Origin of the sequence: Arthrobacter sp. UYP6, assembly GCF_040547315.1 — a bacterium.
In the GTDB taxonomy this organism is placed as follows: Bacteria; Actinomycetota; Actinomycetes; order Actinomycetales; family Micrococcaceae; genus Arthrobacter_B.
Window position 1 is genome coordinate 227,233 of sequence record NZ_JBEPPM010000002.1, and the last position, 57,671, is coordinate 284,903.

The following is a 57,671-nucleotide window of genomic DNA, read 5'->3' on the forward strand; positions in this document are numbered from 1 at the left end:
CAGCAGCCACGTGTTGGCCCAGCTGACCATGTCAGGGGAACTGCGGCTGCTTGTGCTGGCCAGGCCGCGGGCACGGCTCATCCACGAGTTGCTTTCCCTGGCACGCGACGGGCTGCTGGCACGCATTGATTTGACCGCGCTGTCCCCGGAAGCGGTTCAGGACGTCTGCCAGGGTGTCCTTGGCGGGCCGGTGCTGCGGGCATCCAGCGCCTTGTTGGCCAGGGCCTCCGGCGGTAACCCCCTGTACCTGAAGGCACTGCTGGCACGGTCCCGCAGACTCGGATTGCTGACGGAAGGCAACGGTGCATGGTTTCTGCGCCGTGAGCCGGACGGACTGGACGTGGGTGTGGTGGACCAGGTGAAGGGGCACCTCAGTGGACAGAACGCCGAGGAACGCGACACCTTGGAAACCTTGGCGCTGGCTCAGCCGCTGCCCCGCGCGGTCCTGACCGCCGTCTGCGGCCCGGCCCCGGTTCACGCCCTGCTGGCTGACGGGCTCATCTCTGCCACAGCGGGGCCTTCCGAGCCGTTGTCCCTGCCCCAACCCCTGCACGCGGAAGTCATCCGGTCTCTGGTGCCGGCCGTGAGGAGCGCGGCGCTCCGTGCCCGGGTGCTGGCATGCCTCAACGGCACGGCCAGCTCGGATTCCGATGATCCAGGTGAAAAGAAGGCCTGGCTGCGCCTGATGGAATGGGCGCTGGACTGCGGTGACGCGGTCGCGGATGAGGAGCTTCTGCAAGCAGCACGGGCAGCGAACGACGACGGCCGCACACGTCTGGCTATCCGCTTTGGCGAAGCAGTCCGCGACGCCCGGTACGTGCTGCCGGCAAGGGCGGAAATAGCGGCGGCCTTCGTGGAGATCGGCGAGTATGCCCAAGCGCGTGTTGTGCTTGAGGAAATACTGGAGCCGGGACTGCCAGGGGTGGTTCCGGATGACGAAAGCCTGCTGCGGGCCGTGTTGGCCATGGCCAGGCTCTGCATCAGGTCCGGCCGGGACGCGGGGGAGCTGGACAGGCTCGCCGACTTTTGGTGCGCTGCGTCCAGCGAGTTGTCATCCCGCAGCGGGGGGCCGGGGAAACCTGCGGCATTTGTGGCCGACGGAGCCGAACTGCTGCGCATCTTGACGCTCATGACAGCGGGGGACTATCCCTCGGCGCTGGGCCGGCTCACTCGGTTCACCACATGTGTGGAGCCGCAGCGGGCCGGACCGGAGTCCCTGTGGCTTATGGCGGCGCATGGACTGCTGTCCGAAATCATGGTTTCCCGCGGAAACATCAGCAGCGCGCTGGAGCACTCCGGCAGGGGTCTGGAACTGATCGGGCGCCTGGGTGGCACGCTGCATGCTCACTGCGGTTCGGCGGTGGTGCGGCATGCACACGCCCTGCTGCACGGCGGGCGGTTTGTTGAGCTGGAGCGTCTTCTCGCCGCGAAATTGGATAGCCCGGCGGAGCACCTGATCACCTATGGCGGCACCATGGGTGTTTTTGAGGGAGCGGCGGAAATTCACCAGGGCCGCCTGCGGGAAGGGCTGCAGAGCCTGCACCCGGCAGTGGAAGCCCTGCGCGTTTCCGACCCCCAGATGCTACTGCCCTACGCGCTCGGGCTGGCGGGCTACGCCTCCACTGTGGTGGGGGACCGGATCCAGACAGCCCGCTACGCCAAGGAACTCGGCAACCTTGGTTACCCGGGACCGCGTCCGTTGTGGCTGGTGGGCCAGGCATATGCTGCCGCAGCATTGGCCTCACCCGAGCCGGAGGGCAGCGCGCCGGCAAAGTTGGCGGAGATTGCAGCCCTGGCAAGAGAAGAAGGTTTCCTGGCGGCGGAGAAGGACATTTTGGAACTTTGCCTCGCCGTGGGCGATCTTCGGCAGGCACCCCGGCTGCAGGAAATCAGTGCGGCCTTTGAAGGAGGCGAAGCGGCGGCGCTGAACGCCTACGCCGGTGCAGTGGTCTCGGGAAACCCGGACCTGATGGTGGCAGCAGCGGACGAAGCCGTGCGGCACCGCAAATACCTCCTTGCGGTGGAAAGCATCGGCCACGCCATCCGGTTTTACGGAACCCATGGCAACCTTCGCCGGCAGCGCGCCCTGATTCAGCAGCTGCGCCGGCGCCGCGGAGAGCTGGCGGGCGTGACAGTGTCCTATTTGAGCCCGTCTCTGCATCTGGTCCGGCTGACCCGCCGTGAACACGAGATTGTAGACCTGCTCCTTGCCGGTGCCAGCACCAAGGACGTGGCGGCACAATTCACGCTTTCGCAGCGGACGGTTGAGGGCCATGTCTACCGGATCTATGTGAAGCTGGGGATCAGCCGGCGTGCGGATCTGGAGGCGGCCTATCGGGCGCTGGAACCGGGAGCCATCCCGGCCGTCCTGGACTAGCTTGCCGGACCGGAACGGGCGCCGGACACAGACCCACTCTCCGCGGAACTAAGCTGTGCTGCTACTCGCTGCGGATTCATCCGTAAATTATGGTTGTATTTCTTCAAACCGAGTAGATGCAGGTATATCTCTCGCGGGGGGAGAAATTCTCTCGGGGAGTCGAGTAAGCATTACTCGTGTATCCGATTCTTGCTGCTTCTAGTCTTAAGAGTGTTGATTGTTTGGCGGGAATTAAAGCGGACATAAATGGTAGTGATGCGGTGTTTTTCTGGTACTTCCAGAAGTAAATATCTGCCGCACCATCCAGTAGCCGGCCCGCCGCCGATCATCCGGTGTCACTGGCACCGGTCCCCCGAGCGGGGTCGACGGCGTCGAAGCCTTTTGAGACCAGGGCTTCCCCCCAGCCGTCGTCGACCCCTTCGGAAGGCTTCGGGCTTTGAGAGGGCTCTGATGACAGATACCAAATCCGCCGAGGTTCATCTGGATTTTGTGCGTCCTGTGGCGCCAATCTACTTCCCAAATTTTAAGAGCTTTACATCTGTGAGAGGTCGTCCCACCAGCGACCATACGAAGTGGACCAGCCGCTACCGTAAGATTCTGTTGGCCGTTGATGCCAGCATGGTCATCTCGGTGCTGGCGCTGGCTCACATTGTTCGGTTCGGCCTGAATCAATCCTCCGTGGATGCGGGCAGCATTGCTCTGCCTTACACCCTGGTTTCAGCTTTCATCGTTTGTGCCTGGATGGCTGCGTTGTCTGCCTACCGAAGCCGTGACGGCCTGATTGTTGGGCACGGCATGGAGGAATACAGAAGAGTCGTCGGCGCAACCATGACACTCCTCGGATGCTTGGCCATGGTTTGCCTGATCTTCGGAGTGGATATCTCCCGCGGATTTTTCGCGATTGCCATACCCAGCGGAGTTTTCGGACTCGTCGCCAGCAGATGGATACTCCGTCAGTGGCTAGTCGCCAAGCGGGCTAGAGGTCGATATCTGTTCAAAGTGGTGGTGCTGGGCAAGGCCAAGGACGTGAAGTACGTCGCCAACCAGATCCAGCGAAAGGCCGGATCCGGATACCGGGTGGTGGGAGTCGCACTGACGTCCACCGAGGGCAAGCCCCGGTACCTGACTGTCAACGGACAGTCGATCCCGGTCGTGGCAGACATGGATTCCGTGGTTAGCGCTGTGCGTGAAACCCGTGCCGACGCAGTCATCGTTGCCGGGTCAATGAAAGGCGGCGCTTCCTATGTCCAGGAACTCGGGTGGGAACTGGAGGAGTCCGCCACCCAGTTGATCCTGACAACCGGGCTCACCAATGTGGCTGGTCCCCGCATTCATTCCCGCCCGGTTGAGGGGCTTCCTCTGATGCACGTGGAACTGCCCCAGTACACCGGCGCGCGCCACGTCCTCAAAAGGTCCCTGGATATCGCCCTTTCTGGGCTTGCTCTGGTGATGCTTCTGCCCGTTTTCCTTATCCTGGCCCTTCTTATTAAGCGGGACAGCCACGGTCCGGTTATTTTCCGGCAGGAGCGCGTTGGGCGAGGTGGGGAAAAGTTCTTGATGTACAAATTCCGCTCCATGGTTGAAACCGCTGAAGATGACCTCGCCGGCCTCCTGGACCGCAATGAAGGAGACGGCCTGCTGTTCAAAATACAGATGGACCCCAGGGTCACGAACGTGGGCCGGTGGATGCGCAAGTACTCCCTCGATGAGCTTCCTCAATTCTGGAATGTCTTTTTAGGCCATATGTCCCTCGTGGGCCCTCGGCCGCCACTGCAGGGGGAAGTTGACCGCTACAAGAACCGGGTTCACCGGAGGTTGTACATCAAGCCCGGGATTACCGGCATGTGGCAGACAAATGGTCGCTCGGAGCTGAACTGGAAGGACGGTGTGCGGCTGGATCTCTACTACGTAGAGAACTGGTCCCTGGCCGGAGACCTGATAATCCTATGGCGCACGGTGGTGCAGATGTTCCGCCCGGTGGGTGCGTATTGAATGTCTCCAATGCGAGTAACCTCGACTTCAAATACAAGTAATTTAAGATCGCACTAAAGAGTCTGTTATCGGCTGCAAAGTAGTTGGTACTCGTGTTTTGAATGCGTAAAGCAGATACATTTTCTGCATTAATACGGCTGAAAGATAAGCGGTTCAAAATGAGAAATAAAGCCATCACTGGGGGTCGGGTATCTATTCGTCTCGTCGGTAGAACGCTGGGATGTGGCTTGCTATCCGTCGTCGTTGTGGCTTGCTCGGGACAGGCACCGGCCACCCAAGCCACTGCGGAGCCAACCACGTCCGTTTCGCCGGCTCCGATGGATGTAAAGCCGTCCCCGGAGCCGGAAGAAAGTCAGGGGCCGCCGGGCGGGCCCGCATCTGTCCCGGAACCAGGCAGTAAGGCTGAAGCCCCTGAGGTCCTTCGCGAAGATGCGGCAGCCAACCCCGTGCCCGTGGAGTCCGCGTCATTCACTGCTGAAGCAGTTTATGCGGACGGAGTGGCGGCCACTACGTCCGACTTCAACCGGGGAGTGGTAGAGGGAGAAGGCCTCGGACTTGTGGTGGGAGCGGAGTATGTGGTGTTCACCGTGACTATTCGCAACGGGTCCACGCAGGACCTGGACCTTGGTGCAGTAGTTCCCTCCATGGTTTACGGGGACGAGAGATTCGCGGCGGCTCCACTGTACAGCGAGGTTGAAACTAATGATCTGACGGGCACCCTGAAACCAGGCGACTCAGCAGAAGGCAGCTACGCTTTCCTGCTTCCTGCCGGCGCACCGGAAACCGTTCTTTATCTGGATTTGAACGGCTCCCATCAGCCTCTGGTTTTCCGCGGGGATCTGCCGTGACCCGCTTGACCGCAAGCTACCGCACCGCGGCAGGCGCCGTGGCCGCCCAGTCCAGCCAGGCCTTAGGCGCCTTTTTGATCATGGCTGTTGCCGCCCGTTCCCTGGATTTGGGAAGCCTGGGTCTACTGTCTGTCCTCTACGGATTGCTTGTCCTTTCAGCGGCCACCACAAGCGGTTTCGTGGGAGATTCCCTGACGGTGCTGGACCGCCGGTCAAGGTCGCTTCGGGCCGGTATGCAGCTGTGGCTGATTGTGCTGTGCCTGACCTGTGCCGGGATTGTTCCATCGGTGGTCTGGATTATGGATCTGGCCACCGCTCCCCAGGCACTGCTCCTCGGGCTGGCTGTTGCGGCGTACCTGCTGGAGGACGTTCTGCGTCGTCTTCTGATGGCATGCATGCTTTTTCGCCGCATTGTCGTCATGGACCTTTCGGTCATTGTTGCCTCACTAGTGGTTTTGCTAATCGCTGATCAGAGCGGGGAACTGAGAGTCACGTCCTTTTTGGCGGCCATAGCTACCGGGCAGACAGCAGGGGCAGCGGTTGGAATCGTGATGATTCCGCCAACTGAAAGAACCTTCGTTAGCCTGAGGGGCGCGCAATGGCGGGCTGTTGCTGCCTACGGGACCTGGCGCGCAGCTCAGCAGTCCCTTCGCCCGGCGCTGCTGACTGCGATGCGCAGCGCCGTGGTACTCCTCGTTACCTTTGAAGCGAGTGGTGCACTGGAGCTGGCTCGCGTTTATTCGGCCCCGGCAATGCTCGTGGTTACCGGCATTTCTTCCTATCTATTTGCGTCCTTCGCCCGCTCCAGAACAGTCTCGTTGGCACAACTCCTGCAGCGGGCTGATCGCGGAGTCTTCGCACTGCTCAGCATTACAGCAGCCTGTACCGGCGTCGCTGTCTTGGCACTGCCAGCAGCCGGTCCGCTGGTTCTCGGCAGCCTTCCCGAACTCAGTGCAGTAGCGGGCTGGCTGCTCTATACAGCAGCAGTGTCAGCCGCTACGCCGTACGGCGTCCTGGCAGCAGTCCGCTGCAGCCCGGCCCGAATTTTCCTTATCCGGCTGATGGACACAGCTGTGTCCCTCGGCTCCGTCCTCACCGTTGTTCTACTCACCGGAAATGCCTTGCTGGCTCCGCTGGCAGCAGCCTCGGGAGCGGCACTCGGCGGTCTTGCCATCAGGCAGCTGCTCCTCGTGCCGCTGCGCAGACACACAACCGACATAACTACCGTCAGCACCACGCCCCACGAAAGGGAGCTGGAAAATCATGCTTAGAGTTCAAATGCGTGGAGAACACAGACGGTGGCTGTCCGGCGGAGGCCGCACGGTCAAGGCTCTGGCGGTTCTGGGGACCTTATCCCTGCTCGCAGGCTTTGCTGCCGTCCCGGCACAAGCCACTGTCGGGTTTGATGCCGGGCTCACCCCCGGCGCGGTTGTTAATCGGGCGCTGCTCGCGGATGCGGAGCGGCCGCTTCCCGAGACTCTTAGCGCTGATCTGCTGACCACTCCGCAGATCAACGGTGTTGTCTGGAGTACCGCGGTAAACGGCAACATAGCCTATGCTGTGGGCAGCTTCACCAAGGCGCGACCCTCGGGCGTCCCTGCCGGTGGAGTCGGTGAAATCGTGCGCAATAACGCCATGGCTTTTGAAATTTCCACTGGCAATATCCTGCCGTGGAATCCCAACCTCAACGCCCAAGCGCTGGAGGTGGAACTGAGCCCGGATCGCGCGGAAGTCATTGTTGGGGGTTCCTTCACCACTGTGGGTGGACAGCCGCGCAGCAAGCTCGCGGTCTTTAATACTTCAACGGGAGCACTGAAACCGTTCAACACCAGCATCGGTGGCAGCGTCCAGACTGTGTATGCGACCGCTTCGACACTTTATGTCGGCGGTTCCTTCGGTAAGGCTGGAAATCAGACCCGATATAATGCCGCCGCTTACAACCGTGCATCTGGAGCGCTATTACCCTGGGCGCCAAAGACAGACGACATTGTCCACGGCATCGTAGCCGCCGCTGACAATAGCCGGGTAGTGATTGCAGGACGGTTCCAGTCACTGAACGACGCCAGGAAAATCGGCGTTGGTGCCGTGGACGGTGTCACCGGCGCGAGCCAGCAATGGATCAGTACGCCCATCCCGGAGACGGAGATGCAGGGACCAACAAAGAACACCTCCTGGGTGACGCAGATGATAGAGAAAGACGGTGTCATTTATGCCTCTGCCAACGGCATGGGCGGGCATTGGTATGACGGCAGGTTTGCCGCAGATTTCAAGACCGGCGAGCTCGTCTGGATGGACAACTGCTACGGCGCTACCACCGATGTCGCGGTTATGGGCGAGGTCCTTTACAGCGTCTCCCACGCGCACGACTGCTCTTCGCTGGGCGAATTCCCGGAGACCAGCCCACAGACGTGGCGCCGTTCCCTAGCCGAAACCATCTACGCGACCGGCACCGATCAGGCGCCTCGGGGGAGCAACAGCACATACTCGGGCCAGCCGGTGCCCAGCCTCCTCCACTGGTACCCCTCCATCAATACCGGCTTCTTTACCGGCCAATATCAGGGCGGGTGGGCACTGGACAACAACGAGAACTACTTGGTGGAAGGCGGTGAATTCACCACTGTCAATGGTAAGCAGCAGCAGGGACTCGCGGTCTTCGGCCAGCGCTCTGTCGCACCGAACAAAACAGGCCCGGTTTACAGCGCTGCCGTGAAGCCGTCAGCTCTATCCATAGTTCCTGGCACCGTGCGCGTGGCGTGGCCCAACACTTGGGACTATGACGACGGCGTCCTCACCTATGAAGTACTTCGGGACAACAGCTTGGTGGCCATTGGATCGGTTCAGGCCAAGTCCCTCTGGTGGAAAACCCAAGCCCTCGGGTTCTCTGATACCGGGCGCACACCGGGTGCCTCACACACCTACCGGATTCGGGTCAAGGACCCTGCCGGCAATGAGTTCCTCAGCCCAAAGTCGGATCCGGTCACCGTCACCAAAACGTCCCCCTCGGCATACGCAGAGATGATCCGCGGTGACGGCGCGCAGCTCTACTACCCGCTGGATGAGGCATCGGGCAACGTTGCGTTCAACCATGTGGGGTACGACGACGGCGACCTTGGCACCGGGATTAGCCGCGGCGCTGAAGGTGCGCTGGCGGGAAACCCCGCGTCCAAGTTCGACGGCAGCGCCGCGGCGTCCATCGCCAATCGAGCTCTGACACCGGCGACGGATACCTTCACCACGGAAGCCTGGTTCCAGACGACGTCAACTTCCGGCGGCAAGATCCTAAGCTTCGGCAACCAACGGACGGGCAATTCGTCCAACCATGACCGCAGCATCTACATGGATAACAGCGGTCGGATTTGGTTTGGGGTGTATCCGGGACGGACAGCCACACTGAACACAGCCAAGTCCTACAACGACGGCAAATGGCACCATGTGGCCGCCACAATGGGTTCGGCTGGCATGGCCCTGTATATCGATGGCGTGCGGACTGCGGTCAGGACGGACGTCACCACAGGCCAGGAGTATGAAGGCTACTGGCGGGTGGGTGGTGACAACCTCGGCGGATGGCCCAGCCAGCCCTCGAACAGCAATTTCACCGGCAACATTGATGAAGTCGCTGTCTACCCGAGTGCCTTGTCCGCGCAGCGGGTTGCAGACCACTATGCGGCCAGCGGCCGCAGTCCATCCATTCCTGCCGCACCGACCGACACTTACGGGAAAATCGTCTACAACGACTCACCGGTAATCTTCTGGCGGCTCAATGACGGGGGCAGTACATCGGCCCTCGACACCGGTCCGTTCATGAACGACGCGCTGGTTACCGGAGGAGTGGTCCGCAACAGTGCCGGCGGGGTTACCGGAAGCGGGACGTTCAGCTTCAACGGATCAGATGGAATGGCGGCTGCCGGAGCACCCATGGACGGCCCTGCTGTTTACACCCAGGAGGCTTGGTTCAAGACCTCAACCACCCGGGGCGGAAAAATCATCGGCTTTGGCAATTCGAACAACGGGCTGTCCGGAAGCTATGACCGCCATGTCTATATGCGCGATGACGGAAAGCTCACGTTCGGTACCTATACCGGAACGGAGAACACCATCATCACTGAGGGTGCCTACAACAACAACCAATGGCACCATGTTGCTGCCACCCAGTCAGCGGACGGCATGAAGCTGTACGTGGATGGTGTGCTTTCAGGAACTAACCCGCAGACCGCAGCCCAGGAATACACGGGCTACTGGCGCATTGGCGGAGACCGGACCTGGGGCGGCGCATCGAGTCCCTACTTCGAGGGACAAATCGATGAAGCAGCCGTGTACGCCCAGGCCCTCAGCCCCGAGCGCATCAACGCCCACTACGCGGCTGCCGGCGGCGTAGTCAACCAAGCTCCGATTGCCAAGGTCGAGGCCACTGTGGACGGCCAGAATGTGGTCCTTTCCGGTCAGGGAAGCTCCGACCCCGACGGCCTGATTGTCTCCTACAAGTGGGACTTGGGTGACGGCATCACAGGTGAAGGCGACCGGATCCAGCATATGTACACGGAGCCGGGCGACCACACCGTGACCCTGACCGTGACGGACAACAATGGGGCACAGACATCAGCTACGGCCACTGTCTCCACCCAGACCTCCAATATCCTGCCTGAGGCAGTATTCACCGCTGAGAATGCGGGCTTGGCGGTCAGCTTTGACGCGGCCGGCACCAAGGACGAAGACGGCCGGATTACGGACTACGAGTGGGACTTCGGCGACAGCAGCAGTGGAACCGGTGTTTCGCCGTCGCACTCTTACGCCAGAGGCGGCAGCTACACCGTTCGCCTTGTAGCCACGGATGACAGAGGCGGCCAGAGCATTGTTACGCAGGTCGTGACAGTGAGCAATCTGCCCCCCACCGCAGGATTCCAGTCATCATCAGCAGGCCTGGACGCGAGTTTCGACGCAGCTGCATCCAACGATGTTGACGGAGATATCAGTTCTTACGCCTGGGATTACGGCGACGGTGCCACCGGTACCGGAGCCACTGCGCGCCACAGCTATGCAAATCCCGGAGCCTACACGGTAAAGCTCACCGTTACGGACAACTCGGGAGCCACCGGAACGGCCACATCAGACATTGTTGTGGACCGCATAAATGTGAGTCCCGTTGCCGCCTTCTCCACGCAGGTAAGGGATCTGACCGTCTCCTTTGACGCCGGTGAGTCTGTGGATCCGGATGGAAGCATCTCGTCCTACTCGTGGAGTTTCGGGGATGGAACCACTGACACAGGTATCCGTCCGACTCACACGTACTCCACCGCCGGCGATTACGAGGTCACCCTGACCGTCGTGGACAACCGCGGAGCAAGCAGCACCGCTACGGTGACAGCGAGTCCGCAGAACCCGGCACCAGCCGGGCCATCAGCAGCCTTCACCTCAACAGTGTCAGCGTTTAGGGTCACTTTTGACGGCACAGCTGCACGACCCGGAAGCGGCAGCATCACCTCGTACGCCTGGGACTTTGGCGATGGAACTACCGGGAGCGGTGTAAACCCCGTTCACACCTATACCCGGGGCGGCCAGTACACCGTGACACTTACTGTTACGGACAGCGGAAACCTCACGGCCTCCGTTTCACAGAGTGTTGCGGTGGAGAACCCGGGCCCGGCTGCCGCGTTCACCTCCGGTGCCACGGGCAGGTCCGCCGTCTTCACGGCTGAGGATGCAGGTGCGGGAGCAATTTATGCCTGGGACTTTGGTGACGGAACAACAGGGACCGGTATCAAGCCCACCCATCTGTACGGCCTGGATGGGGACTACACCGTGCAATTGACGGTTACTTCCTCTGACGGGTCAACAGCATCCGTGAACCAGCAGATCAGGGTCACCAATGCGGCGCCCGCTGCAGTGTTCACGTCATCGGCAACCGGTCTGATAGTCGCCTTCGATGCCTCGGGATCCACCGACGTGGAAGCTGACCCGGCCGGGTACTCCTGGTCGTTCGGGGACGGTACCTCCGGCACCGGCGAAACCATTGGTCACGCCTACCCCCGGGCAGGAACCTACAACGTGAGCCTAACGGTCACGGATACGGATGGAGCGACCGGTATTAGGACCAGCCAGGTCACCGTGAGCCCAGCGGCCCCCGCCGCCTATGCGCAGGACGTCTTCGGACGGTCATCGGCCAGCGGGTGGCAGTCCGCAGATCTGGGCGGGGCTTACTCCTACGCCGGCGCAGCAGCCAACTTCTCTGTGGTGGACGGAATGGGCCGCCAGCGGCTTGCCTCAGCAACCCTGGGTGTCACTGCATACCTTTCGGCCGTCACGGCGGTGGACACGGAAGTGCAGGTGGACATGGGCTTGGACAAGGCCGCAACCGGAGGCGGGACGTACCAGTCCGTCTATGCGAGGGAGCTTCCCGGTAAGGGCAGCTATTCCGCCAAGGTGCGCTACATGGCCAACGGGACCGTGGGCGTCAGCCTGAACCGGGGTGACGCCTACTTGGTCCCGCAGACAACAATCAGCGGACTCGTCTACCGCCCCGGCGACATGCTGACCGTCCGCATCCAGGTTGTGGGCACCTCACCCACAACAATCCGGGCCAAGGTCTGGAAAATGGGGCAGCCTGAGCCGGTGCAGTGGCAGTTGACAGCGGCCGATTCCACAGCGGCCCTCCAAGCGCCGGGCCGTATCGGAATCGGGTCTTATCTGTCCGGATCATCCACGAATGCGCCTGTTGGCGCCTTCTGGGACAACCTCTGGGCCGGTTTGCCGCGGCCATAGACCCAACCTCACTTTTGCAGCGAACTTTGACGGAAGGAACAGGAATGAGCAGTGACACCAGCAGGCTGCGGGTGGCCATGGTGGGAACCAGGGGAGTCCCGGCGCACTACGGGGGTTTCGAAACGGCCATAGAGGAGATCGGTTCCCGTCTGGCGGAACGCGGCGTGGAGGTCACGGTTTACTGCCGCCCTCATGACGAACAGCGTCCGGAAACCCATCGGGGAATGAGATTGGTGCACCTGCCGGCCCTCCGGGTCAAAGTAGGAGAGACGCTTAGCCACACCGCGCTTTCTGCCCTGCACATGCTCCGGGCATCGCGGTATGACGCCGTATTTGTTTTCAATGCCGCCAATGCACCGTTCCTGCCCCTCCTGCGTTGCTCGGGGACTGGAGTGGCGGTGCACGTGGACGGCTTGGAATGGAAGCGTTCCAAGTGGGACGGCAAGGGCAGAGCCTATTACCGCTGGGCCGAGCAAGCATCCGTGCGGGGAGCCGACGCGTTAATTGCCGATGCCCGGGGCATCGCCGATTACTACCGCAGCGAGTTCGACGCCGCAACGAGGCTTCTGACATACGGCGCCCCTGAGACAGAAGACATCGGAAGCGACAAGCTGGGCGAGGTTGGACTGTCACGTGACGGTTTCCATCTGGTGGTCGCCCGGTTTGAACCGGAGAACCATGTTGATCTCATCCTGAAGGCCTATCGGGAAAGCAACTCCCGGCTACCGCTGGCGGTGGTGGGGTCGGCGCCCTACGCCGAGGCATACACAGAGCGGATCCGTGCACTGGCCGAAAGCGACAGCCGTATCAAGCTGATGGGCGGAGTTTGGGATCAGGGCCTGCTCAATCAGATGTACACCCATGCCCGCACCTATCTCCATGGACATTCGGTGGGCGGCACCAATCCATCCCTGTTGCGGGCCATGGGCGCAGGAACCGCCGTACTGGCCTACGACGTCGTCTTCAACCGCGAAGTGCTTGGGGAGGAATCCGGACGCTACTTCAGCAGCGTGGAATCGCTGGCGGAATCGCTGGTTGTCCTGGACTCCGACCCCGTGCTCTCAAGCCGCCTCGGGAGAGCGGCCCAAGAACGGGCTCAGGGCCTTTACCGGTGGGATGAGGTGGCCGAGGGCTACCTGACTCTTGCCAGGGACCTTGCGACCGGAAAGAGTACGCGCAACCCCAAAGCCACCAGGAACCCACATTCCGCCTGGACAGCTGACACAGCCCTGTCCCCGCTTGCCTTGCCGTTCGGAGAAGAGGAAACCAAGCAGGCCATCAGTGGGATCAAAACCAGGACCCGGCGGATTAACATCCGCGGGCTCCAAACCGCCGCATCCACCGGCACCGCCCGGACCCGGCTCACCTCCAGGTTCAGGCCTGAATCCGCCGTCACGGGCAACGCGAACTCAGCGTCGCTCACGGACATCGAAACCAAAAAGATCAAGGAGTAGCCATGACACTGCGAACTGGGGCGCAGCTAACTACACGAGAAGCGATAGTTGAACTCTCGACAGCCCAAAAGAGCGCCAAAGGGGCGCCTGCATATTCCCGCTACATCAACCGCCGGCTCGGCCGGTATCTTGCTGCTGCCGCCTACACCGCCCGGATGACGCCAAACCAGGTCACGGCCGTCAGCGCGGTCTGCACATTCAGCGCCATCGGTTTGCTTGTTGCCCTGCGGCCATCCATCGAGAGCTCGGCAGCGGTCTGCCTGCTGCTGGTGCTCGGTTATGCACTCGACTCCGCCGACGGCCAGCTGGCCAGGCTCACAGGGAAAGGCTCAATGGCAGGGGAATGGCTGGATCACACCGTTGATGCCTTCAAAGTGGGATCCATCCATCTGGCCATTCTTGTGTGCTGGTGGCGATTCTACGACCTGGATGCGGCCTGGCTGCTGGTGCCGCTGCTGTTCCAAGTGATGGCAACCGTTCATTTTTTCTCCACCCTGCTGATGGATCAGCTCAGACGCAGCCGGCGGACGGACCACGGAACCCTGATGGCGGGTGACGGATCTTCGAATTTTCTCTACTCGGTTGCCGTGCTGCCCACCGACTTTGGCGTTATCTGCCTCGTTACGCTGCTGTTGTGCGTTCCCTGGGCTTTCACCGGAGTCTACGGGTTGCTCTTCATTGCGACCGCCGCGTTCCTGGCCCTGGCACTGGGCAAATGGTACCGGGAGGTGAAGTCATGGAGCTAAGGGAATACTTGCTGCTGTTTCGACGGCGGCTCCTTCTCATAGTGTTTGTTACGTTTCTTGCCGTTGACGCAGCCGTGCTGGTCAGCTGGGGCATGCCTAGGGTCTATGAGGCCCGTGCGGACCTGTTCGTCAAGGCCGAGTCTTCCAATAGTTCCGCGTATGAGGACTCGCAGTTCACCATGCAACGGGTGAAGAACTATCCGGACTTGGTGAGGAGTCCTCAGGTACTGGCACCGGTGGCTAAGCAGCTCGGTAACGGAGCAACTGTCTCAGACCTAGCCCGGCGGGTATCGGCGGTCAATCCCAAGGACACGGTCTACGTCCGAATCACTGCTGCTGCGCCCACAGCAAAAGAATCCTCGACAATGGCGAACTTGGTGGCGGAAAGCCTTGCGGAGCAGATTCGTCTGCTTGAGGACGGTGAAGGGTCCCGGACTGCCGCAACAGTTGACCCCCAGATCACCGTTCCCGCGGCTCCACCCGCGAGCCCTGCGTCGCCGAACATTATCACCAACCTTATTGTGGGTGTTCTCTCCGGTATTGCTCTGGGGATGATCACAGCAATCGTTCGTGACCGCAGAGCCACCAAGCTGCACTCCGCCGAGGACGTGGAGGCTGCGTCTGGAATCGAGTTGGTGGGGCGGATGCCTCTCCGAGGCAAAGCGCAACGCATCCCGAACCAGCCGGAAGCGATACCGGAGGCAGAATTCCGCTCCCTCCTCACCCGTGTGCTGTTGCGCACCGGAGGGCAGCTGCCGCGGATTGTGGTGGCAACCAGTGCCTGCCGGCAATCGGAAGCATCCGGTCAGATGATGATCGAAGCTTGGGCACGGTTCCTTGCGGATACCGGCCGCCGGATCTGTGTACTTCAGGCGGACAGCTCGCGCGACACCCCCTTTGGCCGCCCGGCACACGCTCCGGGACTCACGGATCTGGTGACCGGAACTTGTACCCGTGAAGAGGTGATCCAGCGGGTGGCGGATGGATCCCTCTGCGCCGTAACTGCGGGCAGCAACCCGAACCACCCACCCGCTGAGACACTCCAAAAGGCCGGGACCGTGGTGAAAGAACTGGCGGACGATTTTGACCTGCTCATCGCCCAGGCCAGTTATGGATCCAGTCCGCTGAACACGGAAATGATGGCGGCCGTGAGCCAAGGAGCACTCATCCTAGTGTCCTACGGTGCAACCACTGACGCTGAACTGGATCTTGCGGTTATGGAACTGCGAGCCCTCGGAACTGAACCACTGGGTGTTGTCATGGTGGATGTTCCGGAGAGGGTTCTCAAAGACATGATTTACCCACGCAGGAACCGGATTGAGGCCAGTGCCCGGGACCAAGCGTGAGTCCCCGGGTGCAGGCGGTGCTGCCGTACGTCATTTGGTTACTGGTCGTTATCAGCACGGTGGCGTGGCGTATGGGCGTGTACTACGAGGGCGGCGCGGACAGCGTGGTGCTTGCCAAGGGCGTGTGCTTGGCCGTGTCCTGTTTAATGGCGCTCGCCCTCGCATCCTCCGTTCCCTCGAACCGTCGCATAGCCGGACGGCCGTTTCTGCTGCTCGTACTATTTATCTCTATCTCCCTGATTGGGTCCGTGGCTGTGGGGGATGTCCCGTCGTCGCTGGTTTTGGCGGCCAGACTGATACTTGTTGCTGCCACCGTAGGCTTCCTGCTCATGGCATCGCCCGGACTGTCTGGATTAACGCCGTTGCTGGTTGCCATGGCCATTGTTGGGTTGGGCAGTGCGATGACAGGCTTGCCCGGATTCCTGAACGGGCAGCGTCTTACAGGAGTCCTCCCGCCCCTGCGGCCAAACGCGATTGCCATGCTGTGCGGTGTTCCCGCCATCGCCGCGGCTCACACCATCCTGCGCGGACGCGGAACGCTGGCGCTTGCCCTCTCCCTGTTCACATTGATAGGTGTGGTCCTGGCCACGGAGTCCCGAACGGCGCTGATGGGACTGGGACTGGGCGCAGTGTTTCTTCTGGCACCGCTGCGCAGAGTCAGCAGGTCCGTGGCAGTAGGCCTGCTGGCCTTGGTGCTGGCGATTCTTCCCGCCCTTCTTTACACGCCGGCACTCATGAATATGGTCATGCGCCCGGGCAGCGCACCCTTGTTGACCCTGAACTCGCGCACGTTGGCCTGGGAAACGGTCCTAAAGACGCCCGTTCAGACATGGGAACGGTGGGTCGGGGGAGGCCTGCCCATCAAGACGGTTTCAGTGGAGGGACAGTACTGGGAAACCCAGGTGCTGGATTCCAGTTGGATGTCGTCCCTGGCCCAGGCCGGTGTGCTGGGTACGGTTGTCCTCGCAACATGGGCCGTGTTGTTGCTGCTGCGCACGCTGCGGACAGCATCAAACACCGCCTTGCCTGCCATTCTCATCTTTGTCCTGCTCAGAAGCTTTCTGGAGAACGGCCTGACGGAAGCCAGCACAACATTTCTGTTGTTCTTTGCGATTTCGCTGATGGTGTGGGAACCGCAGGCGAGACCGGGGACGGGACGCGATGCCGCGTCCGCTCCCGGTCTCACCCGCTCAAGTCCTGCCGTGCCTCAGTTGGTAAAGGCACCAAGGTGACGCGCGCCGCCCGACTGGCGGGCCAGTTTGGCAATGCTGTCAGGCAGCGGGACGGCGATCGTGCCGGCGCTGTCCCGCACGGCGCTGTTCGCAGCAAAAGTGGAAGTATTGACCGGGCTTGTCCCTGCCAGCTCCAGGTGGGTTTCCTCCTGTCCCGTTGCATCCCGGAATGCCGCGATGGAGGTGTACACGTGAGGGTTGGCATTTCCTCGGGACCAAATGACACCCCAGGTCGGAGCAGCCGTGGTTGTCCTGTGGTAGACGTTTCCCTGGGCGCTGACTTTGAGCTGCTCTGCAGTGAATTCCCTGGAGTAATCCTCCACGCACAGCATGCAGTTTCCGGCTGCGGTGGTACCGGAAATGATGTTGTTCCGGATGGTCACGGGACCGTTGATCCAGGTCATCGATTTATCCGGGAACGCCTGACGCGGATCGTGGCCCGGGGTGGACTGGTTGCTTGCGCGCCGGAGATCCTGGACCACGTTGATCTGTCGCCCGTTGCCGCTGAAGGTGTTGTTCCATATATTCACTTCACTGGTGTTGTTGATTTTCACGCCAAAGTTCTTGTTGTTGGCAATGATGTTGTCCACGAGCTGAACTTTGGCGGATATTTCGGCCGAAACCCCGTGGCTAGCGTTTCCCACCATGTCATTACTGGCCAACGTGGCGTCGTACACGGACTCATCCAGCCACAGTCCCGTAGCCATATTGTCGCGGAAATTGCTCTGCTGAATGGTGACGGTGCGGGTGCGGCCAATCTTCATGCCGCCGGCAACAGGTGCGGTCTTGAAACGCTCCAGGTTGTTGCTGCTGGCGTCCAATTTTGTCACCTTCAGCCGGTCTGCATAAACGGCCGTAACACCCAGCAGTCCGTTGCGGGTGGAAGTGATGTTGGTGAGGGTCACATCGGTATTGCCAACTGCAAGTCCGGTGGTGGAGGTGTCGGTGATGGCAACATTTTCCAGAGACACTCCCTTCTTTTCCACCGTTACGGTGGCCATGTGTGGAACGGACGGCGCATAACGGCGGATGCCGATTCCCTTAACCACCGAGTTCTCGGCACGAATACTCAGTGCCTTTGCCAAAGCGCTGGCCCGAACGGTCTTTCCGGCAGGGTTGGTTCCCAGATAGAGCTTTTTCGCGGCGTAGTCCACATAGAACATTCCTGTCGTGACCTTGGCCAGCGACCCCACCTGTTTCTGTGCGGTGTCATTGATCCAGACCTGGTCCGGGTGCGAGGCCATGGGGTTAGCCGGATCCACAAAGGAGCCTCCGTGTTCCGTCCCGGGCTTGCCCCAGGAATAAGTGGAGCTTGCATCAAACTGAGGCGTCCAATTAGCGGCCACAAAGACCTTTCCGGCAGCTGTGAAATTGTCCACGACACGGCTGCCCTCCAGCCAGACAGCTTCCTTGGGATACGCCTGAATCGTGAGCCGCTTGTTCACCGGAATTGTCACTTGCTCGTGATAGCTGCCGCCGCGGACCACAATTACAGTCCCCGCAGCGGCCTTCGAAGTGGCTGCCGCGATGGTGCGCAGGGGAGCGTTTTGGGTGCCTGCTGCCGAGTCCGAGCCGTTGCCGGCGACAAACAGCGCACCGGCCGGCACTGGATAGGAAGTACTGCCAACAGCCGCGGAACCGGCCTTGCCCCTGCCGCCGGCAGGAACCACTGGAACAGGCGGAGCCTCCGGCGGAACCACGGGCGGAACCGGAGCAGGAACCGGCGGAGCCGGTGGAGTGGGAGCAGGGACTGGGGGCACGGGAGCTGTGCCGGCTTTGAGCTCGTCCGCAGTGAGGTTGTCGTATTCCACAGCGGCGGGCTGGCTCGAACCGGATACGTAGGTCGTAATCCGGACAGTCCCTGCCGCAGTGAGTTTGGCTCCGCTGTTATCTACGGCCTGCTGCTGCCAGCCAGGGACCGGCGTTCCGGCGGGCCATGCTCGTGCCCTGATCGCCACCGGCGAACTGCCGGTGGCCTGGACCTCCAGATTGACCTGCTGCTTTGCCTTGACTGTGAACGGCAGGGCAAAGGAAGCACCAAGTGCCGTCTTTGTTTTACCGGCGTTTGTCCGCGAGATATCCAGTGCGGCCTTACCTCCGGGCAGGAGACGGATAGTGCCTTGGTAGAAGGAGCCAGCCGTGTGTCGGACCTGGAGTCCGGAGTGGATACCGCCCCCGCTTGTGGGGAGGGCGGATACTGCCGCACTGTAGGACGCGGCTGTGTCGGCGACCGGTGTTATTGCCGCTTCAATTGTGCGAGAACTGCCGGCTTTGGGGATAACCACTTTGCCCGTGCCGCCGGAAACGGCGAGAGCGGGAAGCCAGCTGGTGGAGTAGGGAACTCCGTTCTCAGATTTTCCCCATCCCGCTTCACTTGTACGGGACATGGTGTCGCGCAGAAGCGGCGATTCGGAAACATAATCAGTTGGATCGGCCGCCATTACAGGCGCCGGCAGGGCGACAAGGCTGAACAGGACTGCGGCTGCAACCGGAATCTTCCTGTTTCGCCGCAGTCCGGGCATGGCGGTACTGGGAAATGAGGGTGACATAGAGGTCTCTCAGGGAGGTCTGCCACCCAGCCGCAGACAAAAAGGATAAAGGCGATTGAACGAGACGCTCTGCAGTCAACCATAGGACCCGGTTCGTTGCAAACATGTTATGGAAAGGCACGAAATGGAAAAGCGCCGAATCGGCTACGCGGCCGGGGCATACGATTTGTTTCACATTGGGCATTTGAATGTCCTTCGGCACGCCAAGAGTCAGTGTGAATTTTTGATTGCCGGGGTGGTGTCGGACGAGTTGTGCCTAGCCACCAAAGGGGTCCAGCCGGTTGTGCCGTTGACGGAACGGCTGGAGATCGTCGAGAGCATCAGGTGTGTGGACCAGGCCTATGCGGAGGTGCTGCCGGACAAGCTGGAGACATGGCGGGAGCTTCAGTTTGACGTGTTCTTTAAGGGCGACGACTGGCGCGGAACAGCCAAGGGCCGGGACCTGGAGGACCGGTTCGCAGAGGTGGGGGTGGAAGTGGTCTATTTTCCCTACACCATTCATACCTCCAGCACGGCTTTGAGGCGTGCGCTGGCAGCGATCGCCGCCGCGAGTCCCGTGCCGGAGACTGCGGGGGACTCCCGATGAAGCGGCGGCTGCCGGAGCGGCGGGTGCTTGTGGCACATCCGTCGGCGGATCTATACGGCTCGGACCGGGTTTTACTGGAAAGCGTTCAGGGGCTGGTGTCCGCCGGCGCCCGCGTCAGCGTAACGATGCCGGCGCCCGGCCCATTGGTCGCCGAGCTCGAGGCGCGCGGAGCACAGATCATCATGTGCAAGACCGTTGTGTTGCGCAAGTCACTGCTGTCCCCGCGAGCGCTGCTACGACTATTGCCGGCAGCCATAGCGGCGTCGGTCCGTTCCGGCTCCCTGCTCCTGAAGCTTCGGCCGGGGAGCGTATATGTGAACACGCTGACACTTCCCCTTTGGACAGTCCTGCCCAGACTGATGGGATGCAAAGTGGTTGTCCACGTTCATGAGGCAGAGCAATCGGCCAGACCGTTAGTCAAGCGGGCGCTTGCAGCTCCGCTGTTGTTTGCCAGCGCGATTCTCATCAACAGTCGGTTCAGCGAGGCAGTGTTGCTGGCTGCCCAGCCCCGGCTGAATGGGAGGATCACGGTGGTGGACAATGCCGTTCCCGGCCCCGGGGAACCGCCCCCTTCCCGCTCTGATGTGAGCGATTGCGTGAGATTGCTGTATGTGGGACGCCTGGCCCACCGCAAGGGGGTGGATGTTGCCGTCGCCGCGGTGGAGGTCCTATCCGCCCGAGGTGTCCAGGCGCAGTTGGACATTGTCGGAGCGGTGTATCCGGGAAATGAAGCCTATGAAGCCGAACTGCGCGGATCCATTCAAGCGGCGGGGCTTCAAGATCAGGTCCATCTGCACGGCTTTCACCGGGATGTCCGTCCGTTCCTGGCCCGGACGGACATTGCCTTGGTGCCTTCCCGCCTCGACGAACCCTTCGGAAACACGGCCGTCGAGGCGCTGCTGTCCGGCCGGCCGGTGATTGTCAGTGACACATCGGGCCTCCGGGAAGCTGCGGGCGGATACGAGGGCGTCCATTTTGTGCCGCCGTCGGACCCGAAGGCACTTGCGGACGCGGCCGAAAAGATACGTGCCAACTGGTGCCAATGGATCGCGCGCTCTGCCGCTGACGCGGTGGTTGCTGCTGCCAAGCACAGCCCGGAACTCTATCAGAGGCGAATCGCTGCCCACCTGTTGCCTGCAGTGCAGCATCTTGTAGAGGAGAAAAGATGAATGCCCACGCCCAGACCTTCTCCGGCAGGACAGTTGCCTTTGGCAGACCCGGGGGAAAGGCGCCGATAGCGGTGCAGCATACCCCGCAGCGCCGTGACGTCCAAGGACTACGCGCCCTCGCCGTTGTCGCGGTCATCGTGAACCACCTTTATGGTGGACCATCAGGGGGATTTGTTGGTGTTGACGTGTTTTTCGTGATCTCCGGGTTCCTGATTTCGGGGCTGCTCATGCGGGAAGTCCAGGCCAGCGGCCGTATCAACTTTACCCGGTTCTATGCCCGCCGTGCCCGGCGGATCATCCCCGTAGCGGTGCTGGTGGTGGCTGTCACCGTGGCTGCGGCCTATGCCCTGTACAATTCCGGCAGGGGGGACATGGTCCGGGGAGACGGAATCTTTTCTGTCCTGTTCGCCGCAAACTGGCACTTTGCCGCAGTGGGTACTGACTACTGGCAGGCAGATGGCATTGTCTCGCCTCTGCAGCATTACTGGTCACTTGCCGTCGAAGAGCAGTTCTACCTCTTCTGGCCCTGGCTCATCATTGGGTCAGTCTGGGCCGGCAGGAAGTTCCGGGGCAAAAATTCCGTAACCGTTGTTCCCGCAGTGTTGATGGGCTCAGTGGCGGCAGCATCCTTCATCTTTGCGCTGTGGCAGGTGGCCGCTGCACCAACTTGGGCCTATTTTTCAACCTTCACCCGCACCTGGGAACTTGGCGTCGGTGCATTGGTGGCATTGGCTGTCCCCTTCCTCAAAACGGTCGCCCCGGTGGTTCGGGACAGCGCCGCGGTCCTTGGGCTACTAGCGGTTATCCTCAGCCTCATCGTAATTAACTCCGGCAGCGGCATCCCGGCTCCCGGGGCCCTGCTGCCCGTGCTGGGGGCGGCGATGGTAATTGCCGGTGGGGTGGGCAGGAACCCTCGGACCATGTTTCTGCTGACAAATCCGGTGTCGCAGTATGTGGGAAAGGTATCGTACTCGCTATATCTATGGCATTTTCCGGTCATCATCCTGCTCCGGTCCTACTTCCCGAATCTCGGTATCAGTTACTACCTGACAGCGTTGGCGCTGATGTTTGTGCTCTCCATACTCTCCTTCCACTTGGTTGAAGATCCCATCCGCCGGTCCCACCTTCTAGAACGGACGCCGGCGTCCGGACCGTCCGACGGAGTTGTCCCCTCCGGCCGCCTCGACCTGGTCCGCTGGAAGCCAGCGGTCCTTGCAGCGCAGGGAGTGCTAACGGTCATTCTCGCCGCCGTTTTGGTCATGAATCCGGGAGGTTTTGGCGGCCAGGGATCGGCGTCCGAAGTTGGCGCACTAAGCGATACCAGTGCTCCTTCGGGCGGCCCCGCAGAATCGTCCCCAACGAAGTCTGCATCGCCGGAGGAGAATCTCGCAGCTGACATCACAGCTGCACTGTCAGCAGACGACTTTCCGGAGTTGACACCTCCACTGGAGACACTTGGCACCAAGAACTGGATCAACGAGGTGAACAGCGAAGGGTGTGCCGAAATCGCTGCTGGAAATGTTGATAGTTGCGCCATGGGTCCCGAAGAAGCCGCCAAGACGGTTGCTGTGCTGGGCGACTCCTACGCCATTGCATGGCTTCCCGGACTACGTGAAGCGGTGCAGACTTTGGGATACCGCTTGGTGCCGCTCACAAAGGGGCAATGTCCCTCAGCCTCTGTAGCCGTGACTCGCGACGGTGGGACCGAGTTTCGGGAGTGTGATGCACACAGGGAATGGGCATTGGATGCGCTGAAGGACATTCAGCCGGACCTTCTGATCCTCGCTGATGCGGACAACACCATCACCCGCCTTGCATCTGGCGCGGGTTCGAGTGAATCCGGGGAAGACGGTGCAGCCGAGCTGGAAGCGGGACTCGCCGAGACAATAAGGGCGGCGCGCGTCAATGCGGTTGAAGTCGCGATCCTGTCGCCGCCGCCTGCCGGCCGCAACCTGCAGGACTGCGTCACCCGGGTAGGTAGTCCGGTTGACTGCACGGCGAAAATTTCCGCGCTGTGGCGCACTATGCAGCTGGCACAGCAAAACGCTGCCAGCGAAGCCGGGGCCAGATACATTTCAACCGATCAGTGGTTCTGCGACGTAGACGGACAGTGTCCGGGGTTCGTCAACGGAATTCCCGTACGCGCTGATACCTCGCACCTAACCACCGCCTACTCAAGGTCGTTGGCTACCGTCCTTGTCGACGCCATTGGCGGCTAGCCTCAATATGAGCGGGCACCCTGAAGTACCGACACGGAAGATTGGGCTTGGAGGAGGGATGGCCCATTGGGGCACCGGCCCCAGGCCATCAGCCTGTTGGCACAGATGTAGTCGGCTGGCTGTAAAGTCGCCCATAACTAGCGGCTGGTGGACCTCACACGCCAAGGCACTGTCAGTGAATTTCTTCCTTCGACTGAGGCTTCCGACCCTCGCGGGTCTTGACCAGGAAGGTGGGGGCTTCCAAGAGCCAGCGAAGCCGGGAGCCCTTAATGAGGCGTCCAGCCAGCAGGCAGATCAGGATTAGCGGCATCACCAGCAACGGCGGAACCAATGCTGCAGCAAGTCCTGGTACATCGCGAAGGAACGGCATGAGGCCGGTGAGCTTCACAGCCGCGCTCAGTACTGAGATCAAGATGATGTGAAAGATGTAAACAGGCAGCGTCTGGGATCCGATATTGCGAAGGCCCCGGCTCACTGTGGTCTCCATGCTGATTCTGGAGACCAGCTGAGCGGTGGCAAACAGTGCAAGGAGGGAAAGCGCGGTTTCCAGGAACAGTTCCAGCTTAAACAAGGTCATGACGGAGTACATTGCGGCATACAAACTCAGAGCGCCTACGAGCATCGGATAACCTGGCCGAGCACTGAGTCTGGTCCAGAGCGCAGTACCGTGCACGCCCAGATAGAACCAGAGAAAGTTTGCCAGTACTGACGGAATTTTTGCAGCGTCGAAGGGCTCGCCCAGAATTGTGGAGGTGTAGGGCTGTACCAGTGGGGCCAGAGCGCTGATCAAAGCCACTGGAATTAACGCATAAACACTGTGGGTGCCGAGCAGCCGCAACAAGATCTTGGTGACTAGGAAAAACAAGGGCAGGGCGTAGAGATACCAGAATGATGTGGGAAGAATCAGGCTCAAACCCAATTGGTGGAGTTCGGGTGGGGTATCGGTAGATAGGAATGGAAGCCACCGGCGCAGGAGGAACATGCCGGTCCATAGAATGTAGACAAAATACAGTCCAACTGTGCGTGACCGGGTCTGGTCCAACGGGTGCCGCAATGACGAAATGCTGAGGTACCCGGATATAAAGAAAAACAGAGGCATACGCAGTGGATTTAATGCGTCGCTGACGATCCACCACAGCCACGGTCCGCTCTCTACTTCGGTTTCCACCCAAAGCGAGAGATGATAAAGCACTACCAAAACCATGCAGAGACCTTTGGCAAAGTCCACCCAGGCATATCGCGGTTTCTTCGCGACTCCGGATCCAGCTGAGACCGACATTTCTACCTCCCAAGAAATCGCTGCCATCTTGGCACACAGGCACTTGAAAGTAACCGGTAATTAGGCCAGTTTCCGAAAATTTCTGCACTGGAAGCGCTAACGCTGGGCAGTATCCGAACCGGTGCGCAAGATGCCGGTAACGGGAAAGCTCAACCCGCCAACTAAGGCCGGGCTCAGGTGCGCTCGCGGCCGCACAGTGGGATGATTAGCACAGACTTGTGTTGCGTAATGGTGTAGATCATCTGCGCGCACTCCGACGGCCAGTCAAGGAGTTTTCCCGTGCCTGTGGTTTCCACCCCCGAGACCCTTAAGCCCGCACCTCAGCTGATGGACAACGCCGAGGTCCTGCGCATCCGCAACGACTTCCCGATTCTGCACCAGCAGGTCAACGGCCATCCGCTGGTGTACCTGGACTCCGGCGCCACGTCGCAGAATCCGCTGAGTGTGATCGAGGCCGAGCAGGAGTTCTACGAACAGCGCAATTCCGCGGTGCACCGCGGCGCGCACACCCTAGCGGTAGCCGCGACTGACGTGTACGAGGACGCCCGCGCCAAGGTGGCCGGCTTCGTCAATGCCCGGCCCAACGAAATTGTGTGGACCTCCAACGCCACCGAGGCCCTGAACCTGGTGGCCTACGCCTTCTCCAACGCCGCCGCCGGCCGCGGGGGAGCGGCCGCCCGCCGCTTCGCGCTGGGCGCGGGGGACGAGATTGTGGTCACCGAAATGGAGCACCACGCCAACCTGATTCCCTGGCAGGAGCTGGCCGCCCGCACCGGCGCCACGCTGAAGTTCATTCCGGTGGACGACGACGGGGCGCTGCGGCTGGAGGAGGCCGAGCGCCTGATCACCGGGCGCACCAAGATTGTGGCGTTCACGCACGCCTCCAATGTGCTGGGCACCATCAACCCGGTGGAAACCCTAGTGAGCCTGGCGCACAACGTCGGAGCGCTCGTCGTGCTCGATGCCTGCCAGTCAGTGCCGCACCTGCCGGTGGACGTGAAGGCCCTGGACGTGGATTTTGCCGCGTTCTCCGGGCACAAGATGCTTGGCCCCACTGGGATTGGTGCGCTGTACGGCAAGGCCGAGCTCCTGGATGCTATGCCGCCCTTCCTAACCGGCGGCTCCATGATCACCACCGTGACCATGGAGCGGGCCGAGTATCTGCCGGCGCCGCAGCGTTTCGAGGCCGGCACCCAGCGCATTTCCCAGGCCATGGCGCTGGGCACCGCTGTGGACTACCTGCGTGAAACCGGTATGGACCGGATCCACGCGTGGGAGGCCGCACTGGGCCAGCGGTTGGTGTCCGGCCTGGAAGCGATTGAGGGCATCCGCGTGCTCGGCCCGCGCGCCGGAGTGGAACGGATCGGGCTGGCGGCGTTCGACGTCGACGGCGTCCACTCGCATGACGTGGGCCAGTTCCTGGATGATGCGGGCATTGCCGTGCGCGTGGGCCACCACTGCGCGCAGCCGCTGCACCGCCGCCTGGGTCTGGTTTCCACCACCCGCGCCAGCACCTACCTGTACAACACCACCGACGACGTCGACGCGTTTTTGAACGCGGTGGCGGGCGTCCGTCCGTTCTTTGGAGTGAAGTAAATGAGCGCCGAGCTGCAGCAGCTGTACCAGCAGATCATCCTGGACCATGCCAAGGCCCGGCACGGCGCCGGCCTGGTGGAGGTCCCGGCCGGTGCCAAGTCCGGGGAGAGCCACCAGCTGAATCCCACCTGCGGGGATGAGATCACGCTGCGGGCCGTGATGGGTTCTTCCGCCACCGGGGATTCCACGGCGAACGACGACGGCGGGCCGGCGGTTCAGGGCATCAGCTGGGACGGGCAGGGGTGTTCCATTTCCATGGCGTCGGCCTCGGTCTTGACCGATCTGGCCGCCGGACTGTCCCGCGACGAGGTGATGGAGCTGGTGGAGAACTTCCGCGAGGTGATGCGCTCCCGCGGCACCGTGGAAGCGGACGAGGAGGTGCTCGGCGACGCCGCGGCGTTCTCCGGTGTCTCCCGCTATCCGGCGCGGGTCAAGTGCGCCATGCTCGCCTGGGTTGCGCTGGAGGAAGCGCTGCTCGCAGCCAACTAAGGCCGCAGCGGACCGCGCCTAGGTAGCCGTCGCTGACCGGAACCGGCGGAGCCGGGTGCGGCGCAGCAGAATCACCAGGTTGGCCAGGAAAACCGCCCGTGCCTTCAGGATGGCGGAGAGGCCGCGGATCTTCTCCGGCGTTACGTTGTCTGCATGCAGCCGGTGCAGCACGGTGTCCTGTTCCAGATACCGGATGCTGCCGTTCAGGTTTCCGGCCATGGCCAGCCACTGGTCGTGGGATTCGCGCAGATAGCCCGGGAACGGCAGCGCCAGGTTCAGGAATTCCGCCCGCAGAGCCATGGCGCAGCCCCAGTGCAGCCGGTAGCCCACCACTATGCCCAGCACGTTGGCCGCGTGGCGGGAGGAATCGGCGGCGCGGAGGCGGATTCGGTGGAACCGTCCCGGCGGGGCACCGAAATGCTCACAGTTGGACACCACCACCATCTCCTCATCCAGGGTCTGCAGCATGGTGTCCACGCGTCCCGGGAGCCAGATGTCGTCCTGGTCCGAGAGGAAGATAAAGGCGCCGGAGCTTTCGCCCAGCGCCCGCTCAAAGGTTTTCACCTGGCCGAGGTTCTGCTCGTTCCGCAGCAGCCGGATCCGGGGATCATCCACCGCCTTCACCATGGTGTCCGTGCCGTCGGAGGAGCAGTCATCCACCACAATGACCTCATCGCCGGGCCCCAGCTGGGGCAGGATGGAGCGCAGCTGCTCGTCGATGTACCGGGCGCCGTTGTAGGCAGCCAGGCAGACACTGATCCTGGATTGGTCCTGCATGGGTAAGGCCTTCCTGCCGTTGGCCGCTGCAGTGGGGCAGCATCAGACGAAGAATGGCAGGATCCTACCTGATAGAGAGCGCTCGGGAATAGTAACGGGAATAGCTACAGGCGCGGATTTGAGGTATCGATCCTGTTCAATGGACTCGGATACCTGAGCTCACCCGTTGGCGCCGGACGCAGTGGGTCTCAGAGATGGGGCGGCTGGATGTGTCCCCTCACAGGACGGAAAACTGTCCCTGGGGCGAACGGGCCAGCGGCATTTCCACGCGGAAGGTGGTGCCTGTTCCCAGCTCGGACTGGAAACTGATCTTCCCCCCGTGGGCTTCAACTATGGATTTGGAAATGACAAGCCCCAGCCCGACGCCGGGGATGGCCGCCTTCTTTACCTGGCCGGTGCGGAAGAATTTGGTGAAAACGTCCCGCTGGTCTGCTTCGCTCATGCCCATCCCGGTGTCCTCGACCTCAAAAACAAGCATTCCTCCCATGCTGCGGGTGCGCACTGTGGCGACACCGCCTTCGGGCGAGTACTTGATGGCGTTCGAAAGCAAGTTGTCCAGGACCTGGGAGACCCTGTCTGGGTCCAGCTGCGCCAATAATCCCGGCTGGCATTCTTCGCGCAATGCAACTCCGGCCGCATTGGAGCGCCAACGTGCGGAATCCATGCTTGACCGCACCATCTCAGAGACATCGACCTCTGAAGCATGCAAGTGCATGGTTCCCGATGCTGTCGTCAAGAGATCCGAGACCAGTAGCAGGAGTCGCTCGGCGTTCCGTTGTGCCACTTCCAAGGCTTTGTGTACGTGTTCTGGAACACTCACGGGATCCATGTCATCCAGTACGAGGTCGAGATATCCAATGATGGAGGTTAGGGGAGTCCGCAATTCGTGAGAGACGCTGGAGACGAAATCTTCCTTTGCATTCAATGCATTGACCATCTCAGTGACGTCGCTGTACGCAAGCACGGAGCCTGCGAACTGGCCGTTGTCGTGCAACGTTCTCGCGCATACTGTCAATGCTCGCTGATCTTGGCCCGTTCCCACCCACACGATGACATCGGAAAAGGATTCTTCCCGCATGGCTCGGCATGCGGGCCGTTGGTCCGGAGCGACCAATGTGACTTGGTCCAGGCCGAAAATTAGGGCGCGATCGCTCGATTCTGCTTCTCCAAGCAGCCCTGCAAGGGAATGGTTCGCTCGCTGGCGGCTGTTCGTCAGCAGGGTGTTCCCCTCAGCATCCAACGCCATCACGCCAACATCGACCGTTTCCAGAACGCCGTCGAGCAGTTGCGACCTGACGCGGCTATCTCTCAAACTGCTTTGCAGACGTGCATCTGATTCAGCCAGCCGTTTGCGCTGTGCAGAGGTGTCCTGTTCCACGACTGCCACGGTGGCAAAGATTCCAACCATGATAAGCGGAATCAGCATAGGGCCGGCGAGGTCCCGGATTGAGATTTGCCCGGCCGCGATCAAAGGCGACCAAACCACCAGGAGGCTCCCAGCGAATGACAGCAGGGCAGCCAGCGGGCGGATAGCACCTGACCAGGCCAACCAGAAGACCGGAAAGACGCAGAGCAGACTCAATCCGGTGACGGCGGACCGTCCACCGGTGTACAGGCAGCAAACCACAATAAAATCAAGTAGCGGGATGAGCCAGTAGGCGGGGATGAACAGTCGGTCCCAAGGGACGGCCACGGATGCGACGGAGCCAACTGTGAGCAGGACAAGACCCAGCTGAAAATAATTCTCAGAGAACGTCTGGGGACTGATGAGTCCAACAAGAGGCAGCGTGGCAATGACCGAGACCACCACCGGCAGCTGGCTAAGGGCGACACGCAGGCGCAGCGACAACTCATGAAACTCGTTGCGGATACCCAACAGCGCCATGGCATGGTGCTCGAAACTGGACATGTAAACCGGAACCCCCGGATCCTCTATAGCTATAGCTGCGATTATAGGGGAACCCTGTAGTATCTCCGGTAAGGGGAGCGGGTTATCAGAAGGCCTCGCAGGACGGAAAAATCACTAAAGCATGGAAACACAGCGCGTTGCAGTCATCATTGAGGACGACAAGGATATCCGCGACCTATTAAACGCGGTATTGCAGCAGTCCGGTTTTAAGGTTTTTACCAGCCCCAACGGGACCGAGGGTGTGGAAGCCGTCCGGACGCATAATCCCACGGTGGTCACCCTGGATTTGGGTCTGCCGGATATTGACGGCTTTGAAGTGATCCGCCAGCTGCGCCTGTTTTCCGACGCGTACATTGTGATGCTCACCGCCCGCGCCGAAGAGCTGGACACCCTGATGGGTCTGGAGGCCGGCGCCGATGACTACATCACCAAACCTTTCCGTCCGCGTGAACTGCGAGCCCGCATCTCTGCGATGCTGCGTCGTCCCCGCTCCGGCGAGGAGAGCACGGCTATGGAGCCTGCGGACACAACGATGGCGGATATCAGTGCCGGGGTCGGCGCACCGGCAAATACGGTCTCAGAGCCGGCTCAGCCTGCTGTCCCTTCCACGCTTCCTGCCGGAGGGGATCCCCTAGCGGCTTGGACGGCTGACAGAGGTGCCGGACTTTTCCAGCACAATGGCTTGAGCTTGGATTTCAGCACCCGCATCACGGAAATCGACGGAGAGCTAGTTGAACTGACCCGCACCGAGTTTGAACTGTTGCACGCCGTGCTGGAAAGTGGTCGGCGGGTCCGCACCAAGAGCGACCTGGTGCGTCGGCTGCGCGGGGATGAATATGACGCGGGCGGCTTCATCAGCGAAGCCGACGAACGCACCGTAGAGGTGCATGTAGGCAACGTCCGCCGCAAGCTCGGCGACGACTCCCGTGCTCCGCGCTGGCTCGAAACGGTCCGCGGCGTCGGCTACCGGCTGGCGCCCACCCGCTAATCCTGGTCTTATGGTGCGGCCGGCGACAGCGCCGCCGTCAGGTGTTCCACGCCGTAGTCGAAGGCCCGCTCCGGGTCGCCGTCCAGCCGGAACGCACCGGCCAGTTCCATGCTGATGAATCCCGTGGCCCAGGCCGTGACAAGCCGCGCCGCCTGCAGCGCCTGCTCCGGACCCACCAGCTCCTCGGTGACCCGCAGTACGGGTGCGCTCACCCGCGCCGGAGCTGCGGGATCGCCCACGGTGGAGAGGAGTAGCCGGAAGGCCTCCGGACGCTCCTGCGCGAACGCCCGGTAGGCGCGCGCAATGCCCGCCAATGTGCCTTCCGCAGTGTCCAGCCGGCCCGTCAGCTCCGCCACGGCGGCCTCCGCCACCAGACCGATCAGCGCCTCCCGGTCCCGTACCCGTTTATAGAGCGACGGCGCACGAACGCCCACTCGCTGCGCCACTGCCTGCATGGTCACGCGGGGGAGTCCCTCGCTCTCGAGAATGGATGCTCCGGCGGCTACAATTTCCGCCAGCGAGGTGCGCTCGGGTGTTGGCATGACGCCTCCGGCTTCTAATGGCTATTGACAGTAGCCATGATGGCTAACTACTGTAGCTATTCCTATCACATCTTGGTTCCTGAAGGAGTCTTCCATGAAGCTCGGCCCGCACCTGCACCGCATAGGCAATGACATTGTGGCCGCCTATCTGGTGGACACCGAAGACGGCATCACCGTGATCGACGCCGGGCTGCCCGGCCACTGGAAGGAACTGCTGGCGGAGCTGGAGGTCATGGGCCGCAGCCTGGACGATGTGCGCGGCGTGGTGCTCACTCACGGGGACAGCGACCACCTGGGCTTCGCGGAACGGCTGCGGCGCGACCACGGCGTTCCCGTCTATGTGCACAGCGCCGACGCCGGGCGGGCCCGCGGCGGCGACAAGCCCAAGCTCAGCATGGGCCGCTCGAAGCTGCGTCCCGTCGCCGGGTTTTTGATCTACTCGCTGGGAAAGCGCGCCTGGCGCACCAGCTACCTGACCGAGGTCACGGAGGTGGCCGACGGCGACGTGCTGCCCCTGCCCGGAGCCCCGCGGGTCATCTCTCTGCCGGGCCACTCGCCGGGCAGCATCGCGGTGCATGTGCCCGCCGCGGACGCCGTGTTTGTGGGCGATGCGCTCACCACCCGCAGCGTGCTCACCGGAACGCTGGGTCTGCAGCCGGCGCCCTTCACCGACGAACCGGCGCTGGCGCTGGAGTCCCTGGGCCGGCTGTCCGGCGTCGAGGCTGCCTGGGTGCTCCCCGGCCACGGAGCTCCGTGGCGCGGCAGCCCCGCCTCGGTGCAGGACACCGTGCGGGCCGCCGCTGAGGCTACTGAAGCCTAGACCGAGGCGTCCTGCGGAACGTCTGCCGCCGGCAGCGTTGCCGCCTGCGGCAGCGCCACTGTGAAGGCGGACCCCACGCCGGGGGCACTGACCAGGGAAATGGTGCCGCCGTGGGCTTCCACAATGTTCTTGGAGATGGCCAAACCCAGCCCGGCGCCGGGAATGCCCGCCTGCCGGACGGCGCCGGTGCGGAAGAATTTGGTGAACAGTTCCTTCTGGTCCTCCTCAGTCATCCCCATACCGGTGTCCCGGACCTCCAGGAAGGTGCTGGTTCCGTCGGTCCAGGCACTCACGGTGACGGTCCCGCCGTCGGGCGAGTATTTGATGGCGTTGGAGAGCAGGTTATCCAGCACCTGGGCCAGCCGCACCGGATCCGCCTGCACCGCCAGCGCGGGGGCGCAGCTGGATGTCAGGTCCACGCCGGCGGCGGCGGCCCGCGGCCCGGCCGAGCGCAGGCCGGCGGTGATCAGCTCGGCCACCGCCACCGGCCGCGGATCCAGTGCCACGCTGCCGGACGCGGCGGTAAGGAGGTCGGAGACCAGGCGCAGCAGCCGCTCGCTGTTGCGCTGGGCCACGGCGACCGCGTGCGGAATGGTTCCCGTCAGCCCGGTGTCCTCGGCCTCTTCCTGCGCCAGATCAAGGTAGCCGATGATGGAAGTCAGGGGAGTACGCAGCTCGTGGGAGACGTTGGAGACAAAGTCATCCTTGGCCCGCAGCGCATCGGCCAGCGGGGTGATGTCGTTGAAGGCAAGCACGGCGCCGTTGAATCCCTCTTCATTGCGCAGGATGCGAGCGGAACAGGAGAGGGCCATCTGGTCCCCGGGAGCACCGGCCCAGAGCAGCACGTCATGGAACGATTCGCCCTGCATGGCGCGGGCTACCGGGCGTTGGTCCGCGGGCAGCGCGGTGGTGCGGTCCGCGGCGAAGAACAGCAGGTCCCGTTCCTGGGTGTGTCTCATTCCGGCAGGCCGGATCCGGTCATCCAGAGTCTGCATGGAATTGTTCTTGTGCACGGCTGACCCGGTGGCGCTGACCACCAGCACGCCCACGTCAATTGCGTTCAGGACGCCGTCCAACAGCTCGGAGCGTTCGGTGCTCTGGTTCAGGGCGTTCTCCAGCTGCTGGTCCTTGAGCCTCAGCGCTGCCTGCTGGGCGGCCATGTCCTGGCGCATCACCGTGACGGTCACCGCCACGGCCAGGGTGAGCAGCGGGGCGAGGATCGGCGCGGCCAAACGCTGGCCGGTCACCGGAAAGGCCGAGGCAAAGACCGGATTCCAGACGATCGCCAGCGGGCCGAGGAAGCTCAGGATCCGGGCCCCAACGGCGGAAACCCTGGACCAGGCCAGCCAGAAGACCGGAAAGATGGAGAGCAGATAGATGCCCACGGCCAGGCCCAGGCTGCCGGCGTAGAGGTACCCGATGGCGGCAAAATCCAGGATTGGCAGGATCCAGTAGGAGGGGTACCAGAGCCGGTCCCAAGGCACTACGGCGGCGGCCACCGTGATCACGGCCAGCAGCACCAGCCCGGTCTGGAACAGTGGCCGGGTCAGGATTTCCGGCATCAGAGCGGCGAAGATGAGGCAGAGCAGGGCCACGGTGATCACCAGCGGACCCTGGCTGATTTGCACCCGCTGGGCCAGGGACAGCTCATGGAATTCGCGGCTGAAACCCAACTTGGAGAGCACTCGGACGGAGAGCCGTGACATGGTTGTGTGAACCCTCCCCCCTGCTAAGCGAATTTCCTCCCTCTCAGCGTACCCGGCTCGGAGGAGCGGGCTAGCCCGGGGAGGGGTTTCGTCAGCCGATGGACGCGAGCAGGCAGGCCATGGTCTCGCGGCCGCAGACGGCGATGACGCCCAGCATGGAGGCCAGCTCTGCCGCACCGGAATGTACGAGCCGCTGCTGGGCGCTGTGGGCCAGGGAGGCCAGTCGCTTTGCCCCGGCCATCTCGCTGGAAATCTTGATGCTCAGCACCACATCCATGGCGGCGGCGTCGTCCGCGTTCATCACGGCCAGACGCAGGCGCTCAAAGCGGTCCTGCCACAGGCCCACGTAGTTGCAGACAAATTCGTGGCAGGAGGCCAGTCCAAGCTGGTCGATGAGATCCAGCAGCTGCTCGCGTGCCACCAGATCCGGGGCGTGCTCGGCAGTGGCCATCATCGGGAGAATCCCGTGGGGAGGTGAACGTGGTTCAGGGGTGCAACTTTCCTGCCGGGCTGACGGTCGGCGCTGGGGGGAGTGGCTTGCTGGGAGCTGGCCGCCATATGAGGGGCCTGCGCAGCGGAGGATGTGGGAGCCATGGGGGTGCCTCCGCTCGCTCGGGGCCGCCCTGGGGGACGGCTGACTGGTTGGTAATTCCGAGAATGCCAGTGTTAGCTCAGGAACTGCCCCGGCGAAGGCGCAAGATCGGGGAAAGATTGTTGGAGAGGAGTCTCTACCCAAGTAATTCCAACCACTCACCCGCGAGATGGCACTTCGTGTTCTTCTCAACGCTGAGATGTGCGTCTTCTGCAGTCTCGTGAGTCTGGGGACTTCTTGGCTAGCTGCGGTCAAGTGGGGAGTTCCGCCGGGATCGGGAGTACCAGGCGTAGACGGCGATGCAGCCCAGCGAAGCCCCCAGGGAGTTGGCTGTGACGTCGTAAATGGTGGCGAAGCGGTTGGGCAGCATCATCGCCTGCGCCGCCTCGATACCGCAGGAGGCAGCGATACCGACGACGGCGGCCATCCAGATACGTCCTTTGTCCAGCCATGCGGCGGCGAGCACGCCAAAAGGAACGAACATCAGCACATTGGCAATGGTCTCCACAAAGCTGTAGTCGACCCAGCCGGGCACGCCGACCCCGTGCAGCTGGCGCAGAAGCATCCTGAGCACGCCGGCGGAGTCCTGGTCTATGGGGGACGACCAAAACACGATCATTGCGAGTGTCCCGATATAGAGGAGGAAAAGCAAGCCTAGTATGCGCCGCTGTCGGACTCGCCGGGAGGCTCTTTGCCGCGGAGGAGACGACATTGGGTGCGGGCGCGGAGGGCGCGGCATTGGGTGCGGCACGGATCCGGAGCCCATCAGCGGTCCGCGCGTTCCCACGCAGGCAGGGTGTGCATGGCGGGGGTGAGCTCGCGGACCATTCGCGGCTGCCGCTGTGCCGGTTTGCCCAGGGCAAAGGTGCGGCGCAGCAGCCCGGGGGCCAGTTCCGAGACCATGCTGCGGGAATCACCGGAAGTCATGGCATCGAAGCCTGCCCTGAGCAGGCGCTCGGCCAGGGATGTGCGGCAGATGTTGCCGGTGGACACGGTCAGGATGCGGTAGGGGGCGTGGGTGCTCATGTCCTCGGCCTTCGGAGTACGTGTCTAGGAATTGCTTCTGTCTGTGTTCGGCTCGATTCGGGTTGCCGCAAGGGTCCTTGGCGGACGCATTCGCAGCTCATTGCGCTGATGCTGAGGTTACCTTGTGTGGGCCTTGAGCTTTGGCCAAACGTTGCATGAACCCTGTGGGAAGAGCGCGTTGTTTCTTGAGGAGGGCACGGCAAAGTAATACCCAGCGGCAAGGAAAACTCTCCTAGGCCGAATCGCTCAGCACAATGAACAAAGGGAACACCATGAACAAGATGGCTAAAGGCGCACTGGCAATCGGCGTCGGCGCAGCGCTCCTCCTCGGCGGCGGCGGAACTCTCGCCACCTGGAACCAGTCACAGGCATCCAACGCCGGCGTCATCGCCTCCGGTGACTTGAACCTGGAAGCCGCAGCGGGAACCTGGAGCAGCAACATCGTAGGCGGTATCCAGCCGGCTGCGATCGCAACCTACAAAATGGTTCCGGGCGAGAAGTTGACCTTCACACAGAAGGTCAACGTGACCCTGACCGGCACGAATCTCTCCGCAAACCTTGCCGTCACGGGCGGCAAGGGCACCAACGGCGCCACCACGGAGGCGTTCAAGGAAGCGAACATTGCAGTTAGCGACGTGGTTCTCACGAAGGACGGCAAGGCCGTTACGAACCCACTCAAGGCAAGTGTGAGCGGCATCGACGCCACCGTTACCTTCGATTTCCTGGGTAGCACCACCGGCCGCGACAGCACTAACGCAAAGTACAACCTCGGCGCCGTCGGTTACTCGCTGATCCAGAACGCCCCGACGGTCACCACCCCGTAGCCAAAGCCACCTTGTTCTAACCCCTGGCTGTGCGCGGTGCACACGCTCCGCGCACAGCCTGTTCCCTGGAGAAAAACCGATGAAGAGCCTACGAACGCTGAAAGCGGCAGGCTTGATCCTCGCCGCCGTCATGCTTGGGCTCATGACGGTCCAGGGAAGCCTTGCCCTATGGAACAAAGCGGTTCCCTCCAACGCCGGCACCATCCAGTCCTCCAATTTCAGTGTCTTGGTGAACAATGCGGAAATGTCCGGGACGCCGGTTGTCTTGAACATAGGGGAGCTGACGCGAGGCAGTGCCGCTTACACCTCCCTCACTGTCAGGAACAATGTGAACGCCAGCTCGCCCCTTCGCATCCAGCCCAGCCTGGCCGGCCTGGTTCCGACCAATAACTTTGGCGGAAATCTGACGGTAAAAACAGTCCTGGCAGCTGTGGGAGCGCAGTGCTCAACAATTTCCGCCGCAACCTACGATGCGGCACCTCGGATTCCCGGGATACCACCACTTGCCAGTGGAGTCACACAGAACGTCTGCTTCAAGGTTGAGCTGAAGGCCGGTACTCCTGCCAACCTGCTTGGCACAGCAATAGACATCCCCATCACCCTCAACGTGGCGCAGATCCCGCCAGTCAACAAGTAACCGAGGATAGGAAAACCATGAGCGGTCGCAGGAAAGCAGAAGCCACTACCAGCCCCCTGAGTATCATCGGCACAGGCGTCAGCTACATTGCTCTTTGCCTGGCTGCTCTGGCTGCCCTCGTCCTGGTGGTTGTCCCCATGGTCACTGGATCCCAGACATACAGCGTCCTCACCAGCTCCATGGCTCCGAACTACGCGCCCGGCACATTTCTGGTGGTCAAGCCGGTCCCGTTTGATGAGCTTAGCGTCGGCGACATCATCACATACCAGATCGAATCCGGTTCGCCGGCAGTGATCACCCACCGCATCACCTCGGTCGGCGCGGAACAGAGCGGTGAAACCGTATTCACCACCAAGGGTGACAACAATAGCCTTGAAGATGAACTGCCCGTGCGCGAAGTCCAGGTCAAGGGCAAGCTCTTCTACGCCGTACCGTTTGTTGGTTTTGTGGCCAACGGCCTGGGTAACTCCGACCGCGGTGCCATAGCTCAGTGGGGCGCCGTTGCGCTCATGGGTTACGGAGTGACCAGTCTGGTCCGTGGTGCCCTGGCCAAAAAGCGCAATGACGGCGCCGACGCTGGAGACGGCCAACTAAATTCCAGCCCTGACGTAGATCCTTTTGCCTTCCCGAGTTTCGCCCCCGCTGATGGCAGCCAGGAATCACCGGACCTCGATGATCCCATCCTGACGGACTGTGACGGCTGCGATCACGATACGTCTCACGGTCACCGCGAGGCGAACAGCAGGCACCGCCTGAATACACGGCAGCACGCACGCGTTTGATGAAATCTACTGCGACAGATATCAGCTGCTCCCGCGTCATGCGGGTGGGGGGCGCAGCAGCAGCAGCCGGACTCGTGGGGATTCTGTCCCTGGCCGGTGCCCCGGCTGCCTTCGCTGCCGAGGACTACCTTCAATTCAGCCTCGACGGCGAGACATTTACGTCCGCGGTTGCCGGCCCAGTTTTCGATGAATCCCTTATCTACGTTCCCGGCGCCACAAGCAGCGCTACCCTGTGGATCCGCAACAACAGCGGCGAGCCGGCTTCCCTTTCTTCGGCAGCCGTCGTGGTCCGCTCCGACCCGCAGCTGGACAACTATCTGGGCCTCCGAGCGGGTCCTGTATCCACCCTTTCCCCGCGCACATCACTTGGCGGCGCGGGTACCTGTGCTGAGCTGAACGATGTATGGGATCTCGGCGCGGGGGAGGATCTCGAGCTGACCTTCCTCGCCGACCTCTCGATGGACGCGCCAAACGAAACCCGAAACCGCAGCGCAGACTTCGACCTCGTGTTTTTGCTCGAGTCCAAGGCGGCTCAAACGCAGCCCCTCTCGGCCTGTGCCGCTGTCGGAGGAGGACAATCCTTTCTGCCCGGCGGCTCCGTTCCAACGATTTCTATAGGCTCGTCCAGGTCCGAACGTGATACCGGCGCCGCGACCATCGTCCCGGCAAACCGCCCACTGGCTGCTTTGCCGGAGACCCCCGTCCGGATTGCCAACAGTCCAGTTGAGGTGCGACCCGATGGCTCCGGAGCGGGTGCGATGCCGGTGGCGGAGTCAGCGGGCCTGGCCCCAGCTGGCTTCCAAAGCACGGTGGAGCCGATCATCCGTTCACTCTCCGGTACGCTCCTGATAGCAATGTCCGTGGTTTTCGCTGCCGCGGTGGTACTTCGTTTGCGGAATAGGTCAGCATGAGCACGAGGCAGCTGGGGGTTGCTCGAGGCCAAGAAAGCGATCCCGACGAAGCCCAGCGGCTTGGATGGGTAGACCGGTTCCGAAAGCTTCCGGGCTTCCGTACGGCTGCCGTGGCCTTCGCCCTGACCATTGGCCTGGGAATCGGAGGCACAGCCGCGTATGCCTACTGGAATCAGCTGACCCCCGTCAGTATTACCGGACAAGCAATGCAGCCAAGTATCCCTATCCCCGCGGATGTCAGGTGCCAGTCGGCGTTCATCAACCGGATTGAATGGCCGAATGCTGCCGGGATTGATCCGGAAGCACGTTACATAGTCACCTTTGACTCCAAGCTTCTAGACAATCCGGTTACGTACGCGCTTCCCCGAGGTGCTCTCCGGATTGAGCCGTACTATCTCGACCTCAAGGACGAGCTGGGGTATTCCTTCCGGGAGTATCCGGTCACAGTGACGGTACAAACAGCCATCCTTAAAAATCCTTCAACTGCAACGGTGCGGATTGCTCCCTCCGATCTGCTGTTTTCCTCTGAACGGAGCACTCCTGTAATGATGGGATACCAGAACCTAGGAATAGCAGGTTTTCCCTGCAGATCGTAAGTCTGACCATCTTGTGCCGGACCGGAGGGAATGCTTAGCAAGTTTCTTTGGCCGCACCCGTAGTACTGCATGAAGTTGAGGACAAGCCATTTCTGCCTATGAGCCGGGACCACCACCACCTCCGCCGGAGAGCCGGCGCAGTCTTTTTCATCGGCTGCGTGCGCTTCCCGGCTTCCGGACTTCGGCGGTGGCCTTTGTCCTGACACTGGTGCTGGGTGCGGGCAGCACCATTGCCTACGCCTACTGGAGCCAATCGACACCGGTTGCGATCAGCGGAACTACCCGCTCCGAGGTCCCGGCAGGGACCTCGCCGGTTACGGTCAACCCCGCACTGGCGCCCCGGCCGGCAACACCTTCCGAGCCAACCTGCGCAGCGGTCCTCAGCGATTTGGAGATGCGGCCCAACAGCTTTGCGGACGTCCGGTTCTCCTGGGCCGCCGGTGCAGCAGCCACCAGCTACGTCATCACGGTCAAGAGCGCGGCGGCGAAATATGACCAGACCCAGACCGTCAATGCAACCCAGGCCAACTTTCGGTTTGGACGGCTTCCCTCGGACCGGAACGGAAAGCCGGTGGGCAGCTCCTCGCCGTTCTACACCAAGTACACAGTCCGCGTGATGCCTATGAACGGCACCGTTGCGGGAGACCCGCTCTACTTCACCTACGAGTATGAGCACTACAAGAGCAACAACTGCTATTACAGCGACCCAACCGGCGCAGCGCCGCTGGGCGATATCCAGCTGGCCTGCTCCCTGCCCCCGTTCGACTCCGGCACAGACTACGTCCAGGCCCGGTTTACCTGGTCCGGTTCCAGCGGCGCCAAAAACTATTTGGTCACCATGACGGCACAAAACGGTTCCGGCTACGGCGGAGAACAGGTTGTCACCGCAGACAGCGCGGCGTTCAGTGTGCTGCTGCCCAAACCCGCGGCCGGAAATGCCCCCTATTATGGCCGCTACACCATTCGGGTTCAGCCCATGAAAGGTGTGGTGGCGGGAGATCCGCGCTATCTGACCTATCAGTTGGGAGCCAACAGCCACGAGTGCTGGATCGGCAGGTAGCTAACGCCCGCCGTCGTCGTTCTCGTAAACATCCGGAATCCCATCCTGATCCGAATCCCGGGTCTCCTCCGCCTCCACCTGCCGGTAGTGCCGGTTGCGGATCCGCAGCAGGACCGCGGCCAGCAGCGCGGCGGTGACGGAGGCGGCGAGGATGGCCACCTTGGCGTGGTCATTGTGCTCGCTGCCCGGTTCGAAGCTGAGATCGTTGACCAGCAGCGACACGGTGAAGCCGATGCCGCCCAGGATCCCGATGCCCAGCAGGTCGATCCACGTGACGCTGGGATCGAGCCGGGCCCGGCTGGCGGCGGTGAGGATCCAGGTGGTGGCCAGGATGCCCAGCGGCTTCCCGGCGACCAGCCCGGCCAGGATGCCGATCGACACCGGATCGGCCAGCGCCGAGCCCAGGCCGTTGAGGCCGCCGATCGCGACGCCGGCGGAGAAGAACGCGAACACCGGCACCGCGAAGCCGGCCGACAGCGGCCGAAACCGGTGCTCGAAGATCTCCGCCAGGCCCGGCTTCCCCGGTTCCGGCTGCACGGGTTTGCCGTCCGGGCCGCGGCGCAGCACCGGAATGCAGAAGCCCAGCAGTACCCCCGCCACCGTGGCATGAACCCCGGACGCATGCATCAGCGCCCACACGGCCACGCCGATCGGCAGCAGGATCAGCCAGGCGGCCGCCGGATGGGTGGCGAAGATCCGGCGTTTGGACTGTGCCAGGTACAGGAACAGCCCCAGCGGCACCAGCAGGACCGCCAGGTAGACCGGCTGCAGGTCCTCGCTGTAGAAGAACGCAATGATGGTGATGGCCAGCAGATCGTCCACGACGGCCAGCGTCAGCAGGAAGATCCGCAGCGCCGACGGCAGGTGCGAGCTGATCACGGCCAGCACGGCCAGGGCAAAGGCAATGTCGGTGGCGGTGGGAATCGCCCAGCCGCGCAGCCCGTCCGAGCCTGCGACCAGATTGACGACGGCGAAGATCGCCGCCGGAACGACGACGCCGCCGGCGGCGGCGGCCACGGGCACAATGGCTTTGTTCAGCCGGCGCAGGTCTCCGGCGACGAACTCGCGCTTGAGCTCCAGCCCCACCAGGAAGAAGAAGACGGCGAGCAGCCCGTCGGCGGCCCACTCTCCGACGCTGAGTTCCAGATGCCAGGGCGCGTAGCCGAACTCGAAGTCGCGGATGGCGAAATAGGAGTCTGACGCCGGGGAGTTGGCCCAGATCAGCGCCGCCAGCGTGGCGATCAGCAACAGGATTCCGCCGACCGTTTCCTTGCGCAGGATCTCGCCGATGCGCAGCACTTCCGGATAGCTGCCCCGGCTCAGGACGGTGCTGCCGGCAGCCCGCGGCGGAACCGGCCCGCCGCCGGGCCGGGCCTCGCCCCGCCCGCCGCCGTCGTCGCCGTCTGGCGGGTTCTGCTCATCCGGTGCCATGGAACTCCTTCTGCAGATAAAGGGGATATCCGCATTCTGGCACCATCCGGGGTGTTAGCCCATGAGTCTTAGCCCATCAGGGCGCGGAAACCCACGATGATGGTGACCAGGCCAAAGACCATGGAAGTGGTGACCTTCATCAGGTTCACGGTCAGGTACCGGGTGGGGGCACCCTGCTCGTCCCGGGCGCGCGGGCTTTTGTAGGCCTCAATTAGGTACGGCGGCCAGACGAGCAGGCTCCACAGCCCGGCGATGATGAGGATGACTGCCAGGGCGGTGGGCAGGACGATGCTGTTGTCCATGGTTGGCCGGCCCTAGCGGGTTTCGATCCATTTGCCTGCCTGGCCTGCCTGGATGGTCAGTGCCTTGCCGATCATCGGTTCGGCGGACTTGGCGATCTTGTCGCCCAGGAACGGAATGGAGGAGCTGACCTTGCCATCCACGTCCACCCGGGTTCCTTCGGCCACCGGGACCAGGCGCTGCGTGGCGTTGACCTTCAGCGGAACGCCGCCCACGGAGAGGTCCACGGAGGCCTCACGGGAGCCGTCGGCAGCCGGAGCCGCCCAGTGTTCCTTCTGCGTCACGGTCAGGTTGGCGCCCACAAACTTCTTGGCCATGTCCGGCAGCCGGTCCGTGGGCAGGGTGCGGACGGCGGTCAGAACAAATGCGCCGGCGGTGTCCCCTTCAACGGTCGCCGACACCAAAGATCCGCCCACATGTTCACTGACGCTGCGCAGGAAGTCCTCGTTGGTGAACGTGTCGGTGACGGTCCGGACGTCGTAGGGCAGGGTGGTCGAGGCGTTCAAAGCCATGGGTCCTCCAGATAGGGATGTAGGTTTGCCGGGTCCGCGCGCAGGTGCGCGCAGCTCAACCGGCCCGGAATCATCCTAATCTGCGGCGGTCCCCAGCTCCGAAACGGCTACCGTTCCAGGGAAACGCACGCCACCGCCGGATCCACGTTCTCCTTGCCCGGGCTCATGGTGCTGGTCCCGGCGGTGAGCAGCAGCGAACGGCCGATGCCGTCGTCGGGCAGGAGCCAGGCAACGGTGACGCTGGCCGTGGAACCGCCGGAGTTATCCGTGGTGAAGTCCAGGTCCAGCGTCTGGGGTGAGTCCTGATCATGGGTGTAGACGGGACCGGCAGCCGACGGTTCTGCCCCGCACAGGCTCTGGTGCAGCGTTGCGGAGAACTCGGTGTTGGGGGTGAACCCCTGGACGATCATCTGCAGCGTGGTGTCCGCGTCCGTTTCATCGATCGTGATGGTGGTGTCAGCGCCGTCGGGCACCAGCGAAGTGTTGTAGGTGCTGGCGATGGCGTTCTCGCAGTAGGTGCCGAACGTGCCCTGGATGATGCCGCTGGCAATGGGGCTGGGGGTGGTGGTTCCGCAGCGGTCGGCGTCCTCGGTGACGCCCGGAACGCCCTGCGCCTCACAGCTTTCCTGCGCCTCGCTGCCGGGGGACTCGCTGGCGCAGGCGGCGGCCGACGCCGAGTCCGAACTGAGCGGGCTTTCCGTAGCTAAGCTGGGCGCGTCCGAGTCCTCGCCGGCATTGCTGCAGCCAGCCAGGGCGGCGGTGAAAAGGAGGAGTGAGCCGATCAGGACAAAGGCTTTGCGTGCCATGGGGCAATCCTTACGTGCGGGGGAGCTGCCGGTGTGTGCCCGTGCCTTTCCAGCGTGGCAGTGGGCTCACCGAAAATCCAGAACACTCCGCCGGTTTGGGACCCGGCTGACCGGCTCGGGTGCAAAACCCTTCAACCTAGCCTCCGGCGCGCCGGGACGTAATAGGTACGACGGCGGCGCGCGGCTTTTCGCCTGAACTGTTGCAGATTGCCGGGGATTACTGTTCCGGCGGGCCGCGGCGTCCTATCGTCAGCCGCACGGCGCCGAGGGGGAGGAGCTGGACATCCGGCACGGTGCCGCTGCACCGCCGGCTACTGAAATCACTCGCACCTATGAGGGGAAGCATGAAAACACCACGAATCCTCCGCGGTGCTGCGCTCGCAGCAGCCGTTGTCCTCACCGCCGGAACAGCCGGACCGGTCTTCGCCGAATCCGGCGGAGCCCGCACCACGGTGACGGACGGAACCGCAACCGTTACCAACGACGGCACCGCAGCTGCCACGGATAGCGGCGGTAAGAGGCACTATCCGGGCAAACCCTGGAGGCCCGGGAAACCTGTCAAACCGGTCAAGGATGAGAGCGAGAAGCTCCGTGCCAAGGTCACCCTCCACAACGTCTTTGACCATCTGGAGGGGCTGCAGGACGCCGCCGATGCCAATGACGGCAACCGCGCCTCCGGCACACCCGGGTATGAGGCGTCCGGACAGTACATCGAGGACCAGCTGCGCCGGGCCGGGTACAAGCCCGTGCGCCAGGATTTCTCCTACGACCAGTTTGAACTGGCCGGTGAATCCCTGGAGCAGACCGCGCCGACACCAACGGTGTACACCGCGGGAACCGACTTTTCCACCATGAGCTACTCCGGGCCGGGCGACGTCACAGCCGCCCTCACCCCGGTGGACATCAACCTCACCGGCGACCGGGCCAACACCTCGGGCTGCGAGGCCGCGGACTTCACCGGCTTTGCCGCCGGTGACATTGCGCTGATGCAGCGCGGGGTATGCTCCTTCGGCATCAAAACGGCCAATGCGGCAGCCGCTGGAGCCTCCGGCGTCGTCATCTTCAACCAGGGCAACGAACCGGGCGATGACCGCAGCGGGTTGATCAATGGCACGCTGAGTGACGGCGACGGCGAAGAGGAGCTCTCGCCGGTTCCCGCCGTCGGCACCACCTTTGCCCTGGGCGAGGCACTGGCCGGGGCCGAGGGCGCGCAGCTGCGCATCACCGTTGACTCAAGCCTGCGGACCATCAACACGTTCAACATCCTGGCGGACACCGCTCGGGGAAACGCGGACCGCACCGTCGTCGTTGGGGCGCACATGGACTCCGTACCGGTGGGGCCGGGGATCAATGACAACGGCAGCGGCAGCGCGGCCATCCTGGAAACCGCCATCCAGCTTGCCCAGTCCACCAAGCGGCATCCGCTGGAGAACCGCGTCCGCTTTGCTTTCTGGGGCGGAGAGGAGGACGGGCTGCAGGGCTCGAACTACTACGTCTCCCAGCTCGATGAGGCCGGGTTGGACGGCACCCTGGCCAACCTGAACTTTGACATGCTGGGCTCGCCGAACCTGGTCCGCTTTGTGTACGACGGTGACGGCGACGGGTTTGGCACCGAGCCGGGGCCCACCGGTTCGGATGAAATTGAGCGGATCTTCGAGGAGTACTTCGAGGGGCAGGGTTTGGCCACGGCGCCCACGGAGTTTGACGGACGCTCGGATTACTCGGCCTTCATCGGGGCGCAGATCCCGGCCGGCGGTCTGTTCAGCGGCGCCGAGGTCATCAAGACCGAGGAGGAAGCCGCGCTGTTTGGCGGCACAGCGGGGGAGGCCTATGATCCCTGCTACCACCAGCAATGCGATGACCTCGGGAACATCAACCGTCGCGGACTGGATCAAATGTCCGACGCCGTGGCGCATGCGATCCTGACATTCGCCCGGACGGACGCTGACCTGCGCGGCGGCGCCGACGTCCGCTCGCAGCGCGTGGCACCGGCCGGCGTCGATCTGCAGTACCGCGGTGACAAGGCAGTGAAGTAAAGCGGCGTTGACGTAACGCAGCCATATGTTGCGGCGTTGAGAAACGGCGCTAAGAAGCTAAGAAACACTGTTGTGAAAGGTGCCCGGGGTAGCTGTAGTCCGGGTGGAGGTGGAAGGCCGTTCGTGGGCTTCCACCTTTTCCTTGTGCCGGTTTGCGCGGCTTCGGGCCCCGGTTGCGCGCCACATATCCGCGGCTGTCTGTGCGCCACATCTCCGGGGCTGCGGCTTCGGCTGCGAGTTCGGGGTCGAGTGTCGCGATGATGCCACTTTGGTCCGTCCATTGCCGCGCACATGTCGCTTTCACACGCGGTTTCGCGCATGTGCTCGACACTCGTTGGGGGTTTCCGGCACGAGCTCGACGTTCGACGGCGATGGCGGGGTCAACGTGCGCGGCCTCTCACTGACCGGGGTCGGGGTCGGAGCTAAGCCGCGTGACCTCTTCATTCGGCTTGCGGGCGACGGCGTGGCGTTGGATCGAGTGTCGGGATTTTGGCGCTTAGCCGCGTCCATTGACGCGCACGTGCTGCTTTGCGGCGGGGTTTCGTGCATGTGCTCGACACTCGGCGGAGCTATGCCGCACGATCTCTACATTCGGCGGGCCGCGGGCGACGGCGGGCGACGGCGGTGCGCGCGTCCTCGAGTGTCGAGATTCTGGCGCTTAGCCGCGTCCATTGACGCGCACGTGCTGCTTTGCGGCGGGGTTTCGCGCATGTGCTCGACACTCGGCGGAGCTATGTCGCACGATCTCGACACTCGGCGGAGCTATGCCGCACGATCTCGACACTCGGCGGAGCTATGCCGCACGATCTCGACACTCGGCGGAGCTATGCCGCACGATTTCTACATTCGGCGGGCCGCGGGCTTCGGCGGGCGACGGCGTGGCGTTGGATCGAGTGTCGATATTTTGGCGCTTAGCCGCGTCCATTGACGCGCACATGCTGCTTTGCGGCGAGGTTTCGCGCACATGCTCGACACTCGGCGGGGCCGGGCGCTGGGCCGGACGAGCAGGAAAACGCCGCACGCGCGCTCCGGTCCGCCTGCAGCGTACGAGCGTCAAGCCGGCCCCGCCCAGCGGGTAGTCTGGAAGAAAAGTCCCGGGGTTCCTGCGCGAACTTCGGGTTATTTGCGTTGCCTCACGTCAAGGAGCCCCTCCCCATGAGCCTGAACGGACTGCGCGCCGCCCTGGCCGAAGACCCGTCTTACGCGCGGGTGCGCACCCTCGCCTCGCGCACCCCCGAGCGCCGCAGCGAAGATCTGCAGATCGGCGCCCCGCAGGGCATGCGCGCGGCGCTGCTGGCGGAGATGGTGGACGGGCTCGCCGAAGCGGCCAAGGACGCGTCAGCCGACGACGCCGGGACCGCCAACGCGGATGCCGCACCGCCGGTGGTGCTCGCCGTGACGGCCACCGGCCGCGAGGCCGAGGACCTGGCCGCAGCCCTGCGCTCCTACCTGCCGCTGGCCGGCATCGAGGAGTTCCCGTCCTGGGAGACCCTGCCGCACGAACGGCTGTCCCCGCGCTCGGACACCGTGGGGCGGCGGCTGTCCGTGCTGCGCCGGCTCGCCCATCCCGAGGGCCACCCCATCTCGGTGATCGTGGCGCCCGTGCGCGCCGTCGTTCAGCCCCTGGTCGCCGGGCTCGGCGACCTGCAGCCGGTGGCGCTGAAGGTGGGCCAGGAGCGCGCGTTCAACGATGTGGTCAAGGCCCTCTCCGAGGCTGCCTACGCGCGGGTGGACATGGTCTCGCACCGCGGTGAGTTTGCCGTCCGCGGCGGCATCCTGGACGTCTTTCCGCCCACGGAGGACCATCCGATCCGGATCGACTTCTTTGGTGACGAGGTGGACTCGATGCGCTGGTTCGCCGTCGCTGACCAGCGCACCCTCACCGGCCCGCAAATCGAGCACCCCACCGAGCTGTACGCCCCGCCCTGCCGCGAAATCCTGATCACCCCGTCGGTGATGAGCCGCGCCGCAAGGCTGCAGTCCCAGATGCCTGCCGCCGCTGACATGCTGGAAAAGATCGCCGGCGGCATCGCCGTCGAGGGCATGGAATCCCTGGCCCCGGTGCTGGTGGATGAGATGGTGCCGCTGATGGGTCAGCTGCCCGCCGGCTCGCTGTCCGTGGTGATCGAACCCGAAAAGGTCCGCGCCCGCGCCCATGACCTGGCCGCCACCAACGAGGAATTCCTCGCCGCAGCCTGGGCCACAGCGTCCGACGGCGGTGCGGCACCTTTGGATCTGTCCGCCGGCATCAGCGCCGATTTGGAGGCCGCGAGCTTCCGGTCGCTGGCCGACACCCGGTCCGCGGCCCTGGCCAACTCGGTGGGCTGGTGGTCCATCACCTCCTTCAACCCCGACGATGAGACCGTCCTGGACATCGACACCCTGACCATCAACGCCCGTGAACCGCGCGGCTATCAGGGTGACGTGGCGGAAATGATGGAGTTCATCGGTTCCCGCGTACGCGACGCCTGGCGCGTCGTCGTCGTCACCGAGGGCCCCGGCCCGGCCTCCCGCCTGGCCGAACTGTTCAAGGACAACGACATTCCGGCCGCCCTCACCGAATCCCTGGACACCGAACCGGTGCCGGGCATCATCTCCATCACCACCGCCAGCGCCGGCCGCGGCTACGTCTTTGACGGGCTGAAAACCGGGCTGCTGACCGAGGCGGACCTGCTGGGACGGGCCAGCGCCTACTCCACCCGCGACATGCGCAAGATGCCCTCCAAACGGCGCAACGCCGTCGACCCCCTGCAGCTGCAGGAAGGCGACTTTGTGGTGCACGAGCAGCATGGTGTGGGCCGGTTTGTGGAACTGATCCAGCGGGCCACCGGTGCCGGGCAGAACAAGACAGTGCGCGAGTATCTGGTGCTCGAATATGCCCCCGCCAAGCGCGGCGGCCCCGGCGACCGGCTGTTTGTACCCACCGACCAGCTGGATCAGATCACCCGCTACGTGGGCGGGGAAACCCCGGTGCTCTCCAAGATGGGCGGCTCGGACTGGGCCAAGACCAAGTCCCGGGCGCGCAAGGCCGTCAAAGAAATTGCCGGCGAGCTGATCCGGCTCTACTCCGCCCGGATGGCCTCCAAGGGGCACGCCTTCGCCAAGGACACGCCGTGGCAGCGCGAACTTGAGGAAGCCTTCCCGTACGTGGAGACCCCGGACCAGCTGACCACCATCAACGAGGTCAAGGCGGACATGGAGAAGGAAGTTCCCATGGACCGCCTGGTCTCCGGCGACGTGGGCTACGGAAAGACCGAAATTGCGGTGCGTGCCGCGTTCAAGGCGGTGCAGGACGGCAAGCAGGTGGCGGTGCTGGTGCCCACCACCCTGCTGGCCCAGCAGCACATGGAAACCTTCGGCGAACGCTTCTCCGGCTTCCCGGTACGGGTGGAATCTCTGTCCCGGTTCCAGACCGCCAAGCAGGCCAAGGAAACCATCGAGGGCGTGAAGAACGGTTCCGTGGACGTGGTCATCGGCACGCATCGGCTGCTCTCGCAGGAGGTTCAGTTCAAGGATCTGGGCCTGGTGATTGTGGATGAGGAGCAGCGCTTCGGTGTGGAGCACAAGGAAGCGCTGAAGAAGATGCGCACCAACGTGGACGTCCTGGCCATGAGCGCGACGCCGATTCCCCGCACACTGGAAATGTCGCTGACCGGCATCCGGGAGACCTCCACGCTGGCCACCCCGCCGGAGGAACGGCATCCGGTGCTGACCTACGTGGGTCCGTATACCGACCGGCAGGCCTCGGCGGCGATCCGCCGGGAGCTCATGCGTGAAGGCCAGGTGTTCTTTGTACACAACCGGGTCTCCTCGATCGACCGCACCGCCGCGCACCTGCGGGAGCTGGTTCCGGAGGCACGCATCGCCGTCGCGCACGGGCAGATGAGCGAATCCAAGCTTGAACAGATCATTGTGGACTTCTGGGAGAAGCGCTTTGACGTGCTGGTGTGCACCACCATCATTGAAACCGGACTGGACATCTCCAACGCCAACACGCTGATTGTGGACCGGGCGGACCACTTTGGCCTGTCCCAGCTGCACCAGCTGCGCGGGCGTGTGGGCCGCGGCCGGGAGCGTGCGTATGCGTACTTCCTGTATCCGTCGGAAAAGCCGCTGGGCGAGGTGGCGCTGGAACGGCTCAAGGCCGTGGCCACGCACAACGAGCTCGGCGCCGGCATGCAGCTGGCCATGAAGGACCTGGAGATCCGCGGGGCGGGCAACCTGCTCGGCGGAGAGCAGTCCGGGCACATCGCCGGCGTCGGCTTTGACCTGTACATCCGGCTGGTCGGCGAGGCAGTGGCCGATTACCGCGGCGAGGCTGAGGAGAAGGCCGCCGAAATGAAGATCGAGCTGCCGGTCAACGCGCACCTGCCGCACGACTACGTGCCGGGGGAGCGGCTGCGGCTGGAGGCCTACCGCAAGTTGGCCTCCGCTGTGACGTACGAGGCGATCGACGAGGTGATGGCCGAGCTGGTGGACCGCTACGGCGAGCCGCCGCAGGCCGTGCAGAACCTGATCTCGGTGGCCCGGTTCCGGGTGGGTGCCCGCGAGGCCGGCCTGACCGATGTGGCGCTGCAGGGTAACTTCATCAAGTTTGCGCCGGCGGACCTGCCCGAGTCCCGGACCATGCGCCTGCAGCGGATGTACCCGGGGGCACAGGTCAAGCCCGCCCTGAACGCTGTGCTGGTGCCCAAGCCCAAGACCGCCCGGATTGGCGGACGCGACCTGGTGGACGCGGAGATCCTGGCCTGGGCGCAGCAGGTGGTTGACGCAGTCTTCAAGGAGTGAACGGGAGAAGGCCGGTCAGGCCTGGGCCTGCTGGAGCTCCCGGCCTGACCGGGCGGCTCAGGCCTGGCTCAGGGCGAAAACAAAGACCACGACGCACATTAGCGCTGTGGCGATCACGATTCCGTAGCCGATTCGTATGGTGCGCTGCTGCCGCGCCCGGTCCTGGCGCCATTCCCGGCGCGTCATAGTGGTGCTCATGGAGTCGAATATATGACCACTAGTTACCGGATCCTCAGCGTAATGAGTACGTGGCTGCGGGCCTCAAATACCTGTAAATCACGTGTTCCGGCATGGACTTCGATCCGTTAAACACCTCTGCACGCAGCCGAACCGGCTGCGTGCAGAGGTCTTTAAAAAGGGTGCTGTTACTCGGCTGCGACCCTACCCTCGGCCAGAACCTTGGCCGTGTCGGAACGGCCCGTAACAAACGGCACGAAGTACGCCAAGGTGCACAGCACCAGGCAGATGGCCATGGGCCAGACATTATCCAGGCTCAGCCAGGTCAGGGAATAAAACCCCACCACGAAGAGGGCCAAGTAGATGACGAATGCGACGAGGTTGCTGACAAGGTGCCCTTCACCCGAGTGCGTGGGCTGCTTGGACCGTGTTCCTGCCATTGGTGTTCTCCGTTTCAAAAAGTTTTCAGTAGCCGGCGGATCAGTAGTCCGACGCGGCGTTCCCACCCTTAACAATAGCGATACCTGAGCTCGCTCCGATACGCGTGGCTCCGGCGTCGATCATTGCCTGTGCATCTTCACGCGAACGGACACCGCCGGAAGCCTTGACTCCGAGGTCCGGTCCCACCGTGCGGCGCATGAGCGCAACGTCCTCGGCGGTGGCTCCGCCGCCATTGAACCCGGTGGAGGTCTTCACGAAATCCGCTCCCGCTTCCACGGCTGCCTCGCAGGCCAGGACTTTCTGCTCGTCGGTGAGCAAGGAGGTCTCGATGATGACCTTCAGGATGCCGCCGCCGGTGTGGACTTCGTCGGCCACCGCGGCGATGTCCCGGACGAGCGCTTCGCGGTCGCTGCGTCGGGCGGCCGCAATATCAATGACCATGTCAATCTCATCCGCACCGTCCTGCAGGGCGCCCTTGGCTTCGAAGACCTTCACCTCGGTGGTGGTGGCTCCCATCGGGAAACCGATGACGGAGCAGGTGAGCACGCCGCTGCCCTTGAGGGCGTTGCGCACGGTGCCGACCCAGAGGGGGTTCACGCAGACGGACTTGAAACCGTATTCGACTGCTTCGTTGCAGACTTTCAGGATGTCCTCACGGCTTGCCTCAGGCTTGAGGAGTGTGTGGTCAATGTAGGAGGCGATGGCGTTATGCATGCCACCTATCTTGCCACAGGGGGTGTTGCTGTTTGAGCGATGGAAAGACAGATGGCCGGGTATGTACCGGGAGGCTGGAACCTGTGGCCGGGAGGTAGCCACAGCTTCCTCCCGGCCGTAGTTGTTAGCGAGGGTTGGGCCAAATCCCGACCAGCGGCTTAACAATGTCGCTGGAATCCATGGCAGCTGCAGAAGCGGGAGCAGCTACACCAAAGAAGGCCATGGACGCTGCCAGTAATACCGTGATGCCAAGTTTTTTCATTTTATTCTCCTGGGGGGAAAGCAGTGTTTTAATCGGACAATCTGAAGCATAGTGCGTTCACGTCACGTCTGAAGTCGCAATCTTCTCTTCGAGGGCACTCTCTGGAATCAGGAACCGAAAAACGACATGTTCATGCTCAAGTCCGGTTGAGATCCCAGGACGAGGGTAGTCTGATCTTGGACACACGCATAACTTGCGTAAAGAAGGGGCCTCAGGTTTGGAAAACTCCCTAGATTACATGATCAACGAGTACAGCGCTCGGCAATTTTGGGAGCGTAGGGAATACAAAGATGCCATGGAGCAAGCTGCAGTTGCAGCTGAAAAAGCTCTGGGGACTGGCGACAAGACAGCATATTTGCGGACTTCACTCCTCATGGCCGAATGCCAGCTAGAGATGGGGCTAATCCAAGAATTCGCAATCAGCGCTAGGCAACTTGCCGAAGATTCATCGATTCGCTCTGATCCAGCCATGGAAGCTCGGGCTAAAGCTCTCTATGCCAGGGCCTTGCACGCTCTTGGGCTGGTGGGCGAAGCGTTGAGTGTCGCGCAGGAAGCAGCCGCCATTGACGTTCAGGAGGGGAGCCCTGAGCAAAGTCATTTTGATACCCATCACGCGCTGGTCGCTTCTTTGGCTGAATGCGGTGACCTTCCAGGAGCATGGGTAGCAGCCAAAGCCATGGAGGGGCTCATTACGCCCCATACCCCGGCTAAGATAGCAGGTTTGGCGCACTGGGCGATCGGCAATGTTGCGTTCCTTATGGATGAGAGGGGCTTAGGCGTCAAGCATCATGACCTCGCGAGCGAGATGCTCTCCCCAAGTAATGACGTGAATCTGTGGGCCTTATTCAACAAGGGCTCGGCGCATGTCCGCTTGGATGCCGGGCTTCTGGAGCCGTCAACGTTGGTGTGTATTGAAAGAGCTGAGCTGGCGATTTCAGTAACGGGAGGCAGCCCGATTGATGAACTGGAGATTGCCCTTGCCCGTGCCCATTGGCTGCTCCTAACTGGGGAACCGCAGGAATCAGTGGATCGTCTGAGTCATATTCTTGAGCAGCGCGATCTCCTGCCAACCCATACGCTCGCGGAGACCGAGTACCTCCTGGCGCTGGCGCTTTTCGAACTTCGGCGTTATGAAGATGCTTTGCAGGCGGTCCAACACAGCGAAAAAACATTCATAATTCTGGGAGCTGGCCGAAAAGCGGAAAATGCTCACGTGTTGATTGACAGCATCGAAGCGTTAAACGGATAATTCGTTGTTCAACGTCCAACTGATTGGCGACGATACCGGAAATAGATAACACCGTGCCATTGCTCTGTCTGGTGCGTCAGCAGGGGTTCCATGAAGAGAGCGACGAAAATGGTGCGGGCAGCAAATAAATTGTCTGCTTGTTCTGGGGGGAAGCATGACACAGCAGGGATCAATAGCAGGCGGAGTGTTGAGTAGCGTCTCAGAAGAACGCTCAGCGGTCCGTTCAATTCGCACGTCCAAGGCCTCAGGACCGGAGATGTTCAACATGCCGGAGACGGACGAGCTTCCAGAGATCGTTGCAGCCGCAACACCGCAGGTCGGTCTTGCCCCGGAGGGTCATATCTTCCTGGTGCTGCCGCCGGGTGAAGTGGTTACCGCAGCCATGGCAGCCGATGCGGCGGCAGAGGTGGCACGGCTGGGAGGCACACGGAGCGTCCCGGTGCTGCTGGTCCTGACAGGAGTGGAAGCGATCACACGGGGAGCACGGACGGTGTTCGGCAGTGCCGGTTCGCTGGCTGCCGTAGCCGTGCTGGGCGTCTCGCCCGTGGACCGGGTCATCGCAAATTTCCTGCTGGGCGGCAGCGCCCAGCCCTGCCCCACCCGCTACTTTTCAACAAAACAGGAAGCGCTGGGCTGGTTGAAACGAAGGGAAACGGTTGCCTGACCGTCGTCCCGGTCCGCCCCAGGATCTGCCCGAGCCCCGGCACGCGGAACAGCCGGAACAGGATGACCGGCTCAGCCAGGTGGTGGAGGGGATCATCCGCATGGCCTCGGGCGACCTCAACACCTACATTCCGGTCTCCAAGGCCAGGGACCAGGTGGACGCGGTCATCACGGGAATCAACCTGCTGGCCGGCGAACTCAACGAGGTGTACGCCGACTTTGAAGAACGCGTGAATACACGGACTCTGGAGCTGCAGCAGGCGCATCTGACCATGCAGCAGATGGCGATGACGGATCCGCTGACCGGAGTCGGAAACCGCTCCTCCCTCCACCAGGCCCTGGACGCTGCCGTTCTCTCCCGCAGCGACGGCGAGCCGGGTCCGGCGGTGCTGATGATCGACTTGGACGGTTTCAAGGACATCAACGACAGCTTCGGCCACCATGCCGGGGACCTGGTCCTGATTGAGATCGCCGCGCGGCTGGTGAAAGCAGCGGGTGAGAACAGCGTGGTCGCCCGGTTTGGCGGAGACGAATTTGCGGTGCTGCTCCCGGTTTCCACCTTGCAGCAGTCCCGTGGTGCGGCTGGGAAAATCATGGAGTCGCTGAAGCGCCGCCTGTCGGTGGAAGAGATGGAGGTGTGGCCGCGGGCAAGCATCGGCATTCACCTGGCCGAGCCCCGTGAAAGCGCCGGGGATATCCTGCTGCGCGCCGACACCGCCATGTACGCGGCGAAGGAGGATGTGCACCGGCGGATCAAGGTGTTTGAACCGGTGATGCTTTACACCAGGCAGCTGCGCCGGGACATGGCACGGGAACTCCGGCAGGCGGCCGCCAATAGCGAGCTGTTTTTGGATTACCAGCCCGTGGTGGCTCTCGCCGGCGGGCGGCTCCAGGGCGTTGAGGCGCTGGTGCGATGGAACCATCCCACCCGCGGCCGTGTCATGCCGGATGACTTTATTCCGTTGGCCGAGGCCACCGGGCTGATTGTCGGCATCGGCCGCTGGGTGCTGCGCTCCGCCCTGGAACAGCTGGCCCGGTGGCGGCCGCTGCTCTCTGGCGAGGAAAAGTTCCTGCTCCGGGTCAACCTTGCCGCATCGGAACTGCAGAGCATGGATCTGGTGGACTTTGTGCGCGGTACCTTGCGCGAGACCGGAGCCCAGCCCGGCGAGCTGGTTCTGGAGATCACCGAAAGTGCCCTCCTTTCGGGCGGTGATGTGGAGACCTATTCGCTGCGGTCCCTGCAGGCGCTGGGCGTGAAGCTGGAAATCGATGACTTCGGCACCGGCTATTCCTCCATCAGCTACCTGCGCCGGCTGCCCGTGGACACGGTCAAGGTGGACCGGACACTGATTTCAGACATGGCCGACGACGACGGTCAGCTTCAGTTTGTTGCTGCCGTGCACAATCTAATCCGGGCCGCGGGCATGGATGCGGTCTTTGAAGGCATTGAAACCGCCGAGCAGGCCCGCCAGCTACGGCAAATGGGGTGCCGCAGCGGGCAGGGCTATTACTTCAGCCGGCCGCTTCCCGCGGAACAGATGACCGTCCTGCTGCGGGAGGGACGCACGCTGCCGGAGGCCGGCGTCGCACTCCCGGACGTCGCCGTCGTCCTGCCGTAAGAGCTACAGGCCCAGCGCGGTCTTCACATCGGCGAGGACCGCGTCCAGCTGGGCGCGGCCCAGCTCGCGTGCGGCCGGAAGATCCGCTGCAGCGTCCACCGGCACAATCACTTCCAGATAGCACTTAAGCTTCGGCTCGGTGCCGGAGGGCCGGATGATCACCCGGGTGTTGTCAGCGGTCAGGTACTTCAGCCCGTCGGTGGGCGGCAGATCCGCGCTCCCCAGGGACAGATCCACGGCGGACTCCACCGGCGAGCCTCCCAGAGTCACGGGACGCTGCCAGCGCAGCCGGTTCATCATGGTTCCGGGCAGGGCGAGGTTGTCCACCCGGACGGAGAGCTGGTCCGTCAGGTGCAGGCCGTGCTGCAGCGCCAGATCGTCGAGCTCGTCAAAGAGTGTGCGCCCGTCCGCCTTCAGGGCAGCGGCCAGCTCGGCCATCAGCAGGCCGGCGGAGATGCCGTCCTTGTCCCGGACCAGGCCCGGAGCCACACAGTAGCCCAGCGCCTCCTCATATCCGTAGGTCAGATGCGGTACGCGGGAAATCCATTTGAAGCCGGTGAGGGTCTGAACATGCGCAAATCCGGCCTCTTCGGCCACCCGGGCCAGCAGGCGGGAGGAAACAATGGAGTTGGCGTAGACGACGCCGGAACGCGTCTTCTCGCCGCGGACCTTCCAGTGTCCGGATTTGATCCGGAGGCTCAGGTGCCGGCCCAGCAGGGCGCCGACTTCGTCTCCGCGCAGCATGCGCCACTGCCCGTCGGCCGGGTTCTTGGCCGCCACGGCAACGCGGTCGGCGTCGGGATCATTGGCGATGACCAGATCCGCATTGTGCTCGACGGCGGTTTCCAGGGCCAAGTCCAGGGCGCCGGGTTCCTCCGGGTTGGGGAAGGCCACCGTGGGGAAGTCCGGGTCCGGCTGCGCCTGGGCGGCCACCGGAATCACCTTGCGGAAACCGGCATCCTTCAGAACGGATTTCATGGTTTCCCCGCCCACGCCGTGCAGCGAGGTCAGGACAATCTTCAGGTCCCGCTCCGGATAGCGGTCGCGGGACGCCAGCCGGTCCACGGCGTTGATGTAGTCCGCCACGATGGATTCGGAGACATCCGTCCAGCCTTCCGGCGCAGTCTCGATGCTCTTCAGCGGCACCGAATAGTTGATGCGGGCGGCGATCTCGGCGTCGTACGGTGCAACAATCTGTGCTCCCTTGCCCGGGCCCTTCACCGTGCGCCCGCCAAGGTAGACCTTGTAGCCGTTGTCCTCCGCCGGGTTGTGGCTGGCGGTGACCATCACGCCGGCGTCAGTGTCCAGGGCGCGGACCGCATAGGCGAGCACCGGCGTCGGCAGCGTGCAGGGGAGCAGGAAGGTTTCGATGCCGGCGGCGCTGAACACCGCGGCCGTTTCCAGGGCGAAGGCCCGTGAATTGTGCCGGGCGTCAAAGCCGATCACGGCGCTGGGAGTGTACCGGTCACCGGCGGTGTCCTGCAGGAAGGAGGCAATCCCGGCGGCGGTGCGGCGCACCACCACCCGGTTCATCCGGCGCGGACCGGCGCCCAGCGCCGCGCGCAGGCCGGCCGTGCCGAACTCCAGCGTGCCGGCAAAGCGCTCTTCCAGCTCCTTGGCGGCGGCAGCGGCTGCCGCCGCATCGGTGCTCAGGGCTGCCAGCAGGGTCCGGAGTTCAGCCGCAGTGGCGTGATCGGGGTCTTCATCCGCCCAGCTCTTGGCGGCGGTCACGAGCTCGTTCAGCTCAGTGGGGTTCAGCGTCATGGGGTGTACCTACGGATCGGAACTAGTGATGGAGCGGCGGCTGGTTAGAGCTTGCCGATAATGTCAGCCAGCAGCCGGGAGATGCGGGGGCCTGCGGCGGCGCCCGATTCCAGGACCTCGGCGTGGCTGAGCGGCTCGGGGCTGATGCCCGCCGCCAGATTGGTGACCAGAGAAATGCCGAACACCTCCATGCCGGCGTGCCGGGCGGCAATCGCCTCGAGCGCTGTGGACATGCCCACCAGATCGGCGCCGATGGTCTTGGCGTAGCGGACCTCTGCGGGAGTCTCGTAGTGCGGGCCGGTGAACTGGGCATAGACGCCTTCGTCCAGGGTGGGGTCCACGGTGCGGGCCAGTTCGCGCAGGCGGGAGGAGTACAGGTCCGTCAGGTCCACGAAGGTGGCGCCTTCCAGCGGGGAGGCGGCGGTCAGGTTGAGGTGGTCACTGATCAGCACCGGAGTTCCGGGCTTCCACTCCGGGTTCAGTCCGCCGCAGCCGTTAGTGAGAACCATCACTTTTGCGCCGGCTGCCGCAGCGGTGCGTACACCGTGGACGACGGCGCGCACGCCCTTGCCTTCGTAATAGTGGGTCCGTGCGCCCAGGACCAGGGCCCGCTTGCCGGAGGGGGTCAGCACGGAGCGGATGGTGCCCACATGGCCCTGCACGGCGGGGGCGGAGAAGCCCGGGATCTCACTCGCATTCAGGGTGGCGGTGGTCTCACCGATCAGTTCGGCGGCCTCACCCCAGCCGCTGCCGAGGACAAGGGCAATGTCATGGTTAGGCACGCCGGTCTTCTCGGCAATGTACTTGGCGGCCTGCTGGGCTAGTTCAAAGGGGTCGTTGCTCACTGCTCCAACCTACCGCGACTTCGCCCTGCTCCGTAGGAGCACGGAACTCCCGGCGTTTGAGCGGGCGGCAGTGATGGGACAGAATGGACAACTGTGACGACCCAACTTGATTTCACTGCCCGAAAAATCGCAATCCTCGGCGGCGGCCCCGGAGGTTATGAAGCCGCCATGGTAGCCGCCTCCCTCGGAGCGGACGTCACCATTGTGGAACGCAACGGTTTGGGCGGCTCAGCCGTGCTCACCGACGTCGTTCCCT

47 protein-coding genes (2 of these 47 only partly in view) are annotated in these 57,671 nt (G+C 62.9%); 28 read left to right on the plus strand and 19 right to left on the minus strand.

From position 1 onward, the window contains the following. The 9 genes from ABIB35_RS02810 to ABIB35_RS02850 all read left to right on the plus strand — a co-directional run. Positions 1–2,377: the 3' portion of a helix-turn-helix transcriptional regulator gene (locus ABIB35_RS02810; protein WP_354178692.1), read on the plus strand. The gene continues 395 nt to the left of window position 1, outside the view; only the last 2,377 of its 2,772 coding nucleotides appear in the window; the start codon falls outside the window, past its left edge; it ends in the stop codon at positions 2,375–2,377. A gap of 540 nt (positions 2,378–2,917) precedes the next feature. After that, positions 2,918–4,369 carry a sugar transferase gene (locus ABIB35_RS02815; protein ID WP_354178694.1) on the plus strand — a complete coding sequence of 484 codons (1,452 nt, stop codon included), beginning with the start codon at positions 2,918–2,920 and terminating at the stop codon, positions 4,367–4,369. 452 nt (positions 4,370–4,821) lie between these two features. Then, complete coding sequence (locus ABIB35_RS02820; RefSeq protein WP_354178696.1) at positions 4,822–5,217, plus strand: DUF4352 domain-containing protein; 396 nt, start codon at positions 4,822–4,824, stop codon at positions 5,215–5,217. Continuing rightward, the gene (locus tag ABIB35_RS02825) at positions 5,214–6,488 is read left to right on the plus strand and encodes a hypothetical protein (protein ID WP_354178698.1); all 1,275 of its coding nucleotides are present in this window, start codon (positions 5,214–5,216) and stop codon (positions 6,486–6,488) included. Before ABIB35_RS02820 ends, ABIB35_RS02825 begins: the two co-directional genes overlap by 4 nt. Before the next feature lie 7 nt (positions 6,489–6,495). Further along, on the plus strand, positions 6,496–11,973 hold the full coding sequence (locus tag ABIB35_RS02830) for a PKD domain-containing protein (RefSeq protein ID WP_354178700.1): 5,478 nt from the start codon (positions 6,496–6,498) through the stop codon (positions 11,971–11,973). Positions 11,974–12,017: 44 nt separating this feature from the next. After that, on the plus strand, positions 12,018–13,427 hold the full coding sequence (locus tag ABIB35_RS02835; protein WP_354178702.1) for a DUF1972 domain-containing protein: 1,410 nt from the start codon (positions 12,018–12,020) through the stop codon (positions 13,425–13,427). 2 nt (positions 13,428–13,429) lie between these two features. Continuing rightward, on the plus strand, positions 13,430–14,173 hold the full coding sequence (locus ABIB35_RS02840; protein WP_354178704.1) for a CDP-alcohol phosphatidyltransferase family protein: 744 nt from the start codon (positions 13,430–13,432) through the stop codon (positions 14,171–14,173). Continuing rightward, the gene (locus ABIB35_RS02845) at positions 14,164–15,519 is read left to right on the plus strand and encodes a Wzz/FepE/Etk N-terminal domain-containing protein (RefSeq protein WP_354178706.1); all 1,356 of its coding nucleotides are present in this window, start codon (positions 14,164–14,166) and stop codon (positions 15,517–15,519) included. Before ABIB35_RS02840 ends, ABIB35_RS02845 begins: the two co-directional genes overlap by 10 nt. After that, on the plus strand, positions 15,516–16,751 hold the full coding sequence (locus ABIB35_RS02850) for a hypothetical protein (protein WP_354178708.1): 1,236 nt from the start codon (positions 15,516–15,518) through the stop codon (positions 16,749–16,751). The genes ABIB35_RS02845 and ABIB35_RS02850 overlap by 4 nt, the downstream gene beginning before the upstream one ends. Here the strand turns inward: ABIB35_RS02850 and ABIB35_RS02855 are convergent. Next, a complete protein-coding gene (locus ABIB35_RS02855; RefSeq protein WP_354178710.1) occupies positions 16,727–19,192 on the minus strand; it encodes a right-handed parallel beta-helix repeat-containing protein in 2,466 nt (821 codons plus the stop codon). The genes ABIB35_RS02850 and ABIB35_RS02855 overlap by 25 nt on opposite strands. Before the next feature lie 232 nt (positions 19,193–19,424). On the opposite strand from ABIB35_RS02855, the gene ABIB35_RS02860 reads away from it, so the two are divergent. From ABIB35_RS02860 to ABIB35_RS02870, 3 genes are read left to right on the plus strand one after another with little or no spacing between them, the layout of a single operon-like run. Then, entirely contained in the window at positions 19,425–19,886 is a 462-nt protein-coding gene (locus tag ABIB35_RS02860) for an FAD synthase family protein (RefSeq protein ID WP_354178712.1), read from the plus strand. Then, on the plus strand, positions 19,883–21,055 hold the full coding sequence (locus tag ABIB35_RS02865; RefSeq protein ID WP_354178714.1) for a glycosyltransferase family 4 protein: 1,173 nt from the start codon (positions 19,883–19,885) through the stop codon (positions 21,053–21,055). The genes ABIB35_RS02860 and ABIB35_RS02865 overlap by 4 nt, the downstream gene beginning before the upstream one ends. Beyond that, entirely contained in the window at positions 21,052–23,274 is a 2,223-nt protein-coding gene (locus ABIB35_RS02870) for an acyltransferase family protein (RefSeq protein WP_354178716.1), read from the plus strand. Before ABIB35_RS02865 ends, ABIB35_RS02870 begins: the two co-directional genes overlap by 4 nt. Positions 23,275–23,446: 172 nt before the next feature. On the opposite strand, the gene ABIB35_RS02875 is transcribed toward ABIB35_RS02870, so the two are convergent. Continuing rightward, positions 23,447–24,553, minus strand: a complete 1,107-nt coding sequence (locus tag ABIB35_RS02875; RefSeq protein WP_354178718.1) for an acyltransferase family protein — start codon at positions 24,551–24,553, stop codon at positions 23,447–23,449. A 279-nt stretch (positions 24,554–24,832) separates the two neighbouring features. On the opposite strand from ABIB35_RS02875, the gene ABIB35_RS02880 reads away from it, so the two are divergent. Together ABIB35_RS02880 and sufU are read left to right on the plus strand one after the other, a co-directional pair. After that, a complete protein-coding gene (locus tag ABIB35_RS02880; protein WP_354178720.1) occupies positions 24,833–26,149 on the plus strand; it encodes a cysteine desulfurase in 1,317 nt (438 codons plus the stop codon). Then, complete coding sequence (gene sufU, locus ABIB35_RS02885) at positions 26,150–26,638, plus strand: Fe-S cluster assembly sulfur transfer protein SufU (RefSeq protein WP_354178722.1); 489 nt, start codon at positions 26,150–26,152, stop codon at positions 26,636–26,638. It abuts the gene before it with no gap. Between the two features lie 18 nt (positions 26,639–26,656). Here sufU and ABIB35_RS02890 read toward each other — a convergent pair whose 3' ends face one another. Both ABIB35_RS02890 and ABIB35_RS02895 read right to left on the minus strand, forming a co-directional pair. Continuing rightward, on the minus strand, positions 26,657–27,415 hold the full coding sequence (locus ABIB35_RS02890) for a glycosyltransferase (protein ID WP_354178724.1): 759 nt from the start codon (positions 27,413–27,415) through the stop codon (positions 26,657–26,659). Between the two features lie 217 nt (positions 27,416–27,632). Next, positions 27,633–29,324: a sensor histidine kinase gene (locus tag ABIB35_RS02895; protein WP_354178726.1), complete on the minus strand. Its 1,692-nt coding sequence runs from the start codon at positions 29,322–29,324 to the stop codon at positions 27,633–27,635. Positions 29,325–29,445: 121 nt separating this feature from the next. Between ABIB35_RS02895 and ABIB35_RS02900 the strand changes: the two genes are divergently transcribed. Beyond that, entirely contained in the window at positions 29,446–30,312 is an 867-nt protein-coding gene (locus tag ABIB35_RS02900; protein ID WP_354178728.1) for a response regulator transcription factor, read from the plus strand. An 8-nt stretch (positions 30,313–30,320) separates the two neighbouring features. Here ABIB35_RS02900 and ABIB35_RS02905 read toward each other — a convergent pair whose 3' ends face one another. Continuing rightward, positions 30,321–30,854, minus strand: a complete 534-nt coding sequence (locus ABIB35_RS02905) for a TetR/AcrR family transcriptional regulator (protein ID WP_354178729.1) — start codon at positions 30,852–30,854, stop codon at positions 30,321–30,323. Between the two features lie 94 nt (positions 30,855–30,948). On the opposite strand from ABIB35_RS02905, the gene ABIB35_RS02910 reads away from it, so the two are divergent. Further along, entirely contained in the window at positions 30,949–31,674 is a 726-nt protein-coding gene (locus tag ABIB35_RS02910; RefSeq protein ID WP_354178731.1) for an MBL fold metallo-hydrolase, read from the plus strand. Here ABIB35_RS02910 and ABIB35_RS02915 read toward each other — a convergent pair. The 4 genes from ABIB35_RS02915 to ABIB35_RS02930 all read right to left on the minus strand — a co-directional run bounded on the left by ABIB35_RS02915 (position 31,671) and on the right by ABIB35_RS02930 (position 34,998). Then, a complete protein-coding gene (locus ABIB35_RS02915; protein WP_354178733.1) occupies positions 31,671–33,380 on the minus strand; it encodes a sensor histidine kinase in 1,710 nt (569 codons plus the stop codon). The genes ABIB35_RS02910 and ABIB35_RS02915 overlap by 4 nt on opposite strands. A 91-nt stretch (positions 33,381–33,471) precedes the next feature. Then, positions 33,472–33,834, minus strand: a complete 363-nt coding sequence (locus ABIB35_RS02920; RefSeq protein WP_354178735.1) for a hypothetical protein — start codon at positions 33,832–33,834, stop codon at positions 33,472–33,474. Between the two features lie 379 nt (positions 33,835–34,213). Further along, positions 34,214–34,738, minus strand: coding sequence for a VanZ family protein (locus tag ABIB35_RS02925; RefSeq protein WP_354178799.1), 525 nt, complete (start codon positions 34,736–34,738; stop codon positions 34,214–34,216). Then, positions 34,738–34,998 carry a hypothetical protein gene (locus tag ABIB35_RS02930; protein ID WP_354178737.1) on the minus strand — a complete coding sequence of 87 codons (261 nt, stop codon included), beginning with the start codon at positions 34,996–34,998 and terminating at the stop codon, positions 34,738–34,740. The genes ABIB35_RS02925 and ABIB35_RS02930 overlap by 1 nt, the downstream gene beginning before the upstream one ends. Positions 34,999–35,270: 272 nt before the next feature. On the opposite strand from ABIB35_RS02930, the gene ABIB35_RS02935 reads away from it, so the two are divergent. The 6 genes from ABIB35_RS02935 (at position 35,271) to ABIB35_RS02960 (ending at position 39,808) form a co-directional block, all read left to right on the plus strand. Continuing rightward, positions 35,271–35,822: an alternate-type signal peptide domain-containing protein gene (locus ABIB35_RS02935; protein ID WP_354178739.1), complete on the plus strand. Its 552-nt coding sequence runs from the start codon at positions 35,271–35,273 to the stop codon at positions 35,820–35,822. 79 nt (positions 35,823–35,901) lie between these two features. Then, positions 35,902–36,459 (plus strand): hypothetical protein, encoded by a 558-nt coding sequence (locus ABIB35_RS02940; protein ID WP_354178740.1) that lies wholly within the window; start codon positions 35,902–35,904, stop codon positions 36,457–36,459. Between the two features lie 17 nt (positions 36,460–36,476). Next, the gene (locus tag ABIB35_RS02945) at positions 36,477–37,241 is read left to right on the plus strand and encodes a signal peptidase I (protein ID WP_354178741.1); all 765 of its coding nucleotides are present in this window, start codon (positions 36,477–36,479) and stop codon (positions 37,239–37,241) included. Further along, the gene (locus ABIB35_RS02950; protein ID WP_354178742.1) at positions 37,241–38,152 is read left to right on the plus strand and encodes a hypothetical protein; all 912 of its coding nucleotides are present in this window, start codon (positions 37,241–37,243) and stop codon (positions 38,150–38,152) included. Before ABIB35_RS02945 ends, ABIB35_RS02950 begins: the two co-directional genes overlap by 1 nt. After that, positions 38,149–38,748, plus strand: a complete 600-nt coding sequence (locus tag ABIB35_RS02955) for a hypothetical protein (protein ID WP_354178743.1) — start codon at positions 38,149–38,151, stop codon at positions 38,746–38,748. The genes ABIB35_RS02950 and ABIB35_RS02955 overlap by 4 nt, the downstream gene beginning before the upstream one ends. 187 nt (positions 38,749–38,935) lie before the next feature. Next, positions 38,936–39,808, plus strand: a complete 873-nt coding sequence (locus ABIB35_RS02960) for a hypothetical protein (protein ID WP_354178744.1) — start codon at positions 38,936–38,938, stop codon at positions 39,806–39,808. Here ABIB35_RS02960 and nhaA read toward each other — a convergent pair whose 3' ends face one another. The 4 genes from nhaA to ABIB35_RS02980 all read right to left on the minus strand — a co-directional run bounded on the left by nhaA (position 39,809) and on the right by ABIB35_RS02980 (position 42,857). Beyond that, positions 39,809–41,239: a Na+/H+ antiporter NhaA gene (nhaA, locus tag ABIB35_RS02965; RefSeq protein ID WP_354178745.1), complete on the minus strand. Its 1,431-nt coding sequence runs from the start codon at positions 41,237–41,239 to the stop codon at positions 39,809–39,811. 68 nt (positions 41,240–41,307) lie between these two features. Next, positions 41,308–41,541 carry an SCO4848 family membrane protein gene (locus ABIB35_RS02970; protein ID WP_354178746.1) on the minus strand — a complete coding sequence of 78 codons (234 nt, stop codon included), beginning with the start codon at positions 41,539–41,541 and terminating at the stop codon, positions 41,308–41,310. Between the two features lie 12 nt (positions 41,542–41,553). Beyond that, positions 41,554–42,051, minus strand: a complete 498-nt coding sequence (locus ABIB35_RS02975) for a DUF2505 domain-containing protein (RefSeq protein WP_354178748.1) — start codon at positions 42,049–42,051, stop codon at positions 41,554–41,556. 107 nt (positions 42,052–42,158) lie between these two features. Then, positions 42,159–42,857: a hypothetical protein gene (locus ABIB35_RS02980; RefSeq protein ID WP_354178750.1), complete on the minus strand. Its 699-nt coding sequence runs from the start codon at positions 42,855–42,857 to the stop codon at positions 42,159–42,161. A 344-nt stretch (positions 42,858–43,201) separates the two neighbouring features. On the opposite strand from ABIB35_RS02980, the gene ABIB35_RS02985 reads away from it, so the two are divergent. Beyond that, on the plus strand, positions 43,202–44,893 hold the full coding sequence (locus ABIB35_RS02985; RefSeq protein WP_354178752.1) for a M28 family peptidase: 1,692 nt from the start codon (positions 43,202–43,204) through the stop codon (positions 44,891–44,893). Positions 44,894–46,048: 1,155 nt separating this feature from the next. Further along, entirely contained in the window at positions 46,049–49,681 is a 3,633-nt protein-coding gene (mfd, locus tag ABIB35_RS02990) for a transcription-repair coupling factor (RefSeq protein WP_354178753.1), read from the plus strand. A gap of 57 nt (positions 49,682–49,738) precedes the next feature. Here the strand turns inward: mfd and ABIB35_RS02995 are convergent, their stop codons facing one another. The 4 genes from ABIB35_RS02995 to ABIB35_RS03010 form a co-directional block, all read right to left on the minus strand. Next, complete coding sequence (locus ABIB35_RS02995; protein WP_354178754.1) at positions 49,739–49,879, minus strand: hypothetical protein; 141 nt, start codon at positions 49,877–49,879, stop codon at positions 49,739–49,741. A gap of 167 nt (positions 49,880–50,046) precedes the next feature. After that, the gene (locus ABIB35_RS03000; protein ID WP_354178756.1) at positions 50,047–50,298 is read right to left on the minus strand and encodes a hypothetical protein; all 252 of its coding nucleotides are present in this window, start codon (positions 50,296–50,298) and stop codon (positions 50,047–50,049) included. Positions 50,299–50,338: 40 nt separating this feature from the next. After that, positions 50,339–51,013, minus strand: a complete 675-nt coding sequence (gene deoC / locus ABIB35_RS03005; RefSeq protein ID WP_354178758.1) for a deoxyribose-phosphate aldolase — start codon at positions 51,011–51,013, stop codon at positions 50,339–50,341. A 124-nt stretch (positions 51,014–51,137) separates the two neighbouring features. Continuing rightward, on the minus strand, positions 51,138–51,275 hold the full coding sequence (locus ABIB35_RS03010) for a hypothetical protein (RefSeq protein ID WP_354178759.1): 138 nt from the start codon (positions 51,273–51,275) through the stop codon (positions 51,138–51,140). Positions 51,276–51,492: 217 nt separating this feature from the next. Here ABIB35_RS03010 and ABIB35_RS03015 point away from each other — a divergent pair, with 217 nt between their 5' ends. The 3 genes from ABIB35_RS03015 (at position 51,493) to ABIB35_RS03025 (ending at position 54,806) form a co-directional block, all read left to right on the plus strand. Further along, positions 51,493–52,524: a hypothetical protein gene (locus ABIB35_RS03015; RefSeq protein WP_354178761.1), complete on the plus strand. Its 1,032-nt coding sequence runs from the start codon at positions 51,493–51,495 to the stop codon at positions 52,522–52,524. A gap of 256 nt (positions 52,525–52,780) precedes the next feature. Continuing rightward, positions 52,781–53,188, plus strand: coding sequence for a DUF7793 family protein (locus ABIB35_RS03020; protein ID WP_354178763.1), 408 nt, complete (start codon positions 52,781–52,783; stop codon positions 53,186–53,188). Continuing rightward, a complete protein-coding gene (locus ABIB35_RS03025; protein WP_354178765.1) occupies positions 53,181–54,806 on the plus strand; it encodes a putative bifunctional diguanylate cyclase/phosphodiesterase in 1,626 nt (541 codons plus the stop codon). Before ABIB35_RS03020 ends, ABIB35_RS03025 begins: the two co-directional genes overlap by 8 nt. A gap of 3 nt (positions 54,807–54,809) precedes the next feature. Here ABIB35_RS03025 and ABIB35_RS03030 read toward each other — a convergent pair whose 3' ends face one another. Further along, positions 54,810–56,570 (minus strand): phospho-sugar mutase, encoded by a 1,761-nt coding sequence (locus tag ABIB35_RS03030; RefSeq protein WP_354178766.1) that lies wholly within the window; start codon positions 56,568–56,570, stop codon positions 54,810–54,812. Between the two features lie 44 nt (positions 56,571–56,614). Further along, a complete protein-coding gene (locus ABIB35_RS03035; RefSeq protein WP_354178767.1) occupies positions 56,615–57,415 on the minus strand; it encodes a purine-nucleoside phosphorylase in 801 nt (266 codons plus the stop codon). A gap of 93 nt (positions 57,416–57,508) precedes the next feature. On the opposite strand from ABIB35_RS03035, the gene ABIB35_RS03040 reads away from it, so the two are divergent. Beyond that, a protein-coding gene (locus tag ABIB35_RS03040; RefSeq protein WP_354178768.1) for an NAD(P)H-quinone dehydrogenase crosses the window boundary here: on the plus strand, positions 57,509–57,671 show its 5' end (the start). It continues 1,241 nt past the right edge of the window; the window shows 163 of its 1,404 coding nt (coding positions 1–163); it begins with the start codon at positions 57,509–57,511; the stop codon falls past the right edge of the window.

Bases quoted from the DNA above. Each gene is read 5' to 3' on its own strand.
- ABIB35_RS02830 (WP_354178700.1), top strand. From the start codon at position 6,496: ATGCGTGGAGAACACAGACGGTGGCTGTCCGGCGGAGGCCGCACGGTC.
- ABIB35_RS02835 (WP_354178702.1), top strand. From the start codon at position 12,018: ATGAGCAGTGACACCAGCAGGCTGCGGGTGGCCATGGTGGGAACCAGG.
- ABIB35_RS02840 (WP_354178704.1), top strand. From the start codon at position 13,430: ATGACACTGCGAACTGGGGCGCAGCTAACTACACGAGAAGCGATAGTT.
- ABIB35_RS02845 (WP_354178706.1), top strand. From the start codon at position 14,164: ATGGAGCTAAGGGAATACTTGCTGCTGTTTCGACGGCGGCTCCTTCTC.
- ABIB35_RS02855 (WP_354178710.1), bottom strand. From the start codon at position 19,192: ATGGCGGCCGATCCAACTGATTATGTTTCCGAATCGCCGCTTCTGCGC.
- ABIB35_RS02860 (WP_354178712.1), top strand. From the start codon at position 19,425: ATGGAAAAGCGCCGAATCGGCTACGCGGCCGGGGCATACGATTTGTTT.
- ABIB35_RS02865 (WP_354178714.1), top strand. From the start codon at position 19,883: ATGAAGCGGCGGCTGCCGGAGCGGCGGGTGCTTGTGGCACATCCGTCG.
- ABIB35_RS02870 (WP_354178716.1), top strand. From the start codon at position 21,052: ATGAATGCCCACGCCCAGACCTTCTCCGGCAGGACAGTTGCCTTTGGC.
- ABIB35_RS02875 (WP_354178718.1), bottom strand. From the start codon at position 24,553: ATGTCGGTCTCAGCTGGATCCGGAGTCGCGAAGAAACCGCGATATGCC.
- sufU (WP_354178722.1), top strand. From the start codon at position 26,150: ATGAGCGCCGAGCTGCAGCAGCTGTACCAGCAGATCATCCTGGACCAT.
- ABIB35_RS02890 (WP_354178724.1), bottom strand. From the start codon at position 27,415: ATGCAGGACCAATCCAGGATCAGTGTCTGCCTGGCTGCCTACAACGGC.
- ABIB35_RS02895 (WP_354178726.1), bottom strand. From the start codon at position 29,324: ATGTCCAGTTTCGAGCACCATGCCATGGCGCTGTTGGGTATCCGCAAC.
- ABIB35_RS02900 (WP_354178728.1), top strand. From the start codon at position 29,446: ATGGAAACACAGCGCGTTGCAGTCATCATTGAGGACGACAAGGATATC.
- ABIB35_RS02905 (WP_354178729.1), bottom strand. From the start codon at position 30,854: ATGCCAACACCCGAGCGCACCTCGCTGGCGGAAATTGTAGCCGCCGGA.
- ABIB35_RS02910 (WP_354178731.1), top strand. From the start codon at position 30,949: ATGAAGCTCGGCCCGCACCTGCACCGCATAGGCAATGACATTGTGGCC.
- ABIB35_RS02915 (WP_354178733.1), bottom strand. From the start codon at position 33,380: ATGTCACGGCTCTCCGTCCGAGTGCTCTCCAAGTTGGGTTTCAGCCGC.
- ABIB35_RS02920 (WP_354178735.1), bottom strand. From the start codon at position 33,834: ATGATGGCCACTGCCGAGCACGCCCCGGATCTGGTGGCACGCGAGCAG.
- ABIB35_RS02925 (WP_354178799.1), bottom strand. From the start codon at position 34,738: ATGGGCTCCGGATCCGTGCCGCACCCAATGCCGCGCCCTCCGCGCCCG.
- ABIB35_RS02930 (WP_354178737.1), bottom strand. From the start codon at position 34,998: ATGAGCACCCACGCCCCCTACCGCATCCTGACCGTGTCCACCGGCAAC.
- ABIB35_RS02935 (WP_354178739.1), top strand. From the start codon at position 35,271: ATGAACAAGATGGCTAAAGGCGCACTGGCAATCGGCGTCGGCGCAGCG.
- ABIB35_RS02940 (WP_354178740.1), top strand. From the start codon at position 35,902: ATGAAGAGCCTACGAACGCTGAAAGCGGCAGGCTTGATCCTCGCCGCC.
- ABIB35_RS02945 (WP_354178741.1), top strand. From the start codon at position 36,477: ATGAGCGGTCGCAGGAAAGCAGAAGCCACTACCAGCCCCCTGAGTATC.
- ABIB35_RS02950 (WP_354178742.1), top strand. From the start codon at position 37,241: ATGAAATCTACTGCGACAGATATCAGCTGCTCCCGCGTCATGCGGGTG.
- ABIB35_RS02955 (WP_354178743.1), top strand. From the start codon at position 38,149: ATGAGCACGAGGCAGCTGGGGGTTGCTCGAGGCCAAGAAAGCGATCCC.
- nhaA (WP_354178745.1), bottom strand. From the start codon at position 41,239: ATGGCACCGGATGAGCAGAACCCGCCAGACGGCGACGACGGCGGCGGG.
- ABIB35_RS02970 (WP_354178746.1), bottom strand. From the start codon at position 41,541: ATGGACAACAGCATCGTCCTGCCCACCGCCCTGGCAGTCATCCTCATC.
- ABIB35_RS02975 (WP_354178748.1), bottom strand. From the start codon at position 42,051: ATGGCTTTGAACGCCTCGACCACCCTGCCCTACGACGTCCGGACCGTC.
- ABIB35_RS02980 (WP_354178750.1), bottom strand. From the start codon at position 42,857: ATGGCACGCAAAGCCTTTGTCCTGATCGGCTCACTCCTCCTTTTCACC.
- ABIB35_RS02985 (WP_354178752.1), top strand. From the start codon at position 43,202: ATGAAAACACCACGAATCCTCCGCGGTGCTGCGCTCGCAGCAGCCGTT.
- mfd (WP_354178753.1), top strand. From the start codon at position 46,049: ATGAGCCTGAACGGACTGCGCGCCGCCCTGGCCGAAGACCCGTCTTAC.
- ABIB35_RS02995 (WP_354178754.1), bottom strand. From the start codon at position 49,879: ATGAGCACCACTATGACGCGCCGGGAATGGCGCCAGGACCGGGCGCGG.
- ABIB35_RS03000 (WP_354178756.1), bottom strand. From the start codon at position 50,298: ATGGCAGGAACACGGTCCAAGCAGCCCACGCACTCGGGTGAAGGGCAC.
- deoC (WP_354178758.1), bottom strand. From the start codon at position 51,013: ATGCATAACGCCATCGCCTCCTACATTGACCACACACTCCTCAAGCCT.
- ABIB35_RS03010 (WP_354178759.1), bottom strand. From the start codon at position 51,275: ATGAAAAAACTTGGCATCACGGTATTACTGGCAGCGTCCATGGCCTTC.
- ABIB35_RS03020 (WP_354178763.1), top strand. From the start codon at position 52,781: ATGTTCAACATGCCGGAGACGGACGAGCTTCCAGAGATCGTTGCAGCC.
- ABIB35_RS03030 (WP_354178766.1), bottom strand. From the start codon at position 56,570: ATGACGCTGAACCCCACTGAGCTGAACGAGCTCGTGACCGCCGCCAAG.